The organism is Paludifilum halophilum, assembly GCF_002245355.1.
Classification (GTDB): Bacteria; Bacillota; Bacilli; order Thermoactinomycetales; family DSM-45169; genus Paludifilum; species Paludifilum halophilum.
Window position 1 is genome coordinate 230,687 of the sequence record NZ_NOWF01000004.1, and the last position, 57,671, is coordinate 288,357.

Below are 57,671 nucleotides of genomic sequence, written 5' to 3' on the forward strand. Positions count from 1 at the left end.
GGCGTTTTGACCCCCTGAGGCCCAAATCGAACCAGCCACCGCCCCGAGGATGACCACGGCAATAAGTAGATTGCGCCAAAACAAACGATTGCCCATACCTTTTTTCCTCCTCTGTAAACCTTTTCGTCAATCCGCACTTGAACATCATGATAAAAGTCAAGTGTGGTTTTTCTGTGGAGAAATGGGCTTTTCTCTTTCCAAATGTTCCTTTTCACGGGGCAACCATGGCACAAATCCGGCCATCCACGCCGATAGGGCCAATCCAACAAATATCCATTGTTGCCCCGACAAGCCCAACCACAGGGTAGTAGAATAGTAATCAAAATAGGAAACAACCAACAGGGAGACACCCGTCACCATTCCCAAACGGACAAACGTTTGACCTGGTGAGAGACGGAGCCGTAGGTTCCATCCCCACACCCACACCGCTGCTAGCACCGCCACCCGGTACAGATGAATCGGGTGGTAGGTTTGGCTGTATCCCTCTGGAGAAATCCCCCAAAACAGCGAGGTGGTTTCGCCCAATCTCGCCAACAGAAAGGAATAGATGATCCCTGCCGTCACAGCGGCAACGATAAAGGCGTCCAACAAACGTGCCATACCGAGTTGGTTCTTTCGAAGGAACCAGCCGAGAAAACCCGTTGCCACCGCTCCGCCCAACCATGCCCCCTTTTCTGTTCCCGACACGAACAACAGCGCGCGGGGATCCTCTGAAATCGTCGCAGGATTCCACAACAACGGGCTCCAGCGCCAAACGAAGAACCACAAAAGGGCGGCCTGGATCCACACTTCACTCCAAGACACGTGCCTTTGAACGGGGGCTTCCCATTGTTCAGCCACTTTTCCGCCCACAGTAATCGAGAAACCACCGACCAACCAAGTAAGGGGCAGCAAGAACGGCCCCAGGGGAAGCACGTCTTGCGTAAACATTTCACCCCTCCTTTAAGGATTATCTTCTTTTAGTTTCCGTACCGGTCGGATCGAGGGCTGCCCGCAATGAGGACAATAATGCCAAGATGCCTTTATGGGAGTGCCGCAGGAACACGTTTTCTGTGTCCTTTTTTCCACCCACCGCTGCATGACTCGAAACAAAAGCAAAGCTAACAAAAAGAGGAACAGGATGCGCAATCCCTTCAAAAAAGGAATGAGGAATTCGGAGACCGGTCCGAAGGGGGTTGCCTGAACGGCTGTGGTCAAGCATCCGCCGCCTATGAAAAACAGCAGGATCGCGATCCACCATTCCCGTCTGCTCAACACGATCTTCCCCCTCGTATCCCGCCGGAAGCGGCGACTGGAAACTCCATCACGAATATCGTCCCTTCTCCCGGCTGGCTCTTCACTTCAATCGAACCCTGATGCAGATTGACCAACCGCTGAACGATGGACAATCCTAAACCACTCCCTCCATGCTCGCGTGAACGGGATTTTTCCACCCGGTAAAAACGCTCCCAAATGCGTTCCAACTCTTCTGCCTCCATCCCCACTCCCCGATCTTTCACCTCGATGCGTATCCAGTTGGCTTCTGGTGACGGCGACAGGGTAACCTCAACCTCACTACCTGCCTCGGAGTGGTGGATCGCGTTATCCAACAGGTTGATCAAAATCTGGTCGAAGCGGACGGGATCGAACCAAAGCCCTTCATTGACTCGACCTGACCATCGTAATTGAACGCCTTTCTTTTCCGCATGGGGTTCCAACTCTCGGATCACTTTTTGGATCCTCCTCGTCGGAGAGATGCGTTCTTTGTTCAACTCCAACTTTCCCTCATCCAACCGACTCAAGGTGACCAAGTCCTCCACTAACCGCTCCAATCGGTCGGTCTGCTCCCTAATCACCCGTTTGAGGCGCCTCGATTTTTGTTCGGACAGATCCCGCTCCTCCAACAAAGCCGTATATCCCTTCAGATAACTCAGGGGTGTGCGCAATTCATGAGAGATCTCGGACAAAAAGGTACGACGGGAGGAACGATAGTAGTCCAAGCTTTGGGCTAACTCATTCATCCGCTCACCTAACGAGGTGAGCTCATCATTTCCTCGTACCGGAATACGGGTCCGATAATCCCCATGGGCCAACTGCACAGCTGCATTGCGGATATCGAGGATGGGACGAACGGTTCGCCGGGAGAGGAGCAGGGCGATCCCGCCCCCGATGGATAGAGCGCCGACCCCGGCCAACAGGATCAGCGCTTCCAGGGAACGAAAAGTGGCAGTCAGCCAGCTCATCTCCAGGATCACCACCACGGTCCCCGCCTCTTTCCCCGAAGGGGCGAAGGGGGAAGCGACCATAAGGGCAGGTCTTTGGGAGCCCGGCAAGGTTAACCGATGGCGTTGCGTTCCTTCCCTGTCCTGGAGGCGGCCTCGGACTGCATCGATCAAGGCTGTATCCTTTTGTTCAGAACCGTCATATAATTGCCCTGACGGCTGGAACAAGTATACCCATCGCCCTGACCCGCGTTCCATGCGCCGGATATGTTCCAAGGTTTGCTGAGAAAAATCTTCAGACAAAAGAGAGGCATAAGTACGCGTGCGATCTTCCAGGTTCTTTCCGACAAAGGAGGCAAAATGACCAGTCACCACCTGATAACTAGCGGTTCCCAGCAGCAGAAGACCGATGGTCATCGTCACCACAACGGACAACAGCCATTTGCCGGTAATCCCGCGCATCATGAAGGCGACCTCCATTTATACCCGTAACTCCACACAGTCTTAATCCGCTCCGATGTTTCGCCCGCCTTTTTCAATTTCTCCCGCAAATTTTTCACATGCGTATCCACAATCCGTTCATCTCCGGGAAAATCGAGTCCCCACACCCTCTCCACCAGCTCCGACCTCGACCATGCCCGCTTTGGGGCCGAGGTTAAAGCCTCCAGCAGATCAAATTCGATTCGGGTCAATTTTAGTTCGGTCCGGTCCACATAGGCGGTCCGTCCCTCACGGTCTACCCGGATTCCCCGGTCCGTTCTTCCACCGGTCCGTCGCAGAACGGACTTGACGCGAGCGATTAGTTCATTGGGGTCAAAGGGTTTGATGACATAATCATCCGCTCCCTTTTCCAGCCCCGTCACCCGGTCCCGGGGGTCTGTGCGCGCGGACAAGATGATCACCGGAATTCGATTGTTTTCCTCGGAGAGGCGACCTAGCACCTCCATCCCATCCCGATAGGGCATCATCAGATCGAGGATACACAGATCAAAAGGATGGGACTTCAGAAGTTTCAAGGCTTCTTTCCCATCGGAAGCGGTAGAGACGGAAAACTCATCCTCCAAGATCAAGATGAGCATCTCCCGCATTTCCTTTTCATCATCGACGACCAGAATAGAAGGCTTCAATTTGAGACCCCTCGCTTATCACCCTTAAACTCATTTCAGACAGAATGATTGTAGACGAAAAATGTGGTTTTTCTATGGAGAAACCTCTATCTTCCTCTTTTTGGTTCCTTTTTTATTAGGCATTGATCTCTTTTATTGGATCGATCACGAAATTGCAGTTCCGAGTGTCCATTTTTGTAGTGTGTCTCATTATGGTTGGAATAAAATTGTCCCTGTCTTCATTGAGAGCCGTAAGTGTGGTCTTACCCCGGTCAAGGTACGGTTGGACTGATCAAACACTCCTCTCCTCGATGGGCGGAAAATAAATAACCCCCCACGGAGGGGGGCGGATTGGGAGGATGGCGCAAAGAAACAGACAGACGGCCCCCTATAAATTTGGGTGAACGTTAGTCCGTTGCCATTGCGTCTGCTTTCGTTTTATGAACAGTACCGAAAGGGTGCTCAGGTGGAGCATAAATCGTGTAAAGTTTCAATGGTTTATGCCCTGTATTGGTTAAATTGTGCCATGTTCCTGCAGGTACCATGATGGCATAATCATCATAAACTTCTGCTTCAAAATCCAATTGATCTTTCCGATCCCCCATTTGAACCAATCCTTGCCCTTCTTCGATTCGCAGGAATTGATCAACGTCGGGATGAACCTCTAAACCGATGTCATCTCCCACATCGATACTCATCACGGTCACTTGCAAATGATCTCCTGTCCATAAGGCGGTACGAAACGTGTTGTTTTGCTTCACCGCTTGATTGATATTTACAACAAACGGTCTTTTTCCGTAATCGATCAATTCGATATTATCTTCTTGGTTGAATCGATTTGCATATCCACTGGCATAGGCCCGGCAAGCAGAGGCGCAGTGCAGGCAGACCCGGGCACAGTGCTGGGAGTGCGGGTCCGGGTATTTCATGCATTCCTGACCGCATCGTTCACAAATGTGGGCACAGATAAGTGCCATTTGTTTGGAGATATGGCTGTATCGGGCCAGCATCTGGGCGGTCAACGCACAAATGTCGGCGCAATCCCGGAGCAAGCGAAGTTGTCTGCTGCGGAAGGCGACATCGGGCATGGAAGCCACTATGGTCACCATATGATCGCAAACAACCTGACAATGCTGAATGATTTGGAGTAAAGACATGGAACTACCTACACTTACATGACTGATATTTTCGGACATGATGATCCCTCCTGGGCAAAAGTCTTTACTAATATACATATGCCCGGAGGAGAGCACTCGTCTGGGCGTTCCATTTTTAATGAGAAAATCTGGCCAGTCCTAAACGAAGGTGATGGACGTGGATGCAACGGTGGCATCCAGGAATTCGCCACATCGCAAACATACAACTCCCCTTTCTCCGTTTAGTACACAAGGAGATTTTTTGCATGGTACCGAATCTGTTTTTGGAAAAAAGGAACTTCGGCCGTTTTGTGGTTTTATTTTCCATTTGATGGGTGTTGCCGTATCAAAAGTAAGCCCAAAAGTACCGACTCTTACAATTCTAGGAGCTTTAATCGGGATTACCCTTGGGCAGGCGTACAGTGAAAAGTATTGGGATCCAGAAGAACTGATTGATCTTTTCACTTTGCTACCCAATGAGTATCGATTGATCGGAAATAAAACAGGGGCTACCCGGCTGGGCTTTGCAATTCTTCTCAAGTTTTTTCAAAAGGAAGCTCGATTTCCTTCTCAAAAAAGCGAAATACCTTCAGCGGTTGTTCAATATGTGGCTAAACAGTTGAACTTAGACCCCATCCTGTTTGATGACTACTCTTGGAGTAACAATACCGTGAGCAATCATCGTTCGCAAATCCGGAAATTCTTTGGATTTCGGGAACGAACCGAAAGATGCTAGTGAAGTGATCGACTGGCTACACCCTAAGGTCTTCGATTATACCCAGGAAGAGGAAGCATTAAAAGCGGAAGTATATGCAGAATACCGTCGTCGTAAGATTGAACCTCCGACGGACGGCCAAATCATCCACATAGTAGTTCCGCTATCCGTAGTCAAGAGCAACAATTGTTTGAGGAAACGTATGCTCAACTATCCTCCATTTCTATCGCCCGAATGGCTGCTTTCATCGACTCTTGGGCGGAAATAGAGGAGACGAAAAGTAATGATCCTTCGGAAGCGATCACCTTCCCGAAAGTTGACATTGGGACCCGGACGTACCAACAAAGAGAGTCTGCTTCTGGAAATCCGAAAGTTAAAGACCATCCGTCAGCTGGAACTCTCAACGGACTTGCTGACCCACGTACCCACCAAGATGCTGAAGCGCTATCGGATGGGCAGTCTCTGAAGAGTTGCGGGAGCTTCGTCGGCATCAGCCGCCGGTTTGGTACTCGCTATTAACTGCCTTCTTCTGGTCCCGGGCCCAGGAGATTACGGACAGTTTAGTGGAACTGTTGATCACCATCGTCCACAACATCCGGATGCGATCCGAACGAAAAGTGGAACGAGAATTGTTGCATGAAGTGAAGCGGGTGCGAGGAAAGAGAGATCTTTTAGTGCAACTCCTGAAGGCAACATTGGGTCACCCGGACGGGATCATAGGAGATGTCCTATATTCCGTGGTTGATCCAAAAGCTCTCCTCGATTTGTTAAAGGAGGAGGGAAAGATGTGGCTGAGTCCGTGATTGAAACCCTTCGTTTAACTAAGCTGTATGGGGGACGCCCGTCGGTCAAGGACTTGGATTTACAAGTTTCGCAAGGGGAAGTGTACGGATTTTTGGGGCCGAACGGAGCCGGTAAAACGACGACGATCAAGATGTTGCTCGGCCTGGTGAAACCCACCAAGGGTCATGTACGAATATTTGGAAAGGAGATGGGAAAGGAACGAAAAATCATTCTCAGAATAACGGGATCTCTTGTGGATTCCCCGACCTACTACGGACATTTGTCCGGCCGGGATAACTTGAAAATCATCACCCGGATCTTGGATCTGCCTGAAAAAAAGATTGATAAAATGTTTTATCCGTTTTTCGCATCGATGCCAATCATGGCCCTGCAACTTTGGCTCTCCATGGTGATCCGGAATCAGGCGATTCCTCTCACCATCGGTATCATCGGTGCCATGGTCAGTCTGTTTCTGGGCTATTCTCCGAGTTCGTTGCTTCAACTTCTCCCTTGGGCTTATGTCCCCCTTTCTTCGCCTGTGAATGAAGGGGATTACGCACAGTGGCCCCTGGCGGGTATGGGTCTAGGGCTTGTGTTGTTCCTGGCAGGCGGACTCCATTTTTCAAAGCATGAGTTACAATAGAAAGGAATAGAAGAGTGATGGCTCATCCCTTGGCTTATCGGTATTTTCATTCCGAATGGTTGAAACTGCGCTGGTCCATGATCATTCCGATCTTCATTCTCGGCCCCGCCATCTCCTTGTGGATCGGTTTTGCTGTCCCTGCAAAAAACGACGACCGATCATCTCCCCCGACGGGGTTTCCAGATAGGACACGACCATCCCGCTTTCTTTACACATGGAAAGCGGTTTTTTATGCAAACGATATAAAAACTGATAAATTATAATTTTCCGTCCATTAATGGAATAGGGATATAGTACAACTCCCAGACAAGGAGGCTTTCTAATTGGTGGAATGGAAGAAGCAGTTGGTTGTCATCCTCATCGCCGCGTGTTGTGTTACGGCTTCCAGCCACCCTGTCTTTTTTAAACCAGAGGCTAAAAAAGATGCACAGCATATGAAAAGCCATGATTTCAAAAGTGAACCGAGTAACGGTTGACCCAAGAGTTCGACATAGATGGGATTACCCGCTTCCTTTCCCGAGGAAGCGGTTTTTCCTTGCAGATTTGCGGGGCGGAGAAGAATCATGACCAACGATGCGAAATTCCCGATAGACAACCGGGGCCCTGATCTCCAATCCGGGGTGGACTTTTTATCCGCCGCTATGTATAATAATACGTAATAATGAATGTTTATAAAGAGGTGTTCGGGAATGGCGACAAAGGGCAAAGTGATTTTGGCTTACTCCGGCGGGTTGGATACCTCCGTGGCCATCAAGTGGCTGCAGGAGAAGTACGGGTATGATGTAGTGGCGGTCGCTCTGGATGTGGGAGAAGGGAAAGACCTGAGTTTTGTCAAGGAAAAGGCGATCCAGGTGGGGGCGGTGAAATCCCTGATAGTGGATACACGGAAGTGGTTTGCCGAGGGATACCTGCTTCCTGCGTTGAAAGCGAATGCGATGTATGAAGGGAAGTATCCCCTGGTTTCCGCTCTTTCCCGTCCATTGATCGCCGAAGTGCTGGTCCGGGTGGCCCGAGAGGAAGGAGCTGTTGCTGTCGCCCACGGTTGTACCGGAAAAGGGAACGATCAAGTGCGGTTCGAACTGGCGGTGAAAGCGTTAGATCCCGCTTTGAAAGTGATCGCACCGGTACGGGAATGGGCCATGTCCCGGGATGAGGAGATCGCTTATGCTCAGAACCACGGGATTCCAGTGCCGGTGGATACGGATAACCCTTACAGTATCGACCAAAATTTATGGGGGAGAAGCTGTGAGTGCGGCGTGTTGGAAAATCCCTGGTCGGCTCCGCCGGAAGGGGCTTATGAGTGGACCCTTCCCGTCGCTTCGACACCGGATGAACCGGAAGAAGTGGAGATTACCTTTGAAAAAGGGGTCCCAACCGCTTTAAACGGGACAGAGATGCCCTTTTTCCAGCTTCTCTCCGCCTTAAATGAGCAGGCCGGAAAGCATGGTGTCGGCCGGATCGATCATGTGGAAAACAGACTGGTGGGAATCAAGTCCCGGGAAGTGTACGAGTGCCCGGCGGCGACGGCGTTGCTGGCCGCTCACCGGGAGCTGGAGTTTTTGACTCAAACCCGGGAGCTGACGCAATTTAAGCCCCAGGCGGAGCAAAAGTGGGCACAGCTGGTCTATGACGGATTGTGGTTTTCTCCACTGAAAAAAGCGTTGGATACCTTTGTGGAGGAAACTCAAGCGACGGTGACGGGAAAGGTGCGGATCTCCTTGTTCAAGGGGCATGCTACTGTCACCGGCCGGCAATCGGAACATTCTCTCTATAACGAACAGCTGGCCACCTACACTCCCGATGATACCTTCAATCACCAGGCCGCAGTCGGGTTTATCCAACTGTGGGGCTTGCCGACGGAAGTGTATGCATCCGTGAACAGCGGGAAAGGGGACCGGAATACTCATGAAGCTTTGGGGCGGGCGCTTCACGAAGCCAACCAACCAACTCGTTGAAGAATATACTGCATCGATCGGTTTTGACCGAGTGCTCGTCGAAGAGGATATTCGGGGGAGTCTGGCCCATGTCCGCATGTTGGGCCGTTGCGGGATTCTTGAGCCGGAAGAAGTGGAAGCCATCGCCGGCGGCTTGAAAAGGATCCGCGAACGAGTGCGGGCCGGGGAGGTCCGGTTTTCCGAGGCTTACGAAGATATTCACATGAATATCGAGAAGCTGTTAATCGATGAAATCGGTCCTCTCGGGGGGAAGCTCCACACCGGACGCAGCCGCAACGACCAGGTAGCCCTGGATATGCATCTGTATGTCCGGGCCCGGACGGTGGATTTGGTACGCGGGTTGGTGCAATTGAGGTCGGCACTGGTGGAAAAAGCGGAAGAACACATCGACGCGATTTTGCCGGGGTATACACACCTGCAGCGGGCGCAACCCGTCCGCTTTTCCCATCATCTTCTGGCCTACGCCGATATGTTCCGGCGGGATACGGAACGGCTGATCGATGGATATAAGCGGGTCAATACGATGCCCCTGGGTGCCGGGGCGATCGCCGGAACGACCTTCCCCATCGACCGATGTCAGGTGGCGGAGGAGTTAGGGTTTGACCGGTTGTACGACAATAGCATGGATGCTGTGAGTGACCGGGATTACTTGATGGAGTTCCTGAATGCCGCTTCCCTGATGATGATTCATCTGTCCCGCCTGTCGGAGGAGCTGGTCCTCTGGTCCAGCGAAGAGTTCGGATACGTGGAGTTGGACGATGCTTTTTGTACCGGCAGTAGCATGATGCCTCAGAAAAAAAACCCCGATGTACCGGAATTGATTCGGGGAAAAACGGGACGGGTGATGGGTCATTGGGTCGCTCTGGCGACGACCTTGAAGGCTTTGCCTCTTACTTACAATAAGGATATGCAGGAGGATAAGGAAGGTATTTTCGACACCGTGACCACCCTGTCCGGAGCCTTATCCCTGACGGCCCCGATGATCGCCGGGATGCGTGTCAAGGAGGAAAGGATGAGGCAAAACGCTGAACAGGGATTTACCAACGCCACTGATCTGGCAGATGACTTGGTTAACAGCGGAGTCCCGTTTCGGGAAGCCCACGAGGTGGTGGGGCGACTGGTTCTTTACTGCCTTCGGGAAAATAAGAGATTATTGGATCTGTCTCTGGATGAATTTCGCTCTTTTCATCCCTCCATCCGGGAAGATGTCTATCAGAAACTGCGAGTGGACCATGTGGCTGATGCGCGGAGTGTCGACGGCGGCACCGCCAAACATCGGGTGGAGGAAGCCTTGGTCAAGAAAAAAAGAGAAATCGACGAAACCCTGCACTGGCTGGACACCGTTAATACTTAACGGAATTCGAAAGTGCCAGGGGGCTCCCCTGTCCGTCAAGCGCCCGGCAGGGGTTTTCTTTGTCGATTCGACGACATTTCCCGATGAATCCTCTGGGAAAAATCACGAGAGATGATATAATGGAGAAAGGTTCTTACGCAATTATAGGAAAAATTTTACCTGAATCAATAAGTATGACAATTACATACCAAAAAACCATCATTAAAAAGGTTTCGTAACCAATCGCATATGAAGGTGATAGCGTGATCGAAATGCATGATGTTTACAAGGTCTACGGTAACGGAGTCAAGGCCTTGAACGGAGTCGACATGAAGATCGATCAGGGTGAATTCGTCTATGTGGTGGGTCCCAGCGGCTCCGGGAAAAGTACCTTTATCCGGTTGATGTACCGGGAGGAAAAGCCGACCCACGGAGTCATCCTGATCAACGGAGTGAACGTCAAACGGGTCAGAGACTGGAAAATCCCCTATTTGCGCCGCAATATCGGAGTTGTTTTCCAAGATTACAAACTCCTTCCCAACATGACTGCCTATGAAAACGTCGCCTTTGCCATGGAAGCGGTGGAGGCCCCTAAGCGCAAAATCCGGCGCCGGGTACAGGAAGTGCTGGAGCTGGTGGGTTTGCACGACCGGATGAGCGCTCTGCCTTCCCAGCTGTCAGGGGGGGAGCAGCAGCGAGTTTCTATCGCTCGGGCAATGGTTAACAACCCCAGTTTTGTCATCGCTGACGAGCCGACTGGAAACCTGGACCCTGAAAACTCCTGGGACATTATGTACTTGCTGGAGGAGATCAACGCCCAGGGGACGACGGTCGTCATGGCGACACACAACAGAGAGATCGTAAACACCATGCGCAAACGAGTCATCGCGATTGAGCAGGGAGTCGTTGTCCGCGACGAGCATCAGGGGGAATACGGCTATGAAGATTGAGACGATGTTTCGCCACACCCGTGAAGCCTTTAAGAGTTTAAAGAGAAATACATGGATGACCTTTGCCGCTGTCAGTGCAGTGGCGGTGACGCTTCTCATTTTTGGGATCTTCCTGGTGTTTGCTTTCAACATCAGCTATATGGCATCGGAGTTGGACAAGCAGGTGGCGATCCGGATCTCCCTCTCTCAAACCGCTACGAATGATGATATTGACCAGCTTAGGGAGAAGATCGAAAACGACTCGGCTGTGAAATCCGTCGACTTCATTCCCAAGGAAGACGGATTGAAACGGATGAAGGAACAGTGGGGAGAGGACGAGAAGTTTCTAAAGGGACTGGAAAATGATAATCCTCTTCCCGATATTCTGGAGGTTCAAGCCAAAAATCCACAGCAAACCGAATCCTTGGCCAATAAGCTGAGCAAATACAATTTTGTGGAACACGTGGATTTCGGCCAAGGGGTGACTGACCGTCTTCTCGACTTGTCCGGGTGGGTGCGAAATGTCGTTCTGATTTTTGGTTTGGGTCTGGCAGTGCTGGCCGCTTTCCTGATTTCCAATACGATTAAGCTCACCATTTTCGCCCGGCGTCGGGAAATCGAGATTATGCGGTTGGTCGGAGCGAGCAACTGGTTTATTCGTTGGCCCTTTTTCATCGAAGGGGGAATGATCGGAGTACTGGGAGCGATTGTTCCCGTCACCGTGGTACTCCTCGGCTATAATGCCGTGATCGGTATTCTGGGCGCAGGAGAGGCGTACAGTTTCTTCAAGTTGCTCGGTATGTGGCCTTTGTCCCTATACGTAGCGGGCATTACGATCATACTGGGTGTCTTCATCGGGGTATGGGGAAGTTTGATCTCCATCCGTAAGTTCCTGCGCATCTAACCTTCGCATCACTCGTCAGGAGGGAAGATGACGTGAAAAAAAGATTGTTGGCGGGGGTCACGTCCGTTGCCTTGGCGTTGACCCTCGGGCTTCCAGGGAGCATCTATGCGGATGACCTCGATGAGAAACGGAAGGATGTCAAAGAACGGGACAAAGAGATTCAGCGCCTCGAGAAAGAGAAAAAACAGACCGAGCAAGACCTGGAATCCGTCCTCGACGAACTGGAACAGCAGAAAGAAGAGCTCAACCAGTTGAATCAGGATGTTTATGAGACAGAGAAGAAGTTGGAAAAGAGCGAGGAAAAGCTCGATGAGAAGAAGCAACAGATTGAGGAACAGAAGAGACTATTCAATAGCCGGGTGCGCCATATCTATGAACAGGGTGAAATGTTCTACTTGGAATCCCTGTTCGAAGCCGACAGTTTGGGTGACTTTCTGAAGCGCCTGGAGTTTGTACAACTCGTTTCCAAACGGGATCGGCAGCTGATCGAAAACTATGAAGCGGACAAAAAGGCGATTGTCGAAGAGAAAAAGAAAATCGAAAAGTTGTTGAAGAAAAGGAAGGAAAAGTCGGAGGAAGCCGAGGAACTGCACAGTCAATTAACTGCCGAATATAAAAAATACGAGTCCGAAATGGACCGATTGAAGGATGAAAAGGAAGATTTAGAAGAAGTTAACGAAAAGGAAAAGAAAAAAATCCGTGATCTGATTCGCCAACGGCAACAGGAGCAAAAGGAACGGGAACAGTCCAAAAACAAAAAGGGACCTGTGAAACAGGCGGAAGGTGCCTTTTACTGGCCGGTGGACGGAGCCGAGGTGACATCCGGTTACGGTATGCGCTATCACCCCGTTCGGAAGCGTTATAAGATGCATACCGGGATCGATTTGAGCGGTTCTTTGGGCACGCCGATCAAGGCCGCCGATGACGGTAAAGTGATCGAGGCCCGTCCGGCTTCCGGTTACGGTTACATCATTATTATCGACCACGGCGGCGGAGTGTCCACGCTTTACGCCCACATGTATCCGCAGGATGTCAAGGTGAAAGTCGGGCAAAAGGTATCCAGAGGACAGATAATCGCCGGAATTGGAAACAATGGGTTTTCCACCGGTCCTCATTTGCACGTCGAAGTGTTGAAGAACGGAAACCATACCAACCCGATGCCGTACTTCAAAAAATGATCTCGCCGCCATGGGCGAAATGGAATGGGATGAGCCAATGCAGCTCCGCTTGCGTTGGCTTTTCTTCTATCCAATCGTGAGAGTCGGACGGCAGGGATCCAATGGATGTTCCCGCCGATTCATCGGGTTTGATCCATACACTCGAAGTCGGGCCTTTTCCTTGTGTGAGGCGTTATAATTTGCTAGAGTGAACCTAATAATAACTTCTTCCTGCCTGTCATATATATGAACCAACCCTCGCGTCTTCGCTTAACGGCGCAGTATCCACAGATGATCCGGGCGGGGCGGTGAGAAAATAACGGTCTACAGAAGAAGTCCTTTACGGACAGTTAAAGGGTGGTGTTTAGATGTACTTGCGCGGACGTACCGTCGCCCTGATCGTGGTGGTGGCTGTTCTGTTCAGCAGTCTGACTACTGCGGCAGTTGCAGGTGACGGGGGTTTGCTGTCGCAGGTGACAGGCTCTTCCTTCCTGTCGGGCTCCTCTGTTTCCAGTGAGGACACCCGGGGACTGGAGGAGAATCTGGATAAGTTGAAACAAGCTTACGGGTTGATTCAATCGCAGTATATCGGTGATGTTGATGATAAAAAATTGATCGACGGTGCGATCCGGGGAATGGTGGAATCCCTGGACGATCCGTATTCCGCGTACATGGACGAAAAAACGGCCAAGCAGTTTCATTCTTCTCTGGATTCTTCCTTTCAAGGGATCGGCGCGGAAGTCACCATGAAAGAAGGGCGGGTCACCATCGTCTCCCCCTTCAAGGGTTCGCCGGCGGAAAAGGCAGGTCTCCGACCGGAGGATCAGATCATTAAGGTGAACGACACCAGTCTGGAGGGGATGACTCTCAGCGAAGCGGTCTCCAAAATCAAGGGACCTAAAGGTACGAAGGCGAAGTTAAAAGTCCTTCGGCCCGGCATTCACGAAATGATGGACATTACGGTAGTTCGGGATGAGATTCCGATTGAGACCGTCCGTTCCGAGATGATGGAGGGGAAAATCGGCAAAATCGAAATCACGCAGTTCTCCACGGATACGGCAGAGGACTTCGCCGACGAGCTGAAAGCCTTGGAAGAAAAGGGGATGAAAGGGCTTGTCATCGATGTTCGAGGCAACCCCGGCGGTTTACTGCCGGCGGTGTTGGAAATCGCTGAGAAGCTGGTCCCCAACGAGCAGACGATCATGATGACCGAAGACAAATCCGGCAAACGTGTCAAATATCAGTCGAAGCTGGAAGGGAAGAAGGATTACCCCATGGTCGTCTTGACGGATAAAGGATCCGCCAGTGCATCCGAGATCTTGGCAGGGGCGCTGAAGGAGTCCGGTTATTCCACGGTGGGTCAGACCACCTTCGGAAAAGGGACCGTCCAAACGGCCAAGGACTTCGAGGATGGCAGCAATATCAAGCTGACCATGGCCAAATGGTTGACTCCCGAAGGAAACTGGATTCACAAAAAGGGAATCAAACCCGATGTCAAAGTGGAGATGCCCGACTACTACAAGGCCACCCCGCCCCAACCGGATAAACCGTTGAAGCGGGATATGTCGAATCAGCAGGTTCGCAACCTGCAACTGGTCCTGGAGGGCCTGGGTTACAAGCCGGATCGGACGGACGGATATTTCAGCAAAAAGACGGAGACCGCCGTTAAAGCCTTCCAAAAGACCCACAAACTTTCTGTCACTGGAGAGGTGGATGAAAAGACCGCTTTGAAACTGCAGGATGAGTTTGTTTCGTTGCTCCGCGATCCTGAGAGCGACCTTCAACTTCGGGTCGGAATTGAGACGCTGAAAAAAGAAATCAAATAAAGGGTTTGCGCTCCGTTTATCGAAAATGGGACCCACGGCTGATCTTGTCCGTGGGTTTCTTTTGATGGCCATGTGCTTGGAGGGATGGTATGGAAACCGTTCTTACCTTTTTCAATCTACCGACGGAATCCTGGAAAGTGATGTGGACGCATCCGCTGTGGCTGGCTGCGGTATTACTCGCCGCCTGGCAGTACGCTTGGAAGAGCTTGCGGGAACAAAAGCGATTCGGCAGACGGTTGGATCCGCCCACCCTGCTTTTTCTTCGCTCTCTGACGACGGGGTTGGGGGCCGGTCTTCTTCTTTCCGCGGTGACCGTGCCGGTCACACTCACCCTGAACCCGTCGGATCTCCTGTGGGTGTGGGGAGTGCTGATCCCCTTGGCCTGTTTTCGCCTTCGTTTTGCCTGCTTGGCTTATGCTGTCGGGCTGGCTTCTTTGGCTAGTCTGTCATTGAATACCGGGCAAAACGACTTTCTCGCCGGCTGGGTCGAGTTACACGGGTTAAAACAGTTTGCGGCGGAGGATTGGCTGCTCATCGTCGGCCTGGTTCATTTGGCGGAGTGGGTCCTGGTGCGATTGGACGGAGAAAAGGGGAGTACACCGGTTCTGGAGCAGGACATCCACCGCCGTGTGGTCGGGGGATACCGTATGCAGAAAGTGTGGCCGATCCCGCTGGTGGCGGCGACTTCGGCCGGATGGTTGCCTCTGCCGGTGGTGAGCGGTTTCGCTTGTGACAATCTATCCCGGCATCCCCTGCAACAAAAAAGGCGGTTATCCTCCTTTCTTCTCCTCTACGCGGTTACGCTTTTGATTTTGGTCGAGCTGTCGGAAATCGGACAGGGGATGCTTTGGGCGGCCGCCTTTTTTTCCGTGCTGGGTCATGAATTTTTGTACCGGATGAACCGGATTCGGGAAAAAAGGCGTATCCCGTTGTACGCGGCCGATTCGGAGGGGATCAAGGTATTGGCGGTACTGCCGGACACACCCGCGGAAAAGATGGGGATCCAGCCGGGAGAGACAGTTTTGCGTGTCAATGGTGTGAAAACAAAACGCTTGAATGATCTGGAAACCGCTCTTCATCAGTCCCCGGCTTTCTGCAAACTGGAACTCTTCGACGTGAACGGGGAAACAAAACTGGCCCAAAGACCCCTCTATGAAGGGGATCCGCCCCATCTGGGCCTGGTGGAAGCCCCGGCCCTTCACCGGGTGGAAACGCAGGAGCCGAAGACCGCCACCCGGCGATGGACGAGTTAGGGCCGTTGATTTTCTCGTGGAACGGATGTTCTTATGACTTTGCCCCAATGTGGTATAATGGAAAAGATGACAGATCCGAGGTGATCAACCATGGGCAAAGGGATTTTTCGAATAAAATCCGAGTACAGTCCCCAAGGGGACCAACCGGAAGCGATTGAAAAGCTGACCAAAGGCATTCTGGAGGGTAAAAAACATCAAACCCTGCTGGGCGCAACAGGGACGGGTAAAACCTTTACCATGGCCCATAGCATCGCCCGGGTCGGTAAGCCCACCCTGGTGATGGCGCCGAACAAGACGTTGGCGGCCCAGCTCTGCGGGGAGTTGAAGCAGTTTTTCCCCGACAATGCCGTCGAGTATTTTGTCAGTTATTACGATTACTATCAACCGGAGGCGTATGTGCCTCAGACGGATACCTATATTGAAAAAGATGCCTCAATCAACGATGAGATCGACAAATTGCGTCATTCGGCCACCAGCGCGCTGTTTGAACGGAGAGACGTGATCATCGTGGCCAGCGTTTCCTGCATCTACGGACTGGGTTCGCCGGAGGAATACCGGGAACAAGTGCTTTCCCTTCGCGTCGGGATGGAGCGGGACCGCAATTCCGTGCTAAGGGAACTGGTGGATATCCAATATGAACGCAATGATATGAACTTTGTTCGCGGTACCTTCCGCGTTCGGGGAGACGTGTTGGAAATCTTCCCCGCCTCCCGGAGTGAACAAGCAGTTCGAGTGGAATTTTTCGGAGATGAAATCGACCGGATTCGGGAAATCGATGTGTTGACGGGTGAAATTTTGGGGGATCGGGAACATGTCGCTGTTTTTCCCGCCTCGCACTATGTCACTCGGGAACAAGTAATGCAGCGGGCGCTCAAGGATATCGAAGAGGAGCTGGATACGCGCCTGGCGGAGCTGAAGAAGCAGGACAAGCTGCTGGAAGCTCAACGTCTGGAACAGCGGACCCGCTACGATATGGAGATGATGCGGGAGGTGGGTTTTTGTTCCGGGATCGAGAACTATTCCCGTCACTTGGTCGGGAAAAAGGCCGGTGATCCTCCTTATACCCTGTTGGATTATTTCCCCGAGGATTATCTGATGATCGTCGATGAGTCCCACGTCACGATTCCTCAGGTGGGAGGGATGTACAAGGGGGATCGCTCCCGGAAAGAGATGTTGGTGGAACACGGTTTTCGCCTTCCCTCCGCGATGGACAACCGGCCGTTGAAGTTCGACGAATTCGAAACACGGGTGAATCAGGCCGTGTTCGTTTCCGCCACTCCCGGCCCTTATGAGCTGGAGCATGCACCGGAGGTGGTGGAACAGATCATCCGACCGACCGGATTGGTGGATCCCAAGATTCACGTCCGTCCCATCCACGGTCAGATCGACAATTTGATCGGCGAAGTGAATCAGCGCCTAAAGCGGGATGAACGGGTGCTGGTGACAACATTGACCAAGAAGATGGCGGAGGATTTGACGGACTACCTCAAAGAGGCGGGGATCAGGGTTCATTATCTTCACTCCGACATCAAAACGATTGAACGGATGCAGATTCTGCGCGATTTGCGCAAGGGTGAATTTGATGTGTTGGTGGGGATCAACCTGCTTCGGGAAGGGTTGGATCTTCCGGAAGTTTCTCTGGTGGCGATTCTGGACGCCGACAAGGAAGGGTTCCTGCGGGCGGAACGATCCCTGATCCAGACGATTGGCCGGGCGGCTCGGAATGCCAACGGCGAAGTCATTATGTACGCCGATACCGTGACCGATTCCATGCGTCGGGCGATCGATGAGACAGAGCGCCGCCGAAGCATTCAAATCGATCATAATGAGAAGCACGGCATCGTGCCGCAGACGATTAAGAAAGCGATCCACGAGGTGATCGAAGCGACTAAGGCCGCCGAGGAGAAGGAAACGTATCAGGCGACACCCGATATGGAAAAAATGAGTAAAAAAGAACGGGAAAAATGGGTTCAGCGACTGGAAAAAGAAATGAAGGCGGCGGCCAAAGATCTGCAATTCGAACGGGCGGCGGAGCTCAGGGATCTGTTGATCGAATTGAAAGCGGAGGGAGCATAAAACGTGTCGCAAGAAAATATTGTCATTCGCGGAGCCAGCGTTCACAACTTAAAAGATGTCGATGTGACGATTCCCCGGAATCGATTTGTTGTGTTGACGGGCTTGTCAGGTTCGGGAAAATCCTCTCTCGCCTTTGATACGATTTATGCCGAGGGACAGCGGCGATACGTGGAATCTCTGTCCGCCTATGCCCGTCAATTCCTAGGTCAAATGGACAAACCGGATGTGGAATCCATCGACGGGCTTTCCCCGGCCATTTCCATCGACCAGAAAACCACCAGCCGCAATCCTCGGTCCACAGTAGGGACGGTGACGGAAATCTACGACTATCTGCGGCTTCTCTTCGCCCGGGTGGGTCGCGCTTACTGTCCCCGCCACGGTATCGAGATCGATTCTCAGACCGTACAGCAAATGTCGGATCGGATTTTGGAATTGCCGGAGCGGACTCGGATTCAAATTTTGGCTCCGATGGTGAGCGGCCGCAAAGGGGAGCATGTGAAGCTGCTTAAGGAGATCGGCCGGCAGGGATTTGTCCGTGTACGGGTGGACGGCGAGATTCGCGATCTTTCCGAAGAGATCCAACTGGAAAAGAACAAGAAGCATACCATCGAAGTCGTTGTTGACCGGCTGGTGGTGAAGCCGGGACTGGACTCCCGTCTGACGGATTCTCTGGAAACGGCGTTGGACATGGCCGGGGGCAATGTATTGGTGGATGTGATCGACGGGGAAGAGATGCTGTTCAGTCAGAATCTGGCCTGTCCGGAGTGCGGGTTCAGCTTGGATGAGCTTTCTCCGCGGATGTTTTCGTTCAACAGTCCCTTCGGTGCCTGTCCGACCTGTGACGGATTGGGCAGCCGGATGGAAGTGGATCCTTCCTTGGTGATCCCGGACAAATCCAAAACCCTTCGAGAAGGGGCGATTGAGCCTTGGGTGGGGAAATCCAGCAATTATTATCCTCAGCTGTTGGAGTCCGCCTGTCTTCACTATGACATCGATATGGACGTTCCGGTGAAGCAACTCTCCAAAAAGCAACTCGACCTCCTTTTGAAAGGGACCGGCGAACGCATTCCTTTCCGCTATGACACAGACCGGGGGCGGGTCCGGGAGATCACGATTCGCTTTGAAGGAGTGATCCACAATCTGGAACGCCGCTTTCGGGAAACAGGTTCGGACATGATCCGGGAACAGATCGAAAACTATATGAGCCGCCGAGCTTGTCCGACCTGTGGCGGAGCCCGGCTTCGGGAAGAGAGCCTCAGCGTTTATGTAGGGGGCGAAAACATCGCTTTTGTAACCGCCCTTTCCATCCGGGAAGCCCTTGATTTTGTCTCCCGGCTGGAACTGACGGAAAAGGAGATGATCATCGGGCGCCAGATCCTGAGGGAGATCGAAAGTCGGCTCGGCTTTTTGAGCAACGTCGGTTTGGATTACCTCACTCTCAACCGGTCGGCGGGAACCTTGTCCGGAGGTGAAGCTCAGCGGATCCGGCTGGCAACGCAGATCGGCTCCAAGCTGATGGGGGTTCTTTATATCCTGGATGAGCCCAGTATCGGCTTGCACCAGCGGGATAATTCCCGCTTGATTCGAACCCTCAAACAGATGCGGGACCTGGGCAACACCCTGATCGTAGTGGAACACGACGAGGACACCATGTTGGCGGCGGATCATGTGATCGACATCGGTCCGGGTGCCGGGGCTCACGGTGGGAAAGTGATGGCCCAGGGTTCTCCGGGTGAGTTGATGGGGATGGAGCATTCCCTGACCGGCCAATACCTTTCGGGGAGGCGGTTCATCCCCCTTCCCGATGAGCGGAGAAAACCGAATGGCAAATGGATCGAGATCAAAGGCGCCCGGGAGCACAATTTGAAAAACGTCAATGTGAAGGTCCCGATGGGGGTCTTCACCTGTGTGACCGGCGTTTCCGGTTCCGGCAAGAGTACCCTGATCAATGAGATCTTACACAAAGCCCTTGCCCGTGAACTGAACAAGGCGAAATGGGTGCCCGGAGCGCATAAAGAGATCAAGGGATTGGATCACTTGGACAAGGTGATCGACATCGATCAGTCCCCGATCGGACGAACCCCCCGCTCCAATCCGGCGACTTATACCAGTGTCTTCGATGATATCCGGGATGTTTTTGCCTCGACTCAGGAGGCCAAGGTGCGGGGGTACAAAAAAGGGCGTTTTTCCTTCAACGTCAAAGGGGGCCGTTGTGAGGCCTGTCGAGGTGACGGGATCATCAAAATCGAGATGCACTTTTTGCCGGACGTCTACGTTCCCTGTGAGGAGTGTAAAGGAAAACGGTACAACCGGGACACCCTGGAAGTGAAATATAAGGGCAAAAACGTCTCTGAGGTACTGGAAATGCGGGTGGAAGAGGCTTTGGATTTCTTTCATAACATTCCCCGCATCCGGCGGAAGCTGCAGACGCTGTACGACGTGGGTCTCGGTTACGTGCGCCTGGGACAACCCGCCACCACCCTCTCCGGCGGGGAGGCTCAGCGGGTGAAACTGGCTTCAGAGCTGTACAAGCGATCCAACGGCCGAACCCTGTATATTTTGGATGAGCCGACCACTGGACTCCACGTGGATGATATTGCCCGCCTGCTCAAGGTGTTGCAACGCTTGGTGGAGAATGGGGACTCGGTGCTGGTGATCGAACACAATCTGGATGTGATCAAGACCGCCGATTATCTGATCGATCTTGGCCCTGAAGGAGGCGACGGCGGGGGTACCATCGTCGCCACCGGAACGCCGGAGGAAGTCGCCGAAGTGACTGCTTCCCATACCGGTCGATTTTTGAAACCGATCCTGGAACGGGAACAGAAACGGATGGAAGCCTATTATGACGAACTGGCCGCTCAGGTGTCCAAGTCACCCGGAGACGCTGTGGTCGAGTAATGTATGATCGGATTGTGTGGATTCAGCTCCCCAAATGGAAGGGTTGATGGTGTACAATAACCTTAAGCAGCATTAAAGGAGGTTGTCCATTGTTTGCGTATACGGTCGAAACGAATCAATCGGTTGACGAAGCGGTTCAGGCATTGGAACAATCCTTGTCTAACCATAAGTTCGGCGTGCTTTGGAAATTGGACATCCCGACGAAGCTGATGGAAAAGGGGATTCAGCTGGATCAGGACTTCCGCGTTTTGGAAGTCTGCAATCCCGATGTCGCTAAAAAAGTTCTCACCCGCAATCAAAAGGGCGGTTACTTTCTTCCCTGCAAGATTGTCGTTTACACCAGCAGCGAAACCTTCAAGACAGAAATCGGCCTGCTCCGTCCTACGGAGCTCATGGGCCTGATCGAGGATGAAAATCTCGAATCAATCGCTGAAGAAGCGGAAAAAGCGATGATTCAGGCGATCGAGGAAGCAAAATAAAGCCAGTGTATGAAACGGAGATCCCGGACCGGATCTCCGTTTTTTGTAAAAAGTGAAAGTATTAGTGGATGAGATGTTGACGAAACGCTTTGGCGATGGCCTCCGGCCGGTTTTTGGCTTTCAGCTTGCTCAAAATGGTGCGGATATGTTCCGTGATCGTATGGTGGCTGAGATAAAGATGGGCGGCGATTTCCTTGGTCGTATATCCTTCCGCCAGCAGTTGGGTCACTTGTTTTTCCCGGGCGGTTAACAGTGGGGAGGTTTGAGGCCAGTCGGGAGCGGAGGACTGACTCAAGACGGATGAAAGACTCTTGGCGGCCCGGGAGACCAAAGCATCGACGGTTTCCAGTGTGCGCTCAGAGGGGTGAAAGGGTTCTTTTTCACAGTCGAGGAGTAAAAAACTCATCAGTTGTCGGTTTTGGTTATAAATCGGGGATGCCAGAAAAGAATCCGTGTTAAAGGTTTTTAAATAGTGGGGGGGAACGTAGGGCTCTGCATCGTCAAACCAAACCGATCTCCCCGCCTGAAGAACGGTATGGAATCCGGGGACGTTGTGAACCGGTTCTTGAATGCGCTGAATGTCCTAAAGGGCGATGTTGTGGGAATAAACCCCCTCCAAATGGTTGGCCAAAGGTGAGTACCATATCAGGGCTCCACGCTTGAAGCCGGTCATTTCACCGATGTCCTTGACACAGTAAGACAGGATATCTTCCAGGCGGGTAGCGGTTAAAAGCATGTCCGAGAAACGGATAATCTCTTCATAACGTTGTGAATGAAGTCCTCCGTAATCGCTGGACTTCTCCGCGACCCACCCGGAAGAACCGGCGGAATGTGGAGCTTGGATGCTCAATAAGATCCCCAAATTGGCGAGTGTACAATGAACCCACTGAGAATAGCGGCTGCGTCCATTTTGGGATTCTTCTCGGCATTCTTCTGAAAGTAAACTCTGAATGATTTCTTCAAAGACACTCAGTGCCCAGATTTTTTGTCCCGCATTTAAACCCGGGGATTGATATATTAAATAATTGAGAAAATGATTTTGGGAGGTTGGCGGTTGAGCGGTAATTTCATAAAGGTGTCTGATAAAAGCATCAAAGATGTCGATCAACACCTGTTCTTGATCGGGGTTGAAATCGCAGGCGGCGATTCGCATCTTCCACCGAATCATACATTCCTGATAATAACGATGGATGATCTTTCTCAGCCACTCGAGTTCCGTGTCGGCTAACACCGGTGTGTTTAACATCGGTACATGCAAGGTAAATAACCCCCCCTTCCAGAATATATTGTAAAACAATTAGTTCTTTATTTCCATCCTGATGGATTTTGATTTTAGAATGGAAAAAAAGATCTTTATTCTAGTCCTGACGGATCATTCATATATAGGAGGTCGATAATCTCTGGATATAATATTTTTAAATATATATAATCGAATTTTTCTATAAGCCGCCTTTAGGGAAAACTTAGAGCGGATGGTGAAAGCGTAAATGATTATGATGACAGCATATCTGAAAAAACGAACGGAGTATTAAAGTTCAGTCCCTTTTTCTAGGGCATCCCCCTTACAAAAAAGGGGTATTTTTTTATTTTTAAAATAGATTATGATGTTAGCAAATGATTCAACCGGTCAGGTGGTGACGTACAGTGAAAACGGGCTCCACGGTGTTTCCGAGGACGATCCGAGCGGTGTTATTCGATTGGAACGGCGTGTTGATCAACGATGAAGAGTTGCATTTTGAAGCTTTTAATAAAGTGTTGAGGACTTTTGGTTACCAACTGACGGAGACGGAATACAAGGATCACTGCTTGGGGCGGCGGGACCTGGATGGATTTCAAATATTGTTTCACCGGCTGGGGTGGCGCATTCCTGTAAAGTATTGTGTACAGGCTAAAGCGGTTCATTATCGGGAATTGGCGAACCGGAGTTCGACCGTCCCCCTCATGAAAGGAGTCCCCCAATTGATCGAATCTTTACGCAAGTACATGCGCCTTGCGATTGTAACGTCAGCCGATCGAGGAGAACTTGAGGCCCTGCTTAAGAAAGCCGAATTATTGAACGTCTTTGACCTCTTGGTGACAGGGGAAGATGTTTCACGGGGAAAACCGGATCCTGAAGGTTATCTGTCGGCCTGTGAATCTCTGGGACTCAAGCCTCACGAGTGCGCTGTTCTTGAGGATTCACCGAATACCTTGGACGGTCTGGAGGGTTTCGGATTTTTCTCAGTGGGGATCGGTGATGATCGCCAGTTTCCAATCCATGCAAGGTATATGGTTTTGTCCTCCCCGGAGGAGCTGCTTTACAGCAGTGTCGGCAGCTGCTAGGGCGTGTCTGATAAGCAAGGGATCGGAGACGGTCTACCAGCCCGACCACCTCCGGCGGGATCAAACAGATGAAAGTTTGCTCCCCATTCAGCTGGAAGGAAGTTCCCGATATAGGGTTTCGTAACGAATTTTTTGAGGAGGGATCGATGATGGGCGGGGTTACCGGAGCAATCGGGAAGACATTCCATCGGCTGAAGAATCGGATTGCAAAGAGGTTTTCAGGTGGAAAAAGAAAAAGGTCGGCCGCCAGGTCATTGATTACGTCGATCAAGCGAGTAACGGAAGTGATTTTGACCTTTTTGCGTGTGATCGCGTTTTTTATGGGAAAAGGCCCTTAATTCTCCGGGATGCCAAGAAAAGTTGTCGGCGGGTTGTGGTTTTCGAGCCGGGAAACGGCCGGTTGACGCCGGTATTTCGACTGAAAAACAGCCTGCCACACGGGGCAGGCTGTTTTATGAGATTGGCGCTGGTTACGGTTTGAATGCTCGGCGACCGTCTACGATCGGGAGAGTGATTCGGCTTTGTCCCGGAGTCACGGTGATGGTGGTTCCGCCTGAAGGACGCAGCGTATAGTCGTGGTCGGAGGCGATGAGAACGATACCGATCCGATGGCCTGGCTTAAATACATAATCTTCGGCCTGCATGTCCCACCGGAACGAGTACTCCCGACCCGGAACGACCGGCTTGGAACGGGATGCGGATTGCCGGTTCTGCGGATCCATCCATCCCCGTGTCACAATTTCGAAAGGTGCCCGGTGAGTCTTGTGTTTGTACAGGTAGGTACACCCGTCATCGCCCGGGACACCCTCCCCGTAGCAGATTCGCCGGCCTGTGTTTTCGAGTCCCGCTTCGTAGTCGACACGGGTATCTGTGCCATAATCGACGAGCAGAGCGGTGAGATTGGCCGCCGGCTGGTCAATGCTGGCCCGGATGTTCAGCTTCGCTGTCCCGCTCAACCGAACCGGCTGTTTCAGTTCGGGCGTCAGATAGACCAGTCGGTTCGGGGACGTCGACTGAGGGTCGGCAGTAAGCTGTTCCGCGGTTTGTTCGGGATTGTCGATCAGATCCTCTGTGTCGCCGGGGTGCCCGTGCCCAGGGTGTAAGCTGAGTGTGCCCGCCCCCTCATTGTGACCCGTTTCCAGATGGAACAGGGTCGGACGCGCTTTTTCATCCGGCCAGTTTCGGTGAGTTTCCCATTCGCCCGCGGCACGCTCGATATCCGCCATCGGCTCTTTCATGATTCCGTTGTCGATGTCGTATAGCCAATGATCAAACCAACGGTTCAACGTCGTCAGCCACTCGTCGTGACGGAAGGAAAAGGGGTTTTGGTGTCCCCCTTGGTGTAACCAGATCTTGCGCGGGACTTTTTGACGGGAAAGAGTGTCCCACCACCGGGCGACGTGTTTGGTCTTGACGTTCCAGTCATTGAGTCCGTGGACGGCGAAGACACTGGCACGAACATTCCCCGCATTTTTCACATAATCCCGCTCCGCCCAGAAGGAACTGTAGTCACCGGAGGGACGGTCCTGTTTGTTCTGGAGGGAGTCGATGACATCGGTGCACACCTCGGGATGATCCCGGGTCAGAACCGCCTTGGCCAGGACATCAGTGTCTTCACCCTGGTATCCGCCGGGGGCGACGACGGCACCATTTGCCCGGTAGTAATCATACCAGCTGTTGATCGCGGCGATGGGCACAATTGTCTTCAGTCCCTCGACACCGGTGGCGGCAACCGCATTGGGAAGGGTGCCGTTGTACGAGACACCGATCATACCGGTGTCACCGGTAGACCAATCGGCGGATACCGGTTTTCCGTCCTCGTTGAATGCTTTGGCCCGGCCATTCAGCCAGTCGATGACCGCGCGGGTGGCGATCACCTCATTTTCGCCTCCGGAGGTCGGGCACCCCTCTGATTGTCCGGTGCCCGGTCCTTCGGCGAGAACGACAGCGTAGCCCCGTGGCACGAAATAGTTGTCATAGTAGCCGGGGAACGGTCGGGGAGAGTCGTCGCCGGTACGGGTGGCCGTTTGTGTCCCTGAACTCGCCGGGGTCCATCCCTGGTCGGACGGCTTGCCCCTGCGATCGCCTTTACCGGGTTTGACGGGATTCAGCTCGGTGTCGACATCGTGGAAGGAGATGTTATTCAATCCCGCGCGATAGGGGCTCATCTCATAAATAACGGGAACCTTGAGTCCGGTTTCAGTCTCCTTGGGCCGGATCACGTCGGCGGAGATTCGATCCCGACGTCCGTCGCCGTCACTGTCCATCGGTGCTTCGATAGACACCGTCTCGCGGATCGCATCTTGGTACGAGAAAACGGGTTGAGTGACTCCGTCGTCGATTTGGATCTGCGGTTGTTCTTCGGCTTTTGCCGCGGGAGCGTTGGCTCCCAGGAATAAAGAAAGGGAGAGTGCCAAACACAACAGGAGGGTGAACGCTTGTTTCAGTTTCTTCGCCTCCTTCAGGTAGTGGTAAAGGTTTTACGCTAAACACCTTTCTATCAAATATATCACAAATTTTTGAAACGCAGAAACAACACCGAGTCACGGATCAGAAGAGTAAAAAGACACGAAATTCGTATCCCCTTTCGAATAATATATATGGAGAGAGAAAATAAAGGGGGTTTTTCCGCATTGCAGAAAGAGAGCCGATATTCACTGGATGAAGTGAAGGAAAAGACATATAAAAAAAGAGATTCCTGGTGGACCGTCATCCTGGTCGATCCTTTAGCATCCCGACTGGTTGTACCGGTAGCGAACCACACCCGGGTGACGCCTAATCAGATATCCCTTTTCGCTTTCTTGTTGGGAATTGCATCCGCCATCTTTTTTTATCGGGGGGACACTCTCTCCTTGGTCACAGCCGCCCTGCTGTATCATTTCAGCTTTGTGTTGGACTGTATGGATGGAAAGATCGCGCGGCTGAAAGGGACGGGCTCTGTCTTCGGTATGTGGCTGGACTACATGTTGGATCGGTTTCGGGTGGTGGTCTGTAGCGTTGCGCTGATGGCCGGACAGTATGCGGCCACAGGAGAAGTAATCTATCTGTCCTTCGCCTTTTTGATCGTCTTTTTGGATATGCTTCGTTATATGGATGCGTTACAGCTTTATAAGCTGCGGCAGGAGATGCGGAAAAAGATCCGAAAGGCAAAGCGGGAGGCCCGATATCACCTGATGGAAGTGGAGGGGATTGAAGGCTTTCATGAGGAAAGTTTGCCGCCGGTTCTGAGAGAAAAAACGGATCAGGAAGAACCGGAACGCCAACGGAAAGTCGATTTGAACCGCGGCTTTAAAAAACGTTTTGGCTGGTATCTCCGTATCAGGGATCGGCTGGAGGAAAGCCGGATTCGTCCCCACTTGTTCAGCGGAATCGAATTCCAGATGTTCATTTTTATCATCGGTCCTTTGGCCGGATTGATCAAGGAGACGGTTCTATTCAGTTCCGTACTCCTGATACTATTTGAAGCGGCTATTATTTACAAAATGTGGTTAAGTACCGAGGATCTACATAGAGAGCTGGAGGAGATCCAGCAGGAAGATCCTGTCGTCGCAAAAGATTTTGTCGAAGGCGATCGGTATACAGGTTGATTGGAAGGTAAACTGACAAGTCCCCCTCCTTGAATCGGCGGGGGACTTGTTGGTTCAGTCTTCTTCTTTGACGATGCGGTGCCCGCCGAATTCATTGCGCAAGGCGGCTACCACTTTGCCGTGAAAGGTATCGTCCTCCAGTGAGCGGTAGCGCATGATCAAGGAAAGGGTGATCACCGGTGCAACGGCTTTCAGGTCAAGAGCGGTCTGAGTCGTCCACAGGCCTTCTCCCGACGACTGCATCACCCCGCGAATCCCTTCCAGGCGGGGATTATTGGCGAAGGCGGATTCCGTCAACTCCATCAACCAGCTTCGGATGACGGAGCCGTGCGACCAGACCCGGGCCGTCTTCTCATAATCGAAGTCGAAATCGCTTTTCTCCAGAACTTCAAACCCTTCGGCGATGGCTTGCATCATGCCGTACTCGATCCCGTTGTGAACCATCTTGAGAAAGTGGCCGGAACCGCTTTTACCGGCATAATAATATCCGTGGGTGACAGCCATGTCCTGAAAGAGCGGTTCAATCTCGGCAAAGGCTTCCCGGTTGCCGCCGATCATAAAACAAGCTCCTTCCCGAGCCCCGGAGGTACCGCCGGAGGTTCCGACATCGATGAAATGAACACCGCGGGTCTTCATTTTTTCAGCGCGGGCCATGGAGTCCTCGTAATAGGAGTTTCCTCCGTCTACCACAATATCCCCGGAGTCGAGCAGTCCGCCGAGCTGATCCACTACTTGGTCGGTCACTTTTCCTGCTGGGACCATTAGCCAGATGATGCGGGGCTGTTCCAGAGATTGGACCAGCTCTTCAACGGTGTTGGCGGGGGAAGCGCCGGCCTTTTTCATTTTTTCAACCGCTTCCGGAGAGATGTCGCAGGCAACTACCTCATGGCCGTGATCCAACAGATTCAATACCAGGTTGGATCCCATTTTTCCCAAACCAATCATGCCCAACTTCATGTCATGTTCCAACTCCTTTGATATTAGTATGGTTCATCCGGGCAAAACCAACTCATTGGGAAAGGAAAATATCGTTAAAAATGGCCGGTGCGTTGAAAATGGGCGATGACATCAAATTCATCCTTCAACTTCCGGTAAAGGCGTTCATACATGTAGTAAAGGTTGAGATATGTTTCCGTGTCGGAAAGGTTGGGCTGGTGGCGGTGCTGGATGCGGATCCACTCCTTGACCTCCGACAAGTCGTCGATCGCGCCCAGACCGTATAGGGCCAGGACGGCCGCACCCAGGGCTGATGCTTCCCCGGTTTCCGGTATGACCAGCTCCCGGCCCATAACGTCGCACAGGATTTGCCGCCACAGGGGAGAGCGGGAAAATCCGCCGGAAGCGCGTATATCACGGGCCGGTCCGGCCAGTTCCCGCAGAGCGATTCCGATGGAAAAAACGCTGATCGATACACCCTCCAACACAGCCCGGATAAAGTGTTCCCGTTTGTGATGAAGGCCGATTCCGAAAAAAGATCCCCGGGCGTTGGCGTTCCAATAGGGAGCCCGTTCTCCGGCAAGAAAGGGGAGGAAGAGGAGACCTTCGGATCCGGCGGGTACTTTTTCCGCGTATTGGAGCATGAGATCGTAGGGGTCCTTTTCCAGTCGGGCGGCTACTTCCGATTCCGGCGAGGCAAACTCATCCCGAAGCCAACGCAGCAGAATGCCGCCGTTATTGGCCGGACCTCCGATGACCCAATGTTTCTCCGTCAGAGCGTAGCAGAAAGTGCGCTCGGATTCATCGGTTCGCGGGCGATCCGTTACCGCGCGAACAGCGGCGCTGGTTCCGATCGTAACAGCCATCTCACCGGGATCGATCGCTCCGACCCCCAGGTTGGCCAGTACGCCGTCACTAGCTCCGACCACCCAGGGGGTGTCTGTCGGCAGTCCCATGGTTTCCGCCCAATCGGGATCCAAACCTTCCACCACATGGGTGGTGGGTACGATTGTGGACAATTGTTCCCGGTTGATTCCGGCAATCGTCAGAGCTTTCTCGTCCCAATCCGATTTTTCCAGGTTGAACAGCCCCGTCGCTGAAGCGATCGAGGTATCAACCACATACTGGCCGAACAAGCGAAAAAAGAGGTATTCCTTGATCGAGATGAATTTGGCGGCTGAATGGAAGAGGGTGGGATTTTCCTCTCGCATCCACAGCAGTTTGGACAAAGGAGACATCGGGTGAATCGGGGTCCCCGTCCGTCGATAGAGGGCCTTCCCTCCTAAATCCCGCCTGATTTTTTTCGTCTGTTCAATACTGCGGCTATCCGCCCAGATGATGCTGCGGGTCAGCGGCCGTCCCGACTCGTCCAGGGCGAGGAGCGAGTGCATCGCCGAGCTGACGCCGACAGCAGTCACCTGGTTACCGTCGGCTCCGGATTGTTCCAGGGCCTTTCGAAGGGCCTCTGCCGCTGCGGATAAAATCTCTTCCGGTTCTTGCTCCGCCCAGGAGGGGCGGGGATGAACAAGGTCGTAGCCGACCGAGCAGCTGCCCTGAATCCGACCGAAGGGGCCGAAGACGACGGCCTTCGTGCTGGTGGTTCCGATATCCAGTCCGATGACAACGTTTGTTTCTTTCATAGGGTCCCCCTTATCAATGGGCCTGTTCGAGTTTGGTTTGCAACGACGATTATAATAAAGATTCTTCATCAGACAAAGAAACGATCATAAAAACATTTTTTCCAACCTTGATCATACTCGTCCATTGGAACGGGTAAAAAGAAAAAGAGAATGGATGGATCAAATGGAGGGATCCCATGGGTTGGATTGTTAAATTACTGCTGAATGCGCTGGCTGTGATTCTGGCTGCGCAAGTGATCACCCCCATTCATGTGGACGGATACGGTATCGCCTTATTGGTGGCTCTGGTTTTAGGGGTGATTAATACCTTTATCCGTCCGGTTCTCGTTTTTTTGACGCTTCCGATTTCCTTCGTCACTTTCGGCCTTTTTGTCTTCGTACTCAATGCCTTTTTATTCTGGTTGACGAGTGTTTTAATCAACGGCTTTGAGGTGGAAGGCTTTATCGGCGCTTTGCTCGGGTCGGTTCTGGTCAGCATCATCTCCTGGGTGCTGGACGGCATCTGGAAGGGAATCCGGAATTAAAGAATGGCAAAGGCTATGCCGCCCGCTCAATGGGCGGTTTTTTCATTCGGTCGGATTTCGGCATTAGAGGAAGGGGGATGGTTTGTTTCGGGGATTGACGCTATGATAAAAAGGAAGATGCTTTGATCAAGCATCGCGGATTTCAGTTTGGTCAGGGGGATCGGTGGTGTTTTCCACAGAGTTGATTCAATGGGTACGCTCCCTGGAAAGGATTCTGGGACAAAAGGTCGCCCTGCATCACAGTCGGCAGAAGGCGGGTACCAGTCATCCGTTTATGGTGATGGATCAAGGGGGGCCGGTCTACCTGTCCGTTCTCGGAGAGACCCTTACCCGCCGGGAAGAAGATCTGATTCGGCTGTTGTTGGTTCAGTGGGAGGAGGGTCGGCCCCGGGGTACACCGTCTCAGGCTTTGGCCCGTTGGCTTCGCCGGAGGGATGCGGAGCCGGAAAAGGCGCCTCCCCCGACTGCGGTGGAACGGCTGGATCTCAATGAACGGATCCCTTTCCTTGTGATTGACCGCGGGACTTCCATCCGCTCGGAAGAAGGGTTGGTCCGGTTGTTGATCCGATATTTTGACCGTCGGGCTTGGATCATTCCCTACAACCCCATGGAACGGATGGTATTGGTTCCCCGGTCGACTGCGGTGGAAGAGGAGGGTACCGATCCGGAAACCTCCTGGTTGGAAGGAGCCGAAGGGTTGGCGGAGGTGGTAACCAGTGAGGCCGGGGTGGATGCGGTGATCGGGGTTCATCCTCCGGTTTCAACGGCGGAGCAGTTACCCTGCGCCCTGGAATCGCTGCGTGAGGCGTACCGCTTGGGTAGAGTGCATGCACCGGGACGGCGGGTATTCGCCTCTTGGCAGTTCCCGGTGGAGCGACTGCTGGAAAGGGTCGAAAGGCCATCGATCGATCGATACTTGCACGAGATTTCCAAATCCTGTTTCTGGAAGGACGAAGATTTGCGGGAAACGCTGACCGTTTTTTTTGAGCAGAATCTTAATATCAGCGAGACCGCCCGTCGCCTGTATGTCCATCGAAACACGCTTATTTACCGGCTGGATCGGATGAAACGGGAGACGGGACTGGATGTACGACAGTTGGAAGATGCTTTTTGCGTTCGGCTGGCCTTGGCTTTGACACAACCGAGAAACAGACAGCAACGCTAAGAACATTCGCGGTTGAAAACGGAGAAGGTCCTTATCTTTGTCGAAATTGCTCAAAAAGAACGCCTCTTTTTTGGTTGCACCGGTCATAGAGGATCCTCCTCTCCTGGGCTACAATGGAGTTGACCATTGATGAAAGGGGTTTCCACATGGCGCAGGTGCACTTAAAGCATTTGTATAAAACATTTGGGGATGTGTCAGCGGTTTCCGACTTTGACTTGGAGATTCAGGATCAGGAATTTTTGGTGCTGGTCGGGCCGTCGGGGTGTGGAAAATCCACCACACTGCGGATGATCGCCGGTTTGGAGGAGATCTCCAAGGGTGAGCTCTATATCGGGAACCGTCTGGTGAATGATGTTCCCCCTAAGGACCGGGATATCGCCATGGTGTTTCAAAGCTATGCCCTTTACCCACACATGAACGTTTATCAGAATATGGCCTTCGGACTGAAGTTGCGCAAATTCAAAAAAAAGGAGATCGAAGAACGAGTCCGGGAAGCGGCAAAAATCCTGGATATCGAGCATCTTTTGGACCGAAAACCGAAAGCGCTTTCCGGCGGCCAGCGACAGCGGGTGGCTTTGGGTCGGGCTATCGTGCGGGAACCTCAGGTTTTCTTGATGGACGAGCCCCTGTCCAACCTGGATGCCAAATTGCGGGTACAGATGCGTACAGAAATCAGTAAATTGCACCAGCGCCTGAAGACAACCGTCATCTATGTCACCCACGATCAGACGGAAGCCATGACGATGGGAGACCGGATCGTCGTCATGAAGGATGGCGTGATCCAGCAGGCGGACACTCCGACGGAAATCTATCAACATCCGGCCAATGTTTTTGTCGCCGGTTTTATCGGATCGCCGTCGATGAACATCATCGAGGGGCGTTTGTCGGAGAAGGGCCATGATGTCTGCTTCAAAGGTACTGGATTGGAAGTGAAGCTTCCCGCCGGACGGGGCAAAATTCTAAAGGAAAAAGGCTATGTCGAAAAAGAGGTCATCTTCGGGATTCGGCCGGAGGATATTCATGATGAGCCTTTGTTCTTGGAGTCCTCTCCGGACAGTCGATTCACATCCAAGGTGGAGGTAGCTGAAAATATGGGCTCGGAGATGTATCTCTATCTGAGCGGGATCGCCGACAAGTGGGTAACGGCCCGGGTCAATGCGCGAACCGGATTTACCGCCGGTTCCGAGGTGGAACTCGCTTTGGATATGAACAAGATTCATATCTTTGACAAGGAGTCGGAAGAAACGGTATTCTAAACAGCAAATGCGGGCGGCTGGCCACCCAGCCGTCCTTTTTATCGATCCGGACAGGAAAAAGGAGGTCCCCGGGGTGAAGAGAGACGTAACGGTCAACGAGATGGTACGGCAGTTCGACTTGGAAATCATCGGAGGAGAACAGGGGTTGGACCGGGTTCTGGTCACCAGCGACCTGTATCGTCCCGGTCTGGAGTTGGCGGGTTTTTTCACGTATTATCCCGTTGAACGATTGCAGATGATGGGGCGAACGGAGTTGACTTTTATCTCCCGTCTTCCGGAGATAGAGCGGCAAAAACGATTGCAAAAGTTGTGCCATGAGGAGACCCCCTGTTTTTGCATCACCCGGGGACAGGAGGCGCCGCCGGAACTTTTGTCCGCAGCTGAAGCGAAGGGGATTCCGGTGCTTCGCTCTCCCGACTCCACCACCCGTTTTACCAGCAAAGTGACCAATTATCTGGAAAAACGGCTGGCTCCGACTACCACGATGCACGGTGTATTGGTGGACATTTACGGTGTAGGTGTCCTCTTGGTCGGCAGGAGCGGGATTGGAAAAAGCGAAACCGCACTGGAATTGGTGAAGAGAGGACACCGGTTGGTCGCGGATGACGCTGTGGAGATTACACAGGCGGAGGAGGACAACTTGGTGGGACATGCTCCGGAGTTAATCCGCTATCTGCTGGAGATCCGGGGGCTCGGTATTATCAATGTCATGACCCTGTTCGGAGCGGGTGCCGTCCGGGAGTTCAAAAAGATATCCATGGTGGTTCGCCTGGAGGCTTGGCAGGAAAATCGGCAGTATGACCGGCTCGGACTGGAAGAAGAACGCATCCGGATCATCGATGCCGAGATCCCACTCCTCACTGTGCCGGTGAGGCCCGGACGAAATCTGGCCGTCATCATCGAAGTGGCGGCGATGAATTTCCGGCTCAAACGAATGGGTTACCATGCGGCCCAATCTTTTACCCAAAAGTTAAATCAAACCTTGGATCCGGACGAATTGGATTGAAGGAATGGACTTCGAGTGTTCTTTTTTGTTCCGCCGAAATTGGACGCAACCCAAGCGGCCCCGACGGCGTTTCATTTAGGTGGGGACTCGGTTAAAATGGAGAAAGGATTTGGAACGAGTACATAAAGGAGGAGCCATACATATGCTTTTTGGGCAGGTGATCGATCCTGTAGCGATCTCCCTGGGGCCGCTTCAAATTCATTGGTACGGGATCATTATGGGGTCCGCCGCTCTGATCGGGTTGTGGATCGCTATTTTGGAGGGGAAGCGACACGGATTGGACAGCGAGCTGTTCCTCGATATGATGATCTGGGTCATTCCCGCCGCGATCCTGGGGGCGCGCCTTTACTATGTCTTTTTTGAGTGGGACTATTATCTGCAAAACCCCGGTGATATCGTCGCGGTTTGGAAGGGTGGACTGGCCATCCATGGAGGGCTGATCGGCGCGCTGGTGGCGGGTGCGATCTTCATGAAAAAGCGGGAAGTTCCTTTCCTGCAGATGGCGGACATTGTCGCTCCCAGCATCATTCTCGGACAAGCGATCGGACGCTGGGGCAATTTCATCAACCAAGAGGCCCACGGCGGTGAAGTGAGCAGACAATTCCTGGAGGGCTTACACCTTCCGGATTGGCTGATCGAGGGAATGAATATTCAGGGGATGTACTACCATCCTACATTTCTCTACGAATCGGTATGGAACCTGACCGGGTTTTTGCTGTTACTCGGGATGCGCAAGTGGAATCCCCGTCGCGGAGAAATCTTCTTTACCTATCTGATCTGGTATTCCCTGGGCCGTTTCTTCATCGAAGGGTTGAGAACGGACAGCCTGACTTTTGACGGGCCCTCATGGCTGGCTTCGTTGTTGAATGGTTTATGGACCCCGATGCAGGTCCTGTTCGAACCCGGTGTGATGGTGGACGGAAATATCCGGATCGCCCAATTGGTCAGCCTTTGCCTGGTGTTGGCGGGAGCGGGTCTGATTGTCTTTCGCCGTCTGAAAGGAAAGGCTGACGAACCTTACCTGAAAAAAGAGGACAGCGTGATCGGTTAAAGAGGTGATACGGGCATGAACGACACATATAAGACGGTTCTCTTTGACCTGGACGGAACGCTGTTGGATACGACCCCCCTCATCATGGCTTCCTTTCGCCACACTTTGGATCGCCATTGTCCGGGTCAATACGGAGACAAGGAAATCCTCGCCTGTCTGGGTGAACCTCTGCTGGAACAGATGAAAAAGCTGGGCGGTGAAGAAGAGGCCGAGGCGATGGTAAAAACCTATCGGGAGCATAATATTGCCCACCATGATGATTATGTCGAGGCATTCCCCGGTGTGGCGGAAACCCTGGATCGGATGTATCAAGCCGGGATTTGTATGGGTGTTGTCTCCAACAAACAGCGGCGGACGGTGGAAATGGGCCTTGCTCTGTGTGACCTGGAAAAATACATGTCTGTCGTCGTCTGTAACGGAGATACGCCTCGGCCGAAGCCGGATCCGTCCCCGATACGGAAAGCGGTGGAAGGGATCGGGGCGAATCCCTCCTCCACACTGATGGTGGGAGACACCCGCTATGATCTGCAGGCGGCGAAACGGGCGGGTGTAGCCGCCGCCGGTGTCGCTTGGAGCCATGGAGGAGCCGAGGCGTTAAAGGCTTATCAACCGGACGTTCTGCTGGAGCGGATGACCGACCTGTTGCCCATCGTGGGTATTGAGCCGGACAAAGGAGCCCGGGAATGAGGCGGACCGAACGGTTTTCAGTGGAAGGGAGCAATTCCCTGTGGCAACTTTACCGTACGATTTCCTTTTGGCGCCTGTTCAAAAATACGGCGGTGGTGGAAATCGCCCGGTACATCCCTGTCTTTCCCTGGAAAAACTGGATCTACCGGCACCTGATGGGGATGGAGGTGGGGGAGCGAACGGCCTTCGCCTTTAAGGTGACTGTCGATCTCCTTCATCCCGAGCGGATTCGGGTCGGCAAAAACACCATCATCGGTTTTAATACGACCATCCTCACCCATGAATACTTGGTGGAAGAATACCGTCTGGGGGACGTTGTCATCGGGGACCATGTGATGATCGGTGCCAACACCACGATTCTTCCCGGAGTCACGATCGGAGATCATGCCGTGATCGGAGCGGGTTCCCTGGTCAACCGGGACGTCCCCCCTCATGGCTTTGTCGCGGGAAACCCCATCCGTCTGATTCGTCGAGGGAACGCCACCCGATCCGACTGAACAAACCAAAACAGGCGATCCTGTACAAGGGATCGCCTGTATCATGACGAGTTGAAGACATCAAAGAATCCGGCGGATCCCGCCGGATTCTTTGATGTTGCAGGAAACTCGGGGAAACAGGTTTTTGGGTCAACCGATGGATCATATTTTGATGGAAGAGGAAAATAATAGAGGGAGAGGGTTACGATGAAGCATCATTTCTGGGGTGTCATCTTGGGATTGGCATTTGGTTTTGGAGTTGCCAGCCTGTTAACCGGAGAAATACAATGGCTCGGTTTTCTGTTCGCAACGGGAGGCTTCAGTGTAGCTGAGGGAGTCAGAAGATATCGAAGAAAAAGAGCACAACTCCCTGAAATGGATGAACGGGTGAAGTATGAAACACTCGTAAGGACACGAAACATATTGTTTATATCCCAAGCACTCCTGTTTTTTTCTCTTGTTTTATATAAGATATGGAGCAACCATTCTTTCATCAAATTGGATTATGTGGTTCTTTACTTGTGTCTAAGCTTTGCGGCTCTTTTCTTTTTCAATAAAAAATAGGGAATCCCTTAAGCTGGGATTCCTGGAACGGTTTCATTCCTGATATTTCTTCCATGGATTGAATGATTCCAACAATTTTGCCCGTTTTTCTTGAGAGGGTATTCTCTCATAGATACTTACTCCGTAGATGATTCTTTCTAGTTTCAAATACCCCCGCGATGGTAAATTCTTATCATCACCATAGTCCTTCATGTACACATCAACCTTTGGTCCCCGACGGAAACTTCTGTTACTTTTTGATTCTGAAGGTAATTGTAATCGGATATGCCGAAATTCCCGATTTTTTCTCCGGATCGAAGTCCATTGACTGTATATTCAATGCTAATTTGATCATTGTTACTTCCCGTTGGAGAGATAACAGAGGCTTTGTCCAATGTAAGGATGTTTTGAGGGATGATATAATGTTTTTCGATTCCTCCGCATAATCGTGTAAGATTTTCTCTTTGGGTTTGGTTTCTCTGAAGGTTCGTGAGTAAATTCTTCGTGTGGTTCTTGTTTTAAACATCCCGATAATAAAAGAGGTAGGATCAAAAAGAGCAACCATCGTTTTTTTACCCGTTTTCTCCCTCCCGATTATTTATTTTCATCATCGCGGTAAACGGCCGGATATATGTAGATATCTTTTCTTTTCAAGGTTATCCTTCCTTACCCTCCGGTTTCTCCGTCTTTGATCAGCGATCATCAGTTTCGCTTTTTTATTTTGAGCGATTTCATTGAGTACGTTTAGAATGGAATCGGTTGAGAAAGAGATCTTTTCTTTGACCTTGCAAGGAGACTCTTTGTAAATCGTCGATAGTGGTAGAAGAAGTCTTGACGTTGATGGATGTACCGAAGAGGAAATTCATCAAAAGAGTGATGGCGGTTCCTCCGGCAATACTGAGCACGACGATTAGGATGGATGCGCAGGCTTTGCCGAATTTTTTCCGCATCGATGAAAAGCGATCCCATCAACAGAATATCAAACCGCGCATTCCGGATCTACTGCCTGTAATCAGCGACAGGAATAAACGAAGGCCGGCGGCAGGTTTAATGGGACGAAATGCAGATCGACTTGGGGAAATCGTTGGGCCAATTGACGTTTCAACTGCAAGGAATATTGAAAAGCGATAAAAGGGCCGCCGGGTTTCAGGATCGATTGAACCTCATCCAAGATTCGCTTTCGAACCGGTTTTGGCAGACTGGCGAAGGGTAGACTGCTGATTACACCATCGACCTGGTTGACTCCGTGGCTTTTCAGTTCAGAGGATAAGTGTTCCGCGTCAGAGGCATGGACCATGTGCGGATAATCGATCATCAGTTGACGTCGCAGCTCCGGGTCTTTCTCAAAAATAAAAGCGCGACAATCCTTGGTTTTGTTGCGATGGATCAGGGCGGTTACCGGTCCGGTCCCGGCTCCCAACTCAACGATCGTACGGGTCGAAGGCCAGTGAATCGGTTGGAGCATCTTGGACGCCAAAAAAGAGGAGCTCGGTGTGATGCTGCCGATGGTTCGCGGTGAACGGGCAAATTTCAACAAAAAAAGGATTCGACTGGATATCATTGGATTACTCCTTTTTCGATGCTGTAGCCGAGTGTAATAGAATTTCCTTAGAAAAAGTCAAATAGGATCTTATTTTTTCTTTAAAAATCCTTATTATCTTTTCCATGACCATCATTTTTCATTAATGTTCACAACAATGTACCTTTGAAATCATTGAACGACGCGGAGTCCCTTTATAAAATGAAAGTCGACTTGTGTGTCAGTCAATCATTATGAGGTGAAAAAGGATGCCGCGATCACCCAAACAAAACCGGGAAATTCGCGAACAACGGATTCGACAGATCTTGGATGCGACTCTGAGTGTCTATCGGGATCGAGGCTACCACGGTGCGGAGATGGGAGAGATTGCCCGCCGTGCTGGGGTGGGACGAGGACTGGTTTACTATTATTTCAAAGATAAACAGGATGTTTTCCTCACCTTGATTCGCTACTCCCTGGATTGGTGGAAAAAACGAATGGCTCTGATCCTAAGGCTGGACGCCCCGGTTTCCCACCGGTTGGCCGAGTATTTGCGGACAGCTTGCTCGATGGCCTTGGAACATCCCAATATGAGCCATTTTCATCAATCGATTGCCCCGGATGTCCCTTTCGTATTTCCGGAACGGAAAGAAGAAGTGTGGGAAATCTATCAGGAGACCTTGTGGGATCCGGTTCGTTCCCTGTTGCGGGAAGGGGTGGAAACCGGGGAGATCCGGGTTTCTCCCGCCATCGCTGAAAGAATTGTATTCAGTGCGTTGCAGGGAGCAGTCAATCAGGAGTGTGGTATGCTACCCGAGGAGGATATCGATCTATGGGTGAACGCGGTATTGAATGGTTTGGCTTACTCCATTCCGGATCGTACATAGTGCCCCATCTGGTAACCAAGTTGGGAGGGTGGTAGGCCGGCGTGATCCTTTGCGTTTTTTGCAAGAGATCGGAGACGGCCTACCAGCCCGACCACCTCCAGCAAGGGATAAAACAGATCAAAGTTGCCTGAAGGGGCAATAGGTCCCTCGGGGGCTATAGGGATTTATATGAATCAGATCTTCCTTTTTGAGGTGGATGGCCGTATATCGGACCGGATGAAAGGGGAAGGAATGATCATGCTAATTGAAAGACAGGTTCAGCGACGAAACGATACCTCACCCGGTCTCACCAACGGGTGAATGTACGATCACGAAAAAGCCCTTTTCTGCTTGCAGATGATAGGTGGTATGGGGCTTTGAACGGCGGATAACCACCCACCAGTGAATGAAAGACAGAGCACCATTTTTCTAGACGAACAGGAGGAATCGGGGATGTGGTTGGCCCAATCAGCGATTCGTCGACCGGTACTGACAACGGTTGCCGTTATTATCATACTTGTTATGGGTGCGGTTTCCGTCATGAATTTGCAGACGGATCTGCTTCCGGAAATTCAGCCCCCGATAGGAGCAGTCGTGGCCTCCTATCCCGGAGCGGGACCGCACGAGGTTCTGGAGAAGGTGACCAAACCGCTGGAGAAGCAATTGGGAACCCTAGCCGGTCTGAAAACGATCCAGAGTCAGTCCCAAGAAGGGTCGACCTTGATTTTGCTGGAGTTCGATTGGTCCCAGGACATTAAGCAAGTGCAAAACGATGTGATTTCCCGCCTCAACCGAACGGATCTTCCCGAGGATGTGGGGAAGCCCAACTTTTTGAAATTCGATCCCTCCAGCTTTCCGATTATGCAACTGTCCGTTCTCGACGGAAAACGTGATTCCCAGGTCATGGAAGAAGATGTAGACCGGATCGTTCAATCCTTGTCCAAACTGCCGGGAGTGGCAAGCGCCGACGAGTCGGGTCTTCTCGACCGCCAGGTAAACATCTCGCTCGATGCCGATGAGATGAAAAAGTACGGTCTCACCCAAGGGGATGTCAAAGATCGGCTGGAAGCGAACAATGTCAGCCAACCCGGTGGAATCGTCAAAGACGGGAAGGATGACCTGACGGCCCGGGTGGTTTCCGAGCTGTCCAGTCTGAAAGAGATCAGAGATCTGACAGTGGCTGTCCATCCGGGAACAGGGGATAAAATCACCTTGGATGATGTTGCCGAGGTGAAGAAAACAACGGAAGAAAAAAACGTCATCACACGGACCAACCAGAAACCGAGTATCGGTATCAATGTTTTTAAGCAGTCCGGTGCCAATACGGCGGGGGTCTCCCAGGATGTTCGCCAGGAGATTGAAAATCTGAATCAAACGCTGGATACCGATATCGTCACGATTTTTGACCAGGGCAAGTATGTGGAACAATCCGTCCAAAATGTCAGCACGACGATGGTGGGCGGTGCCGTCCTGGCCATGCTGGTTCTGTTTTTGTTCCTGCGTTCTTTCCGAAGTCCCCTGATTGTCGGCGTGGCGATTCCCGTTTCAGTGGTCACTGCGTTTGTGATGATGTATTTTGCCGACTTCAGCCTCAACATTATGACCCTGGGCGGTTTGGCCCTCGGTGTCGGGATGTTGGTGGACAACGCCATCGTTGTGATTGAAAACATCTATCGCCACCTTCAGACCGGGAAAACGCCCAAGGAAGCGGCCGGAGAAGGTGCGGGAGAAGTGGCGGCGGCAATCACGGCATCGACATTGACTACGGTTTTTGTGTTTGTGCCGGTGGTCTTTGTCTCCGGTATCGTCGGACAGCTGTTTAAGGAGTTCGCTTTTACGGTTTCCTTCAGCCTGATCGCTTCTTTACTGGTATCTTTGACCATCGTTCCGGTGATGGCGGCGGCGATCATGAAAAAGCCGCGCCGCGGCACTGAGCGACAGCGGCGGAATCAAGCGCCATATCGCATCTTGAGCCGTTTATTGAAGGGTTCTCTCACCCACCGCAAAACGGTCCTCGCCATCGCTTTGATTCTATTGCTGTTGGGCGGGGCCGGGGTTCAAGCGGTCGGTACGGAATTTTTGCCTGCCGCCGATGAGGGTATTTTTATCGTCAAGGTGAAGATGCCGCCGGGGACCGGTTTGGAAAAGACGGATGAAGTGACCGGAGAAGTGGAGAAGATTCTGTCCGAGGAAGAGGATATCGCCCATTTCCAACTTTCCATGGGCAGTGATGGGGGACAGAACGCCATGTTCGGCGAAAGCGGGCGCAATATTGCCCAGATCTATGTCAACGCCGTCGATCCCAATGAGCGGAATCGAACAACCCGCTCGATCATGGACGACCTCAGACCCCAGTTGAATGAAGTGGATCCTGAAGCGGAAGTCACCCTTCAGGAGCAGTCTTCCTTTGAAGCCGCCGGTGCTCCCAATACCCTGGAATTCACCGTGAGCGGCAAAAAAGCGAAGCTGGAGAAATGGGAAGATAAAATCACCCAGGAGATTGAAAAGCTGGATGATGTTCAGGAAGTGACGAATTCCCGCAAGGAAACCAAACCGGAGCTCCAGGTTCGGGTCGACCGGGAAAAGGCGGAGGAGGAAGGTTTGGTTCCCGCACAAATCGTGGGAGCTGTCGCCAGTGCCACCCGGGGGGAAGTGGTTACCCGGGCGGATCTGGAGAAGGAAGGAACCTTGGATGTGTTCCTCCGTTACGAAAAGTCATTCAAACAATCTCCGGAAAACCTGAAGGAGTTGCCGATTCCGACGACAGGGGAAAAAACGGTTCCCTTATCCGAAGTGGCGGATGTGAAGGATGAGGAAGGACCCATCACCATTAACCGGAGCGATCAGCAGAACAGCATTGAATATCAAGTTCAATACGGGGATCAGGATCTAGGGACGGTACAGCAAGAGGTCGAGCAACAATTGGACCGGATCGGTCTTCCGGATGATCTCGACGTCAAATACACCGGTTCCGCGGAACTTTTCGGAGATTCTATTCAGGATCTCGGTTTGGCCGCCGGCTTGGCGATCCTGTTTGTTTTCCTGGTATTGGCAGCTCAGTTTGAATCGTTCAAGTACCCCTTTGTGATCATGCTCACCCTGCCGTTAATGGTGATCGGTGTGGCGGGAGCGCTGTACCTGACCCGGACCCCGGTGGGTGTGACGGCGATGATCGGTTTGATCGTTCTGGCCGGTATTGTCGTCAACAACGCGATTGTACTGGTGGATTACATCAACCAACTGAAGGCTCGAGGCTTGTCCAGCCTGCAAGCGATTGTGGAGGGGAGCCTCACCCGGATGCGCCCCATTCTGATGACGGCCACCACAACCATCCTCGGATTGCTTCCCCTTTCCTTGGGTCTGGGTGAGGGGACCGAAATCCAACAGCCGATGGCCGTAGCCGTTATCGGCGGTCTCCTGAGCAGCACCCTGCTGACATTACTGGTGATTCCGGTGGTCTACAGCTGGTTTGACCCCGAGACCCGGCGTATGAACAAGCGGGATCGAAAAGAAAAACTAAAAGAGATTTGAATGAGAAAAACGGAACCCCCTTTGCCGACTGAAGGCGAAGGGGGTTCGACTATGAGTAAAGAAAGAGATTAAAAAATAGCTGAAAAAGGTATTCCTAAGGCGAATCATCATCCTCAACAATAGTTGAAGGTGAATATTCGGGAGGTCCAATCCAAAAAGGCTACCGGATTGATCATTTGGATCCCCCAGTATCGGCGAATGATTCGCATGGATTTCAAAGAGGTGGATCGTGGTTGGAAGGTGGTTCGTGCTGTCAGTCAGGCGGACCGTAAGTTCGACTGGGGAGAAGAAGAGATTGAGGAGATATTCAAGGGCGATGTTCCGATTCCCGACCCTTATAAGCAAGAGTGGAAAACCGTGACCATTCATGGATATGAAGGTGAATCAGGCGATCCTTAAAAGGAGAGGGCGCCTTTTTTGTGGCACCCTCTCCATTGCTGGAAGGCATAAGACGACCCCAGCAAGGAAGAGGCCGGTCGTCCATCGAAATTTTAAAGGGGAAATAAGTGCCCCATTTGGAAATCGAGTTGGGGAGGGAGGCAGGCCAGCGGAGATCCTTTGTGGGACTTTATCCTGTTTCATAAGGGGGATAACAGGTGAAAACAGAGACGGAAAAGCGTGAAAAAGAGGTATCCATTCAACGGGATGTCCGGGTTCCGATGCGGGACGGTATCACTCTGTCGGCAGATGTGTACCGACCGAAGGAGAACGGGCCTTTTCCGGCGATCGTGGTTCGTACTCCATATGGAAAGACGGGAAAGGCGATGGATCGCCAAGGAAAAACATATGCTTCGCACGGATATGCCGTCATCCTGATGGACGTGAGAGGGAGAGGCGATTCCGACGGGGAGTTCGTTCCTTATTTTAATGAAGGGATCGATGGACACGACACCATCGAGTGGGCGGCGGCCCAGCCTTGGTGCAATGGAGAAGTGGGGACGATGGGGGGATCTTATCTGGGCCGGATTCAGTGGCTGGCGGCGCTGACCCGCCCTCCTCATTTGAAAGCGATGATCTCGACGGTTTCTCCGTCCGATCCTTTCGTTGAGTGGCCCACCGGTGTGCCGACACCCCATCATGTGTGCTGGCTGTATATGACCAGCGGCCGGGTGATGCAGGATGTGGATGTAATCGATTGGGAGCGGGTGTATCAGCATTTGCCTTTGGTTACAATGGATGAGCGGACAGGAAAACGACTGCCCTCCTGGCGGGAGCAGATGGAGCATACCCGGTTGGATGATTGGTGGCGTCGGCTTTGCTATCAGGATCGCTTTCATGAATTGGATATGCCGGTTCTTCACATCTCCGGCTGGTATGATGACGAACAAGTGGGGACACCTCTCAACTTTGCCGGTATGACCCGGTTTGCCGGAACCGAACGGGCACGAAAGAACCAGAAAATGATCATGGGACCCTGGCCCCACCGGGTCAATCGTTCCACTGCGTTGGGGGAGCTGGATTTCGGTCCCGACTCCCTGATCGACCTGGATGGTTACCAGCTGCGATGGTTTGACTATTGGCTCAAGGGTGAAGAGAACGGCATCATGGACGAAAAACCGGTGCGCCTGTTCATCATGGGAGAAAACCGGTGGCGGGAGGAAAGTGCCTGGCCGCTGCCGGACACACAATGGACTTCCTATTACCTTCACAGCGGAGGTAAAGCTAACAGCCGCTTCGGCGACGGGACGCTCTCCCCCCAACCACCGAAGCAAGAGTCTCCCGATCGGTATACGTACGATCCGGAACGGCCGGTTCCCTATATCACCGAGATGACCTCCAGCCAGATCGGAGGCCCCGATGATTACTCCGCCATCGAACGGCGGGATGATGTTCTGGTTTACACGACGGAACCGTTGTCGGAGGAACTGGAAGTAACCGGTCCGGTGGAAATGGAATTATACGCTTCCACCGATGCGCGGGATACCGACTTTATGGTCAAGCTGTTGGATGTTTGGCCGAGCGGATTCGCACAGCGGTTGACCGACGGGATGGTCCGGGCCCGTTTCCGTAAAGGGATGGACCGCCCGGAGCTGGTGGAGCCGGGAAAGGTGTACCGGTACAAGGTGGACTGCTGGAACACGGCCCATGTCTTTCGCAAAGGGCACTGCATCCGGGTCGAGGTGGCTTCCAGCGCTTTTCCCAAATATGACCGCAACCTGAACACCGGAGCCCCCCTCGGCCAAACCACGGACATGTCCGCGGCCGAACAAACCATCTACCACGATACTGAACGGCCCTCGGCGATCATTCTCCCGGTAATTGCACGAAAGGGTTCAAGTTAAAGAGAAAAAACAGCGACAAGCAGAACCGGCGAATCGACGAAAAAAGGCGATTCGCCGGTTTTTTCATCCTCTCCCGCCAGTTCGGGAAAAGGAAAAGGGACAAATGGGTGGAATATATAAACTAAATCGATACATTTATCATAATAATACAATTTTTATGGAGGGATCATCAATGAGACCTTCCCCGGTTGATCCATCAAAACGTCCGTTGAAACAACGATCTTTTATCCGCTTTCTCGATATCCTTGAGAAATATGGAAACCAATTGCCGGATCCGGTTACCTTATTTATCATTCTCGCTTTGATCATGATCGTCGTTTCTCATTTTGCGGCGATGGGTCCTGTTACAGCGGTCCATCCCTCCACGGGGGAAACGATTCAGGCCAAAAGTCTGTTAAGCGGTAATGGATTGGTACAAATGCTGACTGGAATGGTGTCCAATTTTACTCAGTTTCCGCCTCTTGGGCTCGTTTTAGTGATCATGACAGGGGTAGGCCTCGCTGAAAAGAGCGGTCTCATTTCCGCTCTTTTGAAGCGGACCGTATTAGCCGCACCGTCGGCATGGGTCATCCCGGTGATTATCTTTATGGCGATGATGGGAAATGCGACCGGAGATGCCGCTTTTGTCGTACTACCTCCGATTGCAGCCATGGTTTTAATGGCATTGGGCTATCACCCTCTTGTCGGCTTGGTTGTTTCATATGCCGCAGTGGCCGGCGGTTTTGCAGCGAATTTGGTGATCAATGTGTTGGATGTTCTGGTAGCGGGATTTACTGAGGCCGGGGCTCATATGATTGATTCCGATTATGTGGGGAATCCGGCTATGAATTATTACTTTTTAATCGCTTCCTCCTTTCTGTTAATCGTGGTTTGCACTTGGGTCACTTATAAAATCACGATTCCCCGATTGGGGGAGTACACGGGGCAAGCGGTGAAGGTGGAACCCTTGAGTCGACAGGAAAGTTGCGGACTGCGTTGGGCCGGGATTTCCTTTTTGATGTATATCTTCTTGTTATTATTACTCACCGTTCCTGAAGATGGGTTGTTGAGGAATCCGGAGACTGGATCGTTGACCAAGGATGCCCCTTTTATGACGGGTATTGTGCCGATTATCACCTTTCTCTTTTTTATCCCGGCAGTGGTATATGGTATAGGGGCGAAAACGATCCGATCCGATCGCCATGTGACAAAATACCTTGGCGAAGCGATGAAGGAAATGGGGCCTTATATCGTTTTGGTCTTTGTGGCGGCCCAGACGATTGCATACTTTGAATGGAGCCAGTTAGGACCGATTATCGCCATCAAAGGAGCCGGCTTTTTAGAGAAGATGAACTTGACGGGAATTCCGATGTTCATCGGATTCATTTTGTTGGCCAGTTTGATTAATCTGATTTTGGCCAGCTCCTCGGCGAAATGGGCGATCCTATCGCCGGTTTTTGTGCCCATGTTCATGATGTTGGGATATCATCCGGCTGTCACCCAGTTAGCCTATCGAATCGGAGACTCGGTAACGAATCCGATCACGCCGATGTTGCCCTATTTCGTGATTCTCCTTTCCTTTGCGAGACAATATGACGCGAAAATCGGAATGGGTACATTAATGGCACTCTTGCTGCCTTACTCCATCTTTTTTGCGGTCTTTTGGATGTTGCTGTTTGTCCTTTGGTTTTTATTCGGGTTGCCTTTAGGGCCGGATGGTCCGATTTTTCTACCGAAATGAAGCGGTCTTAAGGGAATAACGGTTGCCCCCCTTTAAAAACCTGTCGAATCCGTTTTAAAGAGGACCAATCATTCAGCGGATTTCCTTCAACCAGGATGATATCGGCCCATTTTCCGAGATCGAGGCTTCCTGTCCGTTCCCCGATATGCAAACATTCGGCTCCCATACGGGTTGCTGAGTGAATGACATCCAAGGCGGACATCCCTTCTTTCAGCATTAACTCCATCTCGTTGACGATGAGACCGGGCATATTAAACGGCGTTCCTGCATCGGTTCCCACAGCGATTTTGACACCGGCTTTTAAAGCTTTACGAAAACTTGAACGATGTTCCTCTTCGATCTTCTGCAGTTTTTCAATCATATGCCGGGGGACGGATCGGCCCTGTTCGAGAATTAACAGAGGTGCCAGCAGTGTAGGTACCAGAAAGGTTCCCCGTTCGATCATCATTTCAATCGCTTCATCGTCCAGTATATAACCGTGTTCGATCGTTGTAATTCCCGCTTTTATCGCATTTTTCACACCTTCTAACCCGATAGCGTGGGCGGCGGTCGTTTTCGAAGCGCGGCAAGCTTCCTCGCAAGCACATCGTAATTCCTCCAAAGTCAACTGCGGGGAACCGGGATCCGTTCCTGCGGTGAGGACACCTCCGGTAGCCATCAGCTTGATGACATCGGCACCGATCTTGATTTGATGGCGTGTCGCTTTACGGATTTCTTCGACACCATCGGCTTCCGTAGCCATGGGGTAACCGTGCCCGCCTGTGATCACGATCGGTTGTCCGGCGGCAAATACTCGGGGGCCGGTGGCGATCCCTTGTTCCATGGATTGGCGAAAAGCGATATCGACGTGGTTTTTGGTTCCCAAATTGCGGATGGTCGTAATTCCGGATTGTAAAAATTGTATTCCTTGACGGTAAGCCTTAAAGGCGGTATCGGCTTCACGGTCCAATTGGATTTGCTGAAAAGGGTCCGGAGAACAATCCATTCCCAAATGAACATGAGCATCAATCAGACCGGGCAAGACAGTCATTCCCGCCCCGTTGATTTCCACATCGACATCGCTGGTGATATCCGGATTGCCAATCCCCAAAATTCCGGACTGATCAAAAATAATCGCCCCTTGATCGATGACTCGAGAGGGATCACCGGTTAAAATCCGGACATCGTAAATGCGATATTTCATTCTGAAACGCCCCTTCCTTCTAATAACCTTTTATCCGATATCTGTAAATCAGGCGCAGTATGTGATAGAATCTTATATATATTTTTTAAATAAGGGTGATTTTCCTTGATTTGGGAGGGTTTTCGATGAATCGAATGATGACCGCTTGGGAGGTCGTGAAGGCCAATCAGCTGACTAAGGAATTGTTGGACGGGCTGTTCAAAGGCGAGATCGGTGCTGTTCGTATCCCCCATTTTTTGTCTCCCCAACTTTGTTCGAAGGCGCTCGAAGGAATCAAGCGTTATGGGGTGGACTATTATGAAGGAGTCTACCCGAAAATCGGAAAAATCGGAATCACCCAGTTTGAACACCGTTTCAGTGAGGACGCAAAAAGGGAGTATTTCCGAAAGGCGGAAAAGGCCAATCAAGCCAGGGAATCGATCTTTCGAGACTCAGGCGACCCGGTCGGAATGGTCATCGATGCTGTCGGTGAGGCTTGGGGGTCTCCTGCGGGGATCGCGAGGGAAGAAGAGAGCAATCACTCCTATTTCGCGGGACTCGTACGGGTGATGAACCGGGCGTTGTTGCATACCGATTGGGCCGGAGGGTTGGATGGACGTGATCCGGACTGGACGATTGGTAAAATTTATGCCCAACTGACTTGGAATATTTATCTTCAAACCAGCTCCAGTGGTGGGGCGACCGTCGTTTATCAACGACCGTGGAGAAAGTCCGATCAGACGTATTACAAACGAAAAGACAGTTATGGATACGATGAGCGTGTGGTCGAGAATGCCGATGCTGTTCGAATCGTTCCGGAGCGGGGGGAATGGATCGCCTTTAATCCCCAGTATTATCATGAAGTCGAAGAAGCCGATGGAGATACGGAACGCATTACAATCAGTTCTTTCATCGGATTGTCACCATCCAAGAAATTGATCTTCTGGTCGTGAACGAACGGAGATGAAGGATGGACAGTCCGTCCATCCCCGTGTTTGTAGTCAGGCGGGCGGGAATGTTTTCCCGTCCGTTTCGTCTGTCGTCCGGGGCAAAGTCGGCTCCTTCATCCGGTTAACATCGAGTCGTTTTTTACTGGACACGCCCTAGAAGCGTTGTGATTTTAGCACATCCTTGGTGGGTCGGGGTGGGGTTCCACACTCCGTTTCGTTGTTCTGACGAGCCAAAGGCACTCCGTGTGGAACTCCACCCTCCCGAACAGGAGCTTTGTCACAACGCTTCTAGGCTTTCATGGCTGAAATCATGATCCGGACGGCGAAATAAATCAAAATCCCGCCCAAAAGTCGATCGAACCAGTAGGAATATTTTTTATAGAAGGATCTGAATTTCGGATAAGAAATAATGATCGCCAGCAGAACAAACCACAAACCAACCGCCGCGATCACTTCCGAACCATAGATCCATTGAACCCAACCGGCCGTATCCGCCGTGATGAATTGCGAAAAGATACTGAGAAAAAACAAAGCCGCTTTCGGGTTTAATACATTACATAAAAATCCTTCTCGAAATCCCTGTAAAGAGCTTTTTTCCTTTTGCTCAACATCCACGTCTGTGTTCAGTTCGCCTTTTTTCGGTGCTGAACGAATGGCATTCCACCCCAGCCAGAGGAGATAAAGAGCTCCCGCGATCTGTATCACGATAAACAGGCTGGGATATTGTTGAAGAATCAGGGTAAACCCCAAAATGGTATAGGTGATGTGAACAATCAGCGCCAAGGCGATTCCGAGAGCGGTCGCAATACCGACCCGATATCCGAATCCCAAACTGTTTTTCATCACGACAAAAAAATCAGGACCCGGTGACATCCCGGCTAAAATACCGACTGCAAATACTTCTAAATACATCGAGATCCCCTTTCCTTGTACGGGATGATATAGATAAAATATTAACCATCCCTTTCGATATTCCTTCTTCTCAGCATGATTTCTATTTTGCAAATATACAGTATGATGATTCACGGAACGCAATCGAAAGGGGACGATTGATACGGCGGAAACGGTTGTCGGAAAAAAGGGGGATCAAGGAGATGTTGCAGGGGCCGTGGCTTGTATTGGTATCGTTTTTGGGTATCTTGTTTATTGTGTTTGCGACGGCGAAATGGAAACTTCATCCCTTTTTAAGTCTTTTTGTCGCGTCCTTTGCAGTGGGCGTCTTGTTCTTTTCGTGTGACGGAATCAAAACGCTCCGATTAAAGGAGGAAGTGTTTTACAGCTTTTTGGTTTGCTTTCTAAGATTGCTTTTTATCGATCCGTATTGAAAACGACGCCCCCTCCTTTGAGGGGGCGTCATTGCATGTCCGATATCATGTTTCGTCCGGGCACATTGCAAGAGATTGGAGGCGGCCTGCCAGCCCGACTACTCGGCAATCGTCCAAAAGCCGACGAAAGCGGCTTGAAGAGGCACTAGGCGTCCTGTCCGACCGCCTCGGAAATGTGGTCGTAGCCGTCCTTTTCCAGCCGGTGGAGGAGTTCCCGGTTGATCTCCCGGGCGATGGAGGGGCCCCGGTAGATCATGCCGGTATAGACTTGAATCAGACAAGCTCCCGCACGGATCTTCTCATAGGCGTCGTCACCGGTGAAAATGCCGCCGACGCCGATGATGGGCATCCGGCCTTCGCTGATCCGGTAAAGGTGGCGGATCATTTTCGTCGATAAGGGAGCGAGAGGCTTTCCGCTCATACCTCCTTCTTCCTTCTTCAAGGGATTTTTTAATCCCTCTCGGGACAGGGTGGTGTTGCAAACGATAAAGCCGTCGATGTCCAGTTCCATACCGACTTGGACCGCCTCTGTCATCTGATCTTGTGTCAGGTCTGGGGCCAGTTTCAAAAAGACGGGACGGGTTTCCCCTGTCTCATCCTTCATCTCGTCCCTCTCCGCCATGATCAGGGAAAGAAGTTTCTCCAAAGGCTTTGATTGCTGCAAGTCTCGCAGTCCTCGGGTATTCGGGGAACTGATATTGATGGCGAAGTAATCCCCGTGACGATACAAGGCCCGCAAACCGTGCCGGTAGTCGGAAGCCGCTTCTTCCTGGGGTGTTTGTTTATTTTTTCCCAGATTGATTCCGATCGGGATTCCGGGGCGGGGGAAGGTGGACAGAAGAGAACGGGCCTGTTCCACTCCACCGTTGTTAAACCCCATCCGGTTAATCACAGCTTGATCCTCCGGAAGTCGGTAGAGGCGGGGGCGCGGGTTGCCCGATTGTCTCCGGGGGGTGAGCGTACCCACTTCCACAAAGCCGAATCCCAGGGCGGCTAAGGCGGGGTAGACCTGTGCGTGTTTATCGAAACCGGCCGCCAAGCCGACGGGATTGGGGAAGCGAATCCGGGAAAAACTCACTTTTAAACGCGGATCCTCCACCTCCATCCGCCGTTGGAGGGTTTTCAACACGAAGGGAAACCGCTGTGCCTGTTGCAGACCGCGGATCGTCCATTCGTGGGCCTGTTCCGGATCCATGCGGAACAATTGGTTTCGCAACAATGAATACACGGCGATAATTCCTTTCCAGTCCAGCATTCTTCCCAGTAGCATACCATATTTCCGCAGAGATTGCTTGGGAATGGAACCTCTTGTGGTTACCTTTTGAAGAAGCAGGCGGCATCGTTCCTCTGCCGTGTTCGCCTTTTACGCCAGGAAACCGACTAACAGACAGAGGACACCGAGCGCCATCCATTCGTAACCGGCATTGTCGCCCCGCAGGCGGAGGAAGATACCCAGCACTCCCATCACCCCTCCAGCTATGATGAACCATAGACCGAAACCGCTCATGAATGATGACCTCCTTACTGCCTCCAGCGATTTTGTTTCCCACTCTATTTCTCTATTGTACAAAATGGATCCGCTTGTCGACGGACTGATCGGTTCGATGGAGGCCTTTGATCGGAGTATAATGGACACAGAAATGGAGGGAGCAGATGTGATTTTACCCTTTGCGACAATGAATGAAGGAAAGATCAAAGAAGCCGTCGAAGTTCTTCGCCCTTTCGGGATTGAGGTGACTCCGCTGTCTCTGGATTTAGTAGAACCGGATGTCGGTTCCATCGAAGCAGTGACGCGGGTCAAATTGGAGCAAGTGAGGAAAATGGGATATCAGCGAGCGATGGTGGACGATGCAGGGATTTTCTTCGCGGCTTATAAGGGCTTTCCGGGTGTGTTGACCAAAAGGGTCTTTGAACGGATCGGCTACCGGGGAGTGATGAAGCTGTTAGAGGGGGAGACGCGGAAGGCTTGGTTTGAGGGAGCCGTCGCCGTGATGTGGGACGGTGAGGAAGTTTGTTTTCCGGAACATACTCCGGGTCACCTGCTGGAGGAGTTGCCGAAGAAAATCCGGCCGGAACCGGGTTTTCCCTTTAACCCGCTGTTTGTTCCTGACGGTGCTGCCCGGACCCTGTCCGAGATGACACAAGAAGAGAGACAACGCTACTCCTACCGGGGAAAAGCCCTGAGAAGGGTGGCCCAATGGCTTTCCTCCCGCCCCGGAGTGAAGGAATAAGCAGGAGAGTTGATGATCCCTGCTCCATATATGGTCGATCAACCCATCTTGTGCCCCATAGACTGCCTTCCATCCGGTTTTCCCGTATTGGCGGGCTTCGTTGACGCTGAAGAAGGGGAAGTGTTACACTACAAAGAACGTCAAGATTTCTTTAATACATTAGCAAACTAAAGGGAATCGGGAGTGGAAGCGGATGGGTAAGCCGCGCGATTTCGAAAAGCCGATGGGTGTTCGCGACTGGCCGCCGGAAGCGGTGGCCCAAAAAAGATGGATAGAGAAGCGCGTGGAGGCGCGCTTTCAACATTGGGGATACCGGGAAGTGATGACCCCCACACTCGAGTATTTTGAGACGGTCGGCGGTGCCAGCGCGATCCAAGATCATAAACTATTCAAACTGTTGGACCGCCAGGGGCAGACTTTGGTTCTTCGCCCGGACCAGACGACTCCCATCGCCCGGGTGGTGGCATCGGTGATGAAAGAAGTCCCTCTTCCGTTGCGACTTTTTTACCATGCCAATGTATTTCGGGCCCAGGAACGGGAGGCCGGACGAAATGCCGAATTCTATCAATCCGGTGTGGAGCTGGTGGGGGGAGATACTCCCGAAGAGGATGCCGAAGTGATCGCTTTGGCCGTGGAGTCCCTTCAAGCCTGCGAAATCAGCCCGATCCAGCTGGCGATGGGTCATATCGGATTGTTGGACGGTCTGCTGATGGAACGTCTGGAAGAGGCCGAAGCTGTCGCCGACCTGAAAGACTGCCTCGGGCGTCGAAACATGGTGGAGTTCCGGGAACGGGTTGAAGCATTGGAATTGAATGCAGGGGAAAAAAAGGAGCTCTTCTCCCTGTTGGAGATTCGCGGAACCCGTGAAATTCTTGGAACCCTGAGAGATCGGGCCGCCTCGCGCCGAACCCGGGAGGCGATCAACCATCTGGAAGCGATATGGGAAGCGCTGGAGGATTGGGGGGTCGCTTCGGAGATCCTTTTGGATTTGAGTTTGGTGGGAAGTCTGGACTATTATACCGGGGTTTATTTTGAGGGGTACGGTGCTGACGGGATCTATCTGTTGAGTGGCGGCCGATATGACCGGTTGCTGGAACGGTTCGGCCGCTCCAGTCCTGCCCGGGGATTCGCCCTGAAGACGGATCGGTTGGTGGAGGCCGGCGGCGACAAAACTCGGGAGAAGATGGAACACATCGCTCTGGTATATCCGCGCCGGCTGCGGCGGAAGGCTTTTCGGCAGGCGAAGAAATGGCGGGAACAGGGCGTGGCCGTTTCGATGCATGTGAAAGAAGCCGGTTCGCTCCCGGCAGAGGAAAGGCAGCGACTCGACAGAATCGTCGAGATCGAGGGGGATGACGATGACTGACCGATTAACGATCGCAATGCCGAAGGGACGCATTTTCGGCGAGGCGGTGCAATTGCTCCGAGAGACGGGGCTCGACTTGCCCGGAGACCTGGCTGAAGAAGAATCCCGGAAATTAACCGTTTCCGTTCCCAAGCTGGGTTTCTCCTTTTTATTGGTGAAACCGGTGGACGTCCCCGCCTATGTGGAGCATGGAGTGGCCGATCTCGGTGTTGTGGGCAAGGATGTTCTAATGGAAGAGGAGCGGGATGTCTACGAACTCCTCGACTTGAAGATCAGCCCTTGTCGGATTTCTGTGGCCGGCCTGCCGGACTGGTCTCCGGTGATCCATCCGAAGGTAGCCACCAAATATCCCCGCATTGCCGATCAGTATTTTCGCGAACAGGGACAACAGGTGGAAGTGATCCGGCTGAATGGCTCTGTGGAACTGGCTCCCCGGATCGGGTTGGCGGACCGGATTGTGGATATCGTTTCCACCGGCCGTACCTTGAAGGAGAACGGACTGGTCGAGCTGGAATTCATCAAAGATGTCACCTCCCGACTGATCGCCAATCGGGCCAGCTATCGGTTGAAAAGTGGGGTTATCGATGATTTGTATCAACGGTTGGCCGAGAGAATCGACCGGGAGGAGGAGATAGTATGATCGCGATTGTGCAACCGGAGGCACTTTCCACCCGCCGCGAAAAGGAGGCAGGCACACCGGCTCAACAGCGCTCCGTGTCGGAAATTATCGCTTCGGTCCGGTCCGAGGGGGATGCGGCTCTGCGCCGGTGGACCTCCCGTTTCGACAGGGCGGAACTTTCCTCCTTGGATGTGGCGGCGGAGGAGATCGAGGAAGCGTATCGGCAGGTGTCCCCGGGGTTTATCCAATCCCTCCAACACGCCGCCCGGCGGATTCGCCGCTACCATGAACAACAACGCCGTCAATCCTGGATGGAAACAGAGGAAGACGGAACCATTCTGGGACAGCTGATTCGCCCTTTGGAAACAGTGGGTGTCTACGTTCCGGGAGGACGGGCGGCTTACCCCTCTTCGGTATTGATGAACGTATTGCCTGCGGCAGTGGCGGGGGTGAGCCGGATCGTGATCACAACACCGCCCCAGTCTGACGGCAAGGTTCATCCTTCGACTTTGGTTGCTGCTCGAGAGGCCGGTGTAAAGCGGATTGTGAAGGTGGGAGGCGCCCAGGCGATCGCCGCCTTGGCCTACGGAACGGAATCCGTTCCCCGGGTGGATAAGATTGTCGGTCCAGGAAATATTTATGTCGCCTTGGCCAAACGGTGGGTCTATGGGCGGGTGGATATCGATATGATCGCCGGCCCTTCGGAGATTGTTGTCGTTGCCGACCGTACGGCGGATCACCGGTATGTGGCGGCGGATCTCCTTTCCCAGGCGGAACACGATCCGATGGCGTCAGCGGTGTTGATCACCCCTTCCCGGTCCCTGGCGGAAAAGACCGCTCGGGAAATCGAGGTCCAATGCCGTCGGTTGGAGCGGGCGGAAATTGCCGCCCAATCCATCCGGGAACACGGAGCGATCACCCTCGTTCGGGATCTGGAGGAAGCGGTGGAAACGGCCAATCGTCTGGCGCCGGAGCACCTGGAGCTGATCGTGGAGAAGCCCTGGAACTGGGTGGGTCGGGTGAAAAACGCTGGAGCCCTTTTTTTGGGGCCCTACAGCCCGGAGCCTGTCGGCGATTATGTAGCCGGTCCCAACCATGTGCTCCCCACGAACGGGACGGCCCGTTTCTTTTCTCCGCTGGGGGTGGACGATTTTATCAAGAAAACCAGTCTGATTTCCTATAGCCGACAGGCTCTGATACAGGACGGAAACCATGTGATCACCCTGGCGGAAGCGGAGGGATTGACCGGTCATGCCGCCTCGATCCGGGCCCGTTTAGGAGAGGAGGGAAAAAAAGATGAGTAAACGGATGTCGACCATCCGGAGAGAAACAGGAGAGACCCATATCCGACTTCACCTGAAACTGGACGGATCGGGGAAGACGGAACTTCACACCGGGATTCCTTTTTTGGAGCATATGCTGGATTTGTTTGCCAAACACGGTCTGTTTGACTTGACCGTGGAGGCGAAGGGGGATATCGAGGTGGATGATCATCATACCGCTGAGGATATCGCCATCTGTTTGGGTACCGCCCTGAAGGAGGCCTTGGGAGATAAACGAGGGATCAAGCGGTACGGTCAAGCCTGGGTGCCGATGGATGAATCTTTGGGGCAGGTGGTGGTGGATTTGTCCAATCGCCCTCACCTGGAGTTTCAGGCTGATTTTCCCGCTCAGAAGGTGGGGAGTTTCGATACGGAACTGGTTCATGAATTTTTTTGGAAATTGGCCGTGGAAGCGCGGATCAATCTCCATGCCATCCTTCATTACGGAAAAAACACTCACCATATGATCGAAGCTTTGTACAAGGCTTTGGGTCGGGCTCTGGACGAAGCCTCCCAGCTGGATCCCCGGGTGAAATCCGTTCCCTCTTCCAAAGGGGTGTTATAAATGATTGCGATTATCGATTACGGAATGGGCAACCTTTACAGTGTCAGTCAAGCTTTGACCCGGATGGGTTATGAATGGAAGATCACCTCGGACAGCGAAATCATCCGTTCCGCTGACGGGGTGATTCTCCCGGGGGTGGGAGCCTTCGGCGATGCCATGCTGGAGCTGAAAAAACGCGGGCTGATCGAAGTGATTAAAGAAATCGTCCACCGAGAGGGAAAGCCTTTATTGGGGATCTGCCTCGGAATGCAGCTCCTCTTTACCGGCAGCGATGAGCACGGATACCATCAGGGGCTCAATCTGATCCCGGGTCATGTGGTTCGTTTTGAGGGGGATTACAACATTCCCCACATGGGGTGGAACGAACTGCGTTTTGATCGGCCGCATCCCTTATTCCAAGGTGTGGAGGAAGGGTATGCCTACTTTGTCCATTCCTTTCATGTGATTCCGGATAATCCATCGGATATCCTGGCGGTGACGGACTATCATCAAACGGTGACGGCAATCGTCGGTCGGAATCAGCTGTTCGGAATGCAATTTCATCCGGAGAAAAGCGGAGAGACGGGTCGCAAACTTTTGGAGCGCTTCGCCGCCCTCTGTACGGACCGGGGGAATCGCCGATGAGTTTTACCTTATATCCGGCGATCGACGTGCGCGGCGGTCAATGCGTCCGTTTGTTTCAGGGGGATTACGAGGCGGAAACGGTTTATGATCAGGACCCTGTTGCTGTCGCCAGGCGTTGGATAAATGCCGGCGCCGAATGGTTGCATGTGGTGGACTTGGATGCCGCCCGCTCCGGAGATCCCGTCAATCTGTCTGTGATCCGGGAGATTGCGTCGGTTGCAGATGTTCCCGTCCAAGTGGGCGGAGGCGTGCGCAGTCTGGAGCGTCTGGAAACACTGTTGAACGCGGGAGTTGAACGAGTCGTGATCGGATCGGCGGCCATCGACAATCCCGAATGGGTCAAAAGGGCTCTCGGCACCTACGGGGACCGGATCGCCCTGGGGATTGACGCCCGGGAAGGGCGGGTGGCCACCCACGGATGGCTGCAAACATCGGAGGTGCTGGCCGAACAGCTGGCCCGGGAGATGGCGGAATTGGGAGCGGAAACTTTTATTTTCACCGATATCTCTCGGGACGGTACACTTACAGGTCCCAATATTCTTGCCATACGCTCTCTGGCGAAGGCCACCGGAAAAAGGGTGATCGCTTCCGGGGGGGTCCGCTCCTCCCATCATCTGATCGAACTGGCCCAACATACCCGGGAAGGAGTGTGCGGAGCGATCGTAGGAAAGGCTCTGTATACCGGGAATGTCGACCTGGGTGAAAGTCTTCGCGCACTCAAGGAGAGGGAGGATACATGATAACCAAACGGATCATACCTTGCTTGGATGTGAAGGACGGGCGTGTAGTCAAAGGAGTCTCCTTTGTCGATCTGCGGGATGCCGGCGATCCGGTAGAGCTGGCGGCCCTTTACGACGAAGCGGGTGCCGATGAACTGGTGTTCTTGGATATTTCCGCATCTCATGAGGGACGGAAGACCATGGTGGAAGTGGTCCGTCAAGCGGCGGGGGTTTTAAGCATCCCCTTCACCGTCGGCGGCGGAATCGGCGACCTGGAGGA

At 52.4% G+C, this 57,671-nt stretch carries 56 protein-coding genes (2 of these 56 running past the window's edge); 40 read left to right on the plus strand and 16 right to left on the minus strand.

Annotated features, from left to right (window positions below; all coding sequences use genetic code 11):
- The 6 genes from CHM34_RS08285 to CHM34_RS20425 all read right to left on the minus strand — a co-directional run.
- Nucleotides 1-96 carry the start of a TlpA family protein disulfide reductase gene (locus CHM34_RS08285; RefSeq protein ID WP_094264132.1) on the minus strand. Its footprint begins 528 nt before the window's first position, so the window shows 96 of its 624 coding nt (coding positions 1-96); it begins with the start codon at nucleotides 94-96; the stop codon falls past the left edge of the window.
- A gap of 60 nt (nucleotides 97-156) precedes the next feature.
- Nucleotides 157-930 (minus strand): hypothetical protein, encoded by a 774-nt coding sequence (locus CHM34_RS08290; protein WP_094264133.1) that lies wholly within the window; start codon nucleotides 928-930, stop codon nucleotides 157-159.
- A 12-nt stretch (nucleotides 931-942) separates the two neighbouring features.
- Entirely contained in the window at nucleotides 943-1,254 is a 312-nt protein-coding gene (locus CHM34_RS08295; protein WP_094264134.1) for a hypothetical protein, read from the minus strand.
- Nucleotides 1,251-2,666, minus strand: a complete 1,416-nt coding sequence (locus tag CHM34_RS08300; protein ID WP_169713650.1) for a sensor histidine kinase — start codon at nucleotides 2,664-2,666, stop codon at nucleotides 1,251-1,253. The genes CHM34_RS08295 and CHM34_RS08300 overlap by 4 nt, the downstream gene beginning before the upstream one ends.
- On the minus strand, nucleotides 2,663-3,328 hold the full coding sequence (locus CHM34_RS08305; RefSeq protein ID WP_206093768.1) for a response regulator transcription factor: 666 nt from the start codon (nucleotides 3,326-3,328) through the stop codon (nucleotides 2,663-2,665). The genes CHM34_RS08300 and CHM34_RS08305 overlap by 4 nt, the downstream gene beginning before the upstream one ends.
- Nucleotides 3,329-3,714: 386 nt before the next feature.
- Nucleotides 3,715-4,542, minus strand: coding sequence for a four-helix bundle copper-binding protein (locus tag CHM34_RS20425; RefSeq protein ID WP_500690232.1), 828 nt, complete (start codon nucleotides 4,540-4,542; stop codon nucleotides 3,715-3,717).
- Between the two features lie 79 nt (nucleotides 4,543-4,621).
- On the opposite strand from CHM34_RS20425, the gene CHM34_RS08315 reads away from it, so the two are divergent.
- The 15 genes from CHM34_RS08315 (at nucleotide 4,622) to CHM34_RS08385 (ending at nucleotide 21,397) form a co-directional block, all read left to right on the plus strand.
- Nucleotides 4,622-5,179 carry a DUF4158 domain-containing protein gene (locus CHM34_RS08315; protein WP_169713651.1) on the plus strand — a complete coding sequence of 186 codons (558 nt, stop codon included), beginning with the start codon at nucleotides 4,622-4,624 and terminating at the stop codon, nucleotides 5,177-5,179.
- 262 nt (nucleotides 5,180-5,441) lie between these two features.
- Entirely contained in the window at nucleotides 5,442-5,624 is a 183-nt protein-coding gene (locus tag CHM34_RS08320; RefSeq protein WP_094264137.1) for a hypothetical protein, read from the plus strand.
- A gap of 4 nt (nucleotides 5,625-5,628) precedes the next feature.
- Nucleotides 5,629-5,961, plus strand: a complete 333-nt coding sequence (locus tag CHM34_RS08325; RefSeq protein ID WP_141201663.1) for a hypothetical protein — start codon at nucleotides 5,629-5,631, stop codon at nucleotides 5,959-5,961.
- Entirely contained in the window at nucleotides 5,946-6,584 is a 639-nt protein-coding gene (locus CHM34_RS08330; protein ID WP_094264139.1) for an ATP-binding cassette domain-containing protein, read from the plus strand. The genes CHM34_RS08325 and CHM34_RS08330 overlap by 16 nt, the downstream gene beginning before the upstream one ends.
- Nucleotides 6,585-6,907: 323 nt before the next feature.
- A complete protein-coding gene (locus CHM34_RS19275; protein ID WP_169713652.1) occupies nucleotides 6,908-7,060 on the plus strand; it encodes a hypothetical protein in 153 nt (50 codons plus the stop codon).
- A gap of 213 nt (nucleotides 7,061-7,273) precedes the next feature.
- A complete protein-coding gene (locus tag CHM34_RS08340; protein ID WP_094264141.1) occupies nucleotides 7,274-8,539 on the plus strand; it encodes an argininosuccinate synthase in 1,266 nt (421 codons plus the stop codon).
- Nucleotides 8,490-9,893: an argininosuccinate lyase gene (gene argH / locus CHM34_RS08345; RefSeq protein ID WP_094264142.1), complete on the plus strand. Its 1,404-nt coding sequence runs from the start codon at nucleotides 8,490-8,492 to the stop codon at nucleotides 9,891-9,893. The genes CHM34_RS08340 and argH overlap by 50 nt, the downstream gene beginning before the upstream one ends.
- A gap of 242 nt (nucleotides 9,894-10,135) precedes the next feature.
- On the plus strand, nucleotides 10,136-10,822 hold the full coding sequence (gene ftsE, locus CHM34_RS08350) for a cell division ATP-binding protein FtsE (protein ID WP_094264143.1): 687 nt from the start codon (nucleotides 10,136-10,138) through the stop codon (nucleotides 10,820-10,822).
- The gene (ftsX, locus tag CHM34_RS08355; protein ID WP_094264144.1) at nucleotides 10,812-11,705 is read left to right on the plus strand and encodes a permease-like cell division protein FtsX; all 894 of its coding nucleotides are present in this window, start codon (nucleotides 10,812-10,814) and stop codon (nucleotides 11,703-11,705) included. The genes ftsE and ftsX overlap by 11 nt, the downstream gene beginning before the upstream one ends.
- Before the next feature lie 32 nt (nucleotides 11,706-11,737).
- The gene (locus tag CHM34_RS08360) at nucleotides 11,738-12,883 is read left to right on the plus strand and encodes a murein hydrolase activator EnvC family protein (protein ID WP_094264145.1); all 1,146 of its coding nucleotides are present in this window, start codon (nucleotides 11,738-11,740) and stop codon (nucleotides 12,881-12,883) included.
- 347 nt (nucleotides 12,884-13,230) lie between these two features.
- On the plus strand, nucleotides 13,231-14,688 hold the full coding sequence (locus tag CHM34_RS08365; RefSeq protein ID WP_094264146.1) for a S41 family peptidase: 1,458 nt from the start codon (nucleotides 13,231-13,233) through the stop codon (nucleotides 14,686-14,688).
- Between the two features lie 89 nt (nucleotides 14,689-14,777).
- Entirely contained in the window at nucleotides 14,778-15,941 is a 1,164-nt protein-coding gene (locus tag CHM34_RS08370; RefSeq protein WP_094264147.1) for a PDZ domain-containing protein, read from the plus strand.
- A gap of 90 nt (nucleotides 15,942-16,031) precedes the next feature.
- Nucleotides 16,032-18,017: an excinuclease ABC subunit UvrB gene (gene uvrB / locus CHM34_RS08375; protein ID WP_094264148.1), complete on the plus strand. Its 1,986-nt coding sequence runs from the start codon at nucleotides 16,032-16,034 to the stop codon at nucleotides 18,015-18,017.
- A 3-nt stretch (nucleotides 18,018-18,020) separates the two neighbouring features.
- The gene (gene uvrA / locus CHM34_RS08380) at nucleotides 18,021-20,918 is read left to right on the plus strand and encodes an excinuclease ABC subunit UvrA (protein WP_094264149.1); all 2,898 of its coding nucleotides are present in this window, start codon (nucleotides 18,021-18,023) and stop codon (nucleotides 20,916-20,918) included.
- Between the two features lie 89 nt (nucleotides 20,919-21,007).
- Nucleotides 21,008-21,397 (plus strand): DUF302 domain-containing protein, encoded by a 390-nt coding sequence (locus tag CHM34_RS08385; RefSeq protein WP_094264150.1) that lies wholly within the window; start codon nucleotides 21,008-21,010, stop codon nucleotides 21,395-21,397.
- Between the two features lie 61 nt (nucleotides 21,398-21,458).
- Here CHM34_RS08385 and CHM34_RS08390 read toward each other — a convergent pair whose 3' ends face one another.
- Together CHM34_RS08390 and CHM34_RS08395 are read right to left on the minus strand one after the other, a co-directional pair.
- Nucleotides 21,459-21,977, minus strand: a complete 519-nt coding sequence (locus tag CHM34_RS08390) for a response regulator transcription factor (protein ID WP_338048652.1) — start codon at nucleotides 21,975-21,977, stop codon at nucleotides 21,459-21,461.
- A gap of 3 nt (nucleotides 21,978-21,980) precedes the next feature.
- Nucleotides 21,981-22,655, minus strand: coding sequence for a hypothetical protein (locus CHM34_RS08395; RefSeq protein ID WP_094264152.1), 675 nt, complete (start codon nucleotides 22,653-22,655; stop codon nucleotides 21,981-21,983).
- Between the two features lie 386 nt (nucleotides 22,656-23,041).
- Between CHM34_RS08395 and CHM34_RS08400 the strand changes: the two genes are divergently transcribed.
- Nucleotides 23,042-23,719 carry an HAD family hydrolase gene (locus CHM34_RS08400; RefSeq protein ID WP_094264153.1) on the plus strand — a complete coding sequence of 226 codons (678 nt, stop codon included), beginning with the start codon at nucleotides 23,042-23,044 and terminating at the stop codon, nucleotides 23,717-23,719.
- Between the two features lie 470 nt (nucleotides 23,720-24,189).
- Here CHM34_RS08400 and CHM34_RS08410 read toward each other — a convergent pair whose 3' ends face one another.
- Nucleotides 24,190-26,142, minus strand: coding sequence for a Xaa-Pro dipeptidyl-peptidase (locus CHM34_RS08410; RefSeq protein ID WP_240511934.1), 1,953 nt, complete (start codon nucleotides 26,140-26,142; stop codon nucleotides 24,190-24,192).
- A gap of 210 nt (nucleotides 26,143-26,352) precedes the next feature.
- On the opposite strand from CHM34_RS08410, the gene CHM34_RS08415 reads away from it, so the two are divergent.
- Complete coding sequence (locus CHM34_RS08415) at nucleotides 26,353-27,306, plus strand: CDP-alcohol phosphatidyltransferase family protein (protein WP_240511935.1); 954 nt, start codon at nucleotides 26,353-26,355, stop codon at nucleotides 27,304-27,306.
- 54 nt (nucleotides 27,307-27,360) lie between these two features.
- Here the strand turns inward: CHM34_RS08415 and gnd are convergent, their stop codons facing one another.
- A complete protein-coding gene (gene gnd, locus CHM34_RS08420) occupies nucleotides 27,361-28,263 on the minus strand; it encodes a phosphogluconate dehydrogenase (NAD(+)-dependent, decarboxylating) (protein WP_094264157.1) in 903 nt (300 codons plus the stop codon).
- Between the two features lie 74 nt (nucleotides 28,264-28,337).
- Complete coding sequence (locus tag CHM34_RS08425; protein ID WP_094264158.1) at nucleotides 28,338-29,882, minus strand: gluconokinase; 1,545 nt, start codon at nucleotides 29,880-29,882, stop codon at nucleotides 28,338-28,340.
- Between the two features lie 176 nt (nucleotides 29,883-30,058).
- Here CHM34_RS08425 and CHM34_RS08430 point away from each other — a divergent pair, with 176 nt between their 5' ends.
- From CHM34_RS08430 to CHM34_RS08465, 8 genes are all read left to right on the plus strand, one after another.
- Complete coding sequence (locus CHM34_RS08430) at nucleotides 30,059-30,406, plus strand: phage holin family protein (RefSeq protein WP_094264159.1); 348 nt, start codon at nucleotides 30,059-30,061, stop codon at nucleotides 30,404-30,406.
- A gap of 166 nt (nucleotides 30,407-30,572) precedes the next feature.
- Nucleotides 30,573-31,571: a PucR family transcriptional regulator gene (locus CHM34_RS08435; protein WP_094264160.1), complete on the plus strand. Its 999-nt coding sequence runs from the start codon at nucleotides 30,573-30,575 to the stop codon at nucleotides 31,569-31,571.
- Nucleotides 31,572-31,717: 146 nt separating this feature from the next.
- A complete protein-coding gene (locus tag CHM34_RS08440) occupies nucleotides 31,718-32,827 on the plus strand; it encodes an ABC transporter ATP-binding protein (protein WP_094264161.1) in 1,110 nt (369 codons plus the stop codon).
- A gap of 73 nt (nucleotides 32,828-32,900) precedes the next feature.
- On the plus strand, nucleotides 32,901-33,833 hold the full coding sequence (hprK, locus tag CHM34_RS08445) for an HPr(Ser) kinase/phosphatase (RefSeq protein ID WP_276207691.1): 933 nt from the start codon (nucleotides 32,901-32,903) through the stop codon (nucleotides 33,831-33,833).
- A 142-nt stretch (nucleotides 33,834-33,975) separates the two neighbouring features.
- Entirely contained in the window at nucleotides 33,976-34,884 is a 909-nt protein-coding gene (gene lgt, locus CHM34_RS08450; protein WP_094264163.1) for a prolipoprotein diacylglyceryl transferase, read from the plus strand.
- Nucleotides 34,885-34,899: 15 nt separating this feature from the next.
- The gene (gene ppaX, locus CHM34_RS08455; RefSeq protein ID WP_094264164.1) at nucleotides 34,900-35,571 is read left to right on the plus strand and encodes a pyrophosphatase PpaX; all 672 of its coding nucleotides are present in this window, start codon (nucleotides 34,900-34,902) and stop codon (nucleotides 35,569-35,571) included.
- Nucleotides 35,568-36,068: an acyltransferase gene (locus CHM34_RS08460; protein WP_094264165.1), complete on the plus strand. Its 501-nt coding sequence runs from the start codon at nucleotides 35,568-35,570 to the stop codon at nucleotides 36,066-36,068. The genes ppaX and CHM34_RS08460 overlap by 4 nt, the downstream gene beginning before the upstream one ends.
- Before the next feature lie 186 nt (nucleotides 36,069-36,254).
- The gene (locus tag CHM34_RS08465; RefSeq protein ID WP_094264166.1) at nucleotides 36,255-36,611 is read left to right on the plus strand and encodes a hypothetical protein; all 357 of its coding nucleotides are present in this window, start codon (nucleotides 36,255-36,257) and stop codon (nucleotides 36,609-36,611) included.
- A 991-nt stretch (nucleotides 36,612-37,602) separates the two neighbouring features.
- Here CHM34_RS08465 and CHM34_RS08475 read toward each other — a convergent pair.
- On the minus strand, nucleotides 37,603-38,151 hold the full coding sequence (locus CHM34_RS08475) for a class I SAM-dependent methyltransferase (protein ID WP_094264168.1): 549 nt from the start codon (nucleotides 38,149-38,151) through the stop codon (nucleotides 37,603-37,605).
- Nucleotides 38,152-38,378: 227 nt separating this feature from the next.
- Here CHM34_RS08475 and CHM34_RS08480 point away from each other — a divergent pair, with 227 nt between their 5' ends.
- The 5 genes from CHM34_RS08480 (at nucleotide 38,379) to CHM34_RS08500 (ending at nucleotide 46,508) form a co-directional block, all read left to right on the plus strand.
- Nucleotides 38,379-38,996, plus strand: coding sequence for a TetR/AcrR family transcriptional regulator (locus CHM34_RS08480; RefSeq protein ID WP_094264169.1), 618 nt, complete (start codon nucleotides 38,379-38,381; stop codon nucleotides 38,994-38,996).
- Between the two features lie 432 nt (nucleotides 38,997-39,428).
- Complete coding sequence (locus CHM34_RS08485; RefSeq protein WP_094264170.1) at nucleotides 39,429-42,506, plus strand: efflux RND transporter permease subunit; 3,078 nt, start codon at nucleotides 39,429-39,431, stop codon at nucleotides 42,504-42,506.
- Nucleotides 42,507-42,674: 168 nt separating this feature from the next.
- Entirely contained in the window at nucleotides 42,675-42,905 is a 231-nt protein-coding gene (locus CHM34_RS08490; RefSeq protein ID WP_141201664.1) for a hypothetical protein, read from the plus strand.
- 197 nt (nucleotides 42,906-43,102) lie between these two features.
- Nucleotides 43,103-44,788, plus strand: a complete 1,686-nt coding sequence (locus CHM34_RS08495; RefSeq protein ID WP_240511936.1) for a CocE/NonD family hydrolase — start codon at nucleotides 43,103-43,105, stop codon at nucleotides 44,786-44,788.
- Nucleotides 44,789-44,960: 172 nt separating this feature from the next.
- A complete protein-coding gene (locus CHM34_RS08500; RefSeq protein ID WP_094264172.1) occupies nucleotides 44,961-46,508 on the plus strand; it encodes an AbgT family transporter in 1,548 nt (515 codons plus the stop codon).
- Between the two features lie 7 nt (nucleotides 46,509-46,515).
- Here the strand turns inward: CHM34_RS08500 and CHM34_RS08505 are convergent, their stop codons facing one another.
- A complete protein-coding gene (locus CHM34_RS08505; RefSeq protein ID WP_094264173.1) occupies nucleotides 46,516-47,691 on the minus strand; it encodes a metal-dependent hydrolase family protein in 1,176 nt (391 codons plus the stop codon).
- A gap of 125 nt (nucleotides 47,692-47,816) precedes the next feature.
- Between CHM34_RS08505 and CHM34_RS08510 the strand changes: the two genes are divergently transcribed.
- Nucleotides 47,817-48,623, plus strand: a complete 807-nt coding sequence (locus CHM34_RS08510; RefSeq protein WP_240511937.1) for a 2OG-Fe(II)-dependent halogenase WelO5 family protein — start codon at nucleotides 47,817-47,819, stop codon at nucleotides 48,621-48,623.
- Between the two features lie 285 nt (nucleotides 48,624-48,908).
- On the opposite strand, the gene CHM34_RS08515 is transcribed toward CHM34_RS08510, so the two are convergent.
- Nucleotides 48,909-49,532 carry a LysE family translocator gene (locus CHM34_RS08515; RefSeq protein WP_094264174.1) on the minus strand — a complete coding sequence of 208 codons (624 nt, stop codon included), beginning with the start codon at nucleotides 49,530-49,532 and terminating at the stop codon, nucleotides 48,909-48,911.
- Between the two features lie 182 nt (nucleotides 49,533-49,714).
- On the opposite strand from CHM34_RS08515, the gene CHM34_RS08520 reads away from it, so the two are divergent.
- Complete coding sequence (locus tag CHM34_RS08520) at nucleotides 49,715-49,945, plus strand: hypothetical protein (RefSeq protein WP_141201665.1); 231 nt, start codon at nucleotides 49,715-49,717, stop codon at nucleotides 49,943-49,945.
- A gap of 145 nt (nucleotides 49,946-50,090) precedes the next feature.
- On the opposite strand, the gene CHM34_RS08525 is transcribed toward CHM34_RS08520, so the two are convergent.
- Both CHM34_RS08525 and CHM34_RS19280 read right to left on the minus strand, forming a co-directional pair.
- Nucleotides 50,091-51,173, minus strand: coding sequence for a quinone-dependent dihydroorotate dehydrogenase (locus tag CHM34_RS08525; protein ID WP_094264249.1), 1,083 nt, complete (start codon nucleotides 51,171-51,173; stop codon nucleotides 50,091-50,093).
- A 135-nt stretch (nucleotides 51,174-51,308) separates the two neighbouring features.
- Nucleotides 51,309-51,452, minus strand: coding sequence for a hypothetical protein (locus tag CHM34_RS19280; protein ID WP_169713653.1), 144 nt, complete (start codon nucleotides 51,450-51,452; stop codon nucleotides 51,309-51,311).
- Here CHM34_RS19280 and CHM34_RS08530 point away from each other — a divergent pair.
- The 8 genes from CHM34_RS08530 to hisF all read left to right on the plus strand — a co-directional run.
- Complete coding sequence (locus tag CHM34_RS08530; RefSeq protein ID WP_169713654.1) at nucleotides 51,451-52,176, plus strand: non-canonical purine NTP pyrophosphatase; 726 nt, start codon at nucleotides 51,451-51,453, stop codon at nucleotides 52,174-52,176. The two genes, CHM34_RS19280 and CHM34_RS08530, sit on opposite strands and share 2 nt — an antisense overlap.
- 193 nt (nucleotides 52,177-52,369) lie before the next feature.
- Nucleotides 52,370-53,542 carry an ATP phosphoribosyltransferase regulatory subunit gene (hisZ, locus tag CHM34_RS08535; protein ID WP_094264177.1) on the plus strand — a complete coding sequence of 391 codons (1,173 nt, stop codon included), beginning with the start codon at nucleotides 52,370-52,372 and terminating at the stop codon, nucleotides 53,540-53,542.
- Nucleotides 53,529-54,182 carry an ATP phosphoribosyltransferase gene (gene hisG, locus CHM34_RS08540; protein WP_094264178.1) on the plus strand — a complete coding sequence of 218 codons (654 nt, stop codon included), beginning with the start codon at nucleotides 53,529-53,531 and terminating at the stop codon, nucleotides 54,180-54,182. Before hisZ ends, hisG begins: the two co-directional genes overlap by 14 nt.
- Nucleotides 54,179-55,465, plus strand: a complete 1,287-nt coding sequence (gene hisD / locus CHM34_RS08545; protein ID WP_094264179.1) for a histidinol dehydrogenase — start codon at nucleotides 54,179-54,181, stop codon at nucleotides 55,463-55,465. The genes hisG and hisD overlap by 4 nt, the downstream gene beginning before the upstream one ends.
- Nucleotides 55,458-56,048, plus strand: a complete 591-nt coding sequence (gene hisB / locus CHM34_RS08550; RefSeq protein WP_094264180.1) for an imidazoleglycerol-phosphate dehydratase HisB — start codon at nucleotides 55,458-55,460, stop codon at nucleotides 56,046-56,048. Before hisD ends, hisB begins: the two co-directional genes overlap by 8 nt.
- Complete coding sequence (gene hisH / locus CHM34_RS08555; protein WP_094264181.1) at nucleotides 56,049-56,672, plus strand: imidazole glycerol phosphate synthase subunit HisH; 624 nt, start codon at nucleotides 56,049-56,051, stop codon at nucleotides 56,670-56,672.
- Nucleotides 56,669-57,412, plus strand: coding sequence for a 1-(5-phosphoribosyl)-5-[(5-phosphoribosylamino)methylideneamino]imidazole-4-carboxamide isomerase (gene hisA / locus CHM34_RS08560; protein WP_094264182.1), 744 nt, complete (start codon nucleotides 56,669-56,671; stop codon nucleotides 57,410-57,412). The genes hisH and hisA overlap by 4 nt, the downstream gene beginning before the upstream one ends.
- On the plus strand, nucleotides 57,409-57,671 hold the 5' portion of the coding sequence (hisF, locus tag CHM34_RS08565) for an imidazole glycerol phosphate synthase subunit HisF (protein WP_094264183.1). It continues 496 nt past the right edge of the window; only the first 263 of its 759 coding nucleotides appear in the window; its start codon is at nucleotides 57,409-57,411; its stop codon lies off the right edge, out of view. Before hisA ends, hisF begins: the two co-directional genes overlap by 4 nt.

Bases quoted from the DNA above. Each gene is read 5' to 3' on its own strand.
- hisG (WP_094264178.1), top strand. From the start codon at position 53,529: ATGACGATGACTGACCGATTAACGATCGCAATGCCGAAGGGACGCATT.
- CHM34_RS08475 (WP_094264168.1), bottom strand. From the start codon at position 38,151: ATGATATCCAGTCGAATCCTTTTTTTGTTGAAATTTGCCCGTTCACCG.
- hisA (WP_094264182.1), top strand. From the start codon at position 56,669: ATGAGTTTTACCTTATATCCGGCGATCGACGTGCGCGGCGGTCAATGC.
- hisB (WP_094264180.1), top strand. From the start codon at position 55,458: ATGAGTAAACGGATGTCGACCATCCGGAGAGAAACAGGAGAGACCCAT.
- hisH (WP_094264181.1), top strand. From the start codon at position 56,049: ATGATTGCGATTATCGATTACGGAATGGGCAACCTTTACAGTGTCAGT.
- CHM34_RS08530 (WP_169713654.1), top strand. From the start codon at position 51,451: ATGAATGATGACCTCCTTACTGCCTCCAGCGATTTTGTTTCCCACTCT.
- lgt (WP_094264163.1), top strand. From the start codon at position 33,976: ATGCTTTTTGGGCAGGTGATCGATCCTGTAGCGATCTCCCTGGGGCCG.
- hisZ (WP_094264177.1), top strand. From the start codon at position 52,370: ATGGGTAAGCCGCGCGATTTCGAAAAGCCGATGGGTGTTCGCGACTGG.
- hisD (WP_094264179.1), top strand. From the start codon at position 54,179: ATGATCGCGATTGTGCAACCGGAGGCACTTTCCACCCGCCGCGAAAAG.
- argH (WP_094264142.1), top strand. From the start codon at position 8,490: ATGAAGCTTTGGGGCGGGCGCTTCACGAAGCCAACCAACCAACTCGTT.
- CHM34_RS08340 (WP_094264141.1), top strand. From the start codon at position 7,274: ATGGCGACAAAGGGCAAAGTGATTTTGGCTTACTCCGGCGGGTTGGAT.
- CHM34_RS08370 (WP_094264147.1), top strand. From the start codon at position 14,778: ATGGAAACCGTTCTTACCTTTTTCAATCTACCGACGGAATCCTGGAAA.
- CHM34_RS08425 (WP_094264158.1), bottom strand. From the start codon at position 29,882: ATGAAAGAAACAAACGTTGTCATCGGACTGGATATCGGAACCACCAGC.
- CHM34_RS08320 (WP_094264137.1), top strand. From the start codon at position 5,442: ATGATCCTTCGGAAGCGATCACCTTCCCGAAAGTTGACATTGGGACCC.
- CHM34_RS08460 (WP_094264165.1), top strand. From the start codon at position 35,568: ATGAGGCGGACCGAACGGTTTTCAGTGGAAGGGAGCAATTCCCTGTGG.
- CHM34_RS08520 (WP_141201665.1), top strand. From the start codon at position 49,715: ATGTTGCAGGGGCCGTGGCTTGTATTGGTATCGTTTTTGGGTATCTTG.
- ftsX (WP_094264144.1), top strand. From the start codon at position 10,812: ATGAAGATTGAGACGATGTTTCGCCACACCCGTGAAGCCTTTAAGAGT.
- CHM34_RS08505 (WP_094264173.1), bottom strand. From the start codon at position 47,691: ATGAAATATCGCATTTACGATGTCCGGATTTTAACCGGTGATCCCTCT.
- CHM34_RS19280 (WP_169713653.1), bottom strand. From the start codon at position 51,452: ATGAGCGGTTTCGGTCTATGGTTCATCATAGCTGGAGGGGTGATGGGA.
- CHM34_RS08290 (WP_094264133.1), bottom strand. From the start codon at position 930: ATGTTTACGCAAGACGTGCTTCCCCTGGGGCCGTTCTTGCTGCCCCTT.
- CHM34_RS08510 (WP_240511937.1), top strand. From the start codon at position 47,817: ATGAATCGAATGATGACCGCTTGGGAGGTCGTGAAGGCCAATCAGCTG.
- CHM34_RS08465 (WP_094264166.1), top strand. From the start codon at position 36,255: ATGAAGCATCATTTCTGGGGTGTCATCTTGGGATTGGCATTTGGTTTT.
- uvrB (WP_094264148.1), top strand. From the start codon at position 16,032: ATGGGCAAAGGGATTTTTCGAATAAAATCCGAGTACAGTCCCCAAGGG.
- CHM34_RS08440 (WP_094264161.1), top strand. From the start codon at position 31,718: ATGGCGCAGGTGCACTTAAAGCATTTGTATAAAACATTTGGGGATGTG.
- CHM34_RS08480 (WP_094264169.1), top strand. From the start codon at position 38,379: ATGCCGCGATCACCCAAACAAAACCGGGAAATTCGCGAACAACGGATT.
- CHM34_RS08515 (WP_094264174.1), bottom strand. From the start codon at position 49,532: ATGTATTTAGAAGTATTTGCAGTCGGTATTTTAGCCGGGATGTCACCG.
- CHM34_RS08300 (WP_169713650.1), bottom strand. From the start codon at position 2,666: ATGATGCGCGGGATTACCGGCAAATGGCTGTTGTCCGTTGTGGTGACG.
- gnd (WP_094264157.1), bottom strand. From the start codon at position 28,263: ATGAAGTTGGGCATGATTGGTTTGGGAAAAATGGGATCCAACCTGGTA.
- CHM34_RS08365 (WP_094264146.1), top strand. From the start codon at position 13,231: ATGTACTTGCGCGGACGTACCGTCGCCCTGATCGTGGTGGTGGCTGTT.
- CHM34_RS08430 (WP_094264159.1), top strand. From the start codon at position 30,059: ATGGGTTGGATTGTTAAATTACTGCTGAATGCGCTGGCTGTGATTCTG.
- CHM34_RS08485 (WP_094264170.1), top strand. From the start codon at position 39,429: ATGTGGTTGGCCCAATCAGCGATTCGTCGACCGGTACTGACAACGGTT.
- CHM34_RS20425 (WP_500690232.1), bottom strand. From the start codon at position 4,542: ATGTATATTAGTAAAGACTTTTGCCCAGGAGGGATCATCATGTCCGAA.
- ppaX (WP_094264164.1), top strand. From the start codon at position 34,900: ATGAACGACACATATAAGACGGTTCTCTTTGACCTGGACGGAACGCTG.
- CHM34_RS08500 (WP_094264172.1), top strand. From the start codon at position 44,961: ATGAGACCTTCCCCGGTTGATCCATCAAAACGTCCGTTGAAACAACGA.